The organism is Pseudomonas sp. K8, from assembly GCF_014889455.1.
Taxonomy (GTDB): Bacteria; Pseudomonadota; Gammaproteobacteria; order Pseudomonadales; family Pseudomonadaceae; genus Aquipseudomonas; species Aquipseudomonas veronii.
The window spans coordinates 57,672-109,639 of record NZ_VJWO01000014.1 but is presented as its reverse complement, the minus strand read 5'-3'; the positions used below and the strand labels follow the sequence as shown (position 1 = coordinate 109,639).

72 protein-coding genes and 1 tRNA gene (2 of these 73 cut by a window edge) are annotated in these 51,968 nt (G+C 60.4%); 28 read left to right on the top strand and 45 right to left on the bottom strand.

Annotation, left to right across the window (positions count from 1 at the left end; translation table 11 throughout):
- From INT12_RS13045 to INT12_RS12905, 29 genes are all read right to left on the bottom strand, one after another.
- A protein-coding gene (locus INT12_RS13045) for a tape measure protein (protein ID WP_193039463.1) crosses the window boundary here: on the bottom strand, positions 1–3,038 show its 5' portion. 340 nt of this gene lie to the left of the window's left edge; 3,038 of the gene's 3,378 nt are visible here — the first part of the coding sequence; it begins with the start codon at positions 3,036–3,038; the stop codon falls past the left edge of the window.
- A 37-nt stretch (positions 3,039–3,075) separates the two neighbouring features.
- Positions 3,076–3,432 (bottom strand): hypothetical protein, encoded by a 357-nt coding sequence (locus tag INT12_RS13040; protein ID WP_193039462.1) that lies wholly within the window; start codon positions 3,430–3,432, stop codon positions 3,076–3,078.
- A 67-nt stretch (positions 3,433–3,499) separates the two neighbouring features.
- Positions 3,500–3,802, bottom strand: a complete 303-nt coding sequence (locus INT12_RS13035; RefSeq protein WP_193039479.1) for a DUF4035 domain-containing protein — start codon at positions 3,800–3,802, stop codon at positions 3,500–3,502.
- A 23-nt stretch (positions 3,803–3,825) separates the two neighbouring features.
- A complete protein-coding gene (locus tag INT12_RS13030) occupies positions 3,826–4,299 on the bottom strand; it encodes a phage tail assembly chaperone (protein WP_193039461.1) in 474 nt (157 codons plus the stop codon).
- On the bottom strand, positions 4,299–4,766 hold the full coding sequence (locus INT12_RS13025) for a phage tail tube protein (protein ID WP_193039460.1): 468 nt from the start codon (positions 4,764–4,766) through the stop codon (positions 4,299–4,301). Before INT12_RS13025 ends, INT12_RS13030 begins: the two co-directional genes overlap by 1 nt.
- A gap of 8 nt (positions 4,767–4,774) precedes the next feature.
- Positions 4,775–5,122: a tail completion protein gp17 gene (locus INT12_RS13020; RefSeq protein WP_193039459.1), complete on the bottom strand. Its 348-nt coding sequence runs from the start codon at positions 5,120–5,122 to the stop codon at positions 4,775–4,777.
- A 5-nt stretch (positions 5,123–5,127) separates the two neighbouring features.
- Positions 5,128–5,598, bottom strand: a complete 471-nt coding sequence (locus tag INT12_RS13015; protein WP_186765950.1) for an HK97-gp10 family putative phage morphogenesis protein — start codon at positions 5,596–5,598, stop codon at positions 5,128–5,130.
- Entirely contained in the window at positions 5,595–5,915 is a 321-nt protein-coding gene (locus INT12_RS13010; RefSeq protein ID WP_193039458.1) for a phage head closure protein, read from the bottom strand. Before INT12_RS13010 ends, INT12_RS13015 begins: the two co-directional genes overlap by 4 nt.
- The gene (locus INT12_RS13005) at positions 5,915–6,214 is read right to left on the bottom strand and encodes a head-tail connector protein (RefSeq protein ID WP_193039457.1); all 300 of its coding nucleotides are present in this window, start codon (positions 6,212–6,214) and stop codon (positions 5,915–5,917) included. Before INT12_RS13005 ends, INT12_RS13010 begins: the two co-directional genes overlap by 1 nt.
- Positions 6,214–6,417: a hypothetical protein gene (locus tag INT12_RS13000; protein WP_033899875.1), complete on the bottom strand. Its 204-nt coding sequence runs from the start codon at positions 6,415–6,417 to the stop codon at positions 6,214–6,216. The genes INT12_RS13005 and INT12_RS13000 overlap by 1 nt, the downstream gene beginning before the upstream one ends.
- Positions 6,418–6,469: 52 nt before the next feature.
- Positions 6,470–7,678: a phage major capsid protein gene (locus INT12_RS12995; RefSeq protein WP_033899873.1), complete on the bottom strand. Its 1,209-nt coding sequence runs from the start codon at positions 7,676–7,678 to the stop codon at positions 6,470–6,472.
- Positions 7,675–8,316 carry an HK97 family phage prohead protease gene (locus tag INT12_RS12990; protein WP_193039456.1) on the bottom strand — a complete coding sequence of 214 codons (642 nt, stop codon included), beginning with the start codon at positions 8,314–8,316 and terminating at the stop codon, positions 7,675–7,677. The genes INT12_RS12995 and INT12_RS12990 overlap by 4 nt, the downstream gene beginning before the upstream one ends.
- Positions 8,303–9,514, bottom strand: a complete 1,212-nt coding sequence (locus tag INT12_RS12985; protein ID WP_193039455.1) for a phage portal protein — start codon at positions 9,512–9,514, stop codon at positions 8,303–8,305. The genes INT12_RS12990 and INT12_RS12985 overlap by 14 nt, the downstream gene beginning before the upstream one ends.
- A gap of 7 nt (positions 9,515–9,521) precedes the next feature.
- The gene (locus INT12_RS12980; RefSeq protein ID WP_193039454.1) at positions 9,522–11,213 is read right to left on the bottom strand and encodes a terminase large subunit; all 1,692 of its coding nucleotides are present in this window, start codon (positions 11,211–11,213) and stop codon (positions 9,522–9,524) included.
- A gap of 2 nt (positions 11,214–11,215) precedes the next feature.
- The gene (locus tag INT12_RS31245; protein ID WP_226926169.1) at positions 11,216–11,689 is read right to left on the bottom strand and encodes a hypothetical protein; all 474 of its coding nucleotides are present in this window, start codon (positions 11,687–11,689) and stop codon (positions 11,216–11,218) included.
- Between the two features lie 744 nt (positions 11,690–12,433).
- Complete coding sequence (locus tag INT12_RS12970) at positions 12,434–12,772, bottom strand: HNH endonuclease (protein ID WP_193039453.1); 339 nt, start codon at positions 12,770–12,772, stop codon at positions 12,434–12,436.
- On the bottom strand, positions 12,772–12,909 hold the full coding sequence (locus INT12_RS12965; RefSeq protein ID WP_193039452.1) for a hypothetical protein: 138 nt from the start codon (positions 12,907–12,909) through the stop codon (positions 12,772–12,774). The genes INT12_RS12970 and INT12_RS12965 overlap by 1 nt, the downstream gene beginning before the upstream one ends.
- Positions 12,910–12,963: 54 nt before the next feature.
- Positions 12,964–13,290 (bottom strand): phage holin, lambda family, encoded by a 327-nt coding sequence (locus INT12_RS12960; protein ID WP_010564181.1) that lies wholly within the window; start codon positions 13,288–13,290, stop codon positions 12,964–12,966.
- Positions 13,291–13,325: 35 nt separating this feature from the next.
- Positions 13,326–14,168 carry a DUF1983 domain-containing protein gene (locus tag INT12_RS12955; protein ID WP_193039450.1) on the bottom strand — a complete coding sequence of 281 codons (843 nt, stop codon included), beginning with the start codon at positions 14,166–14,168 and terminating at the stop codon, positions 13,326–13,328.
- Positions 14,169–14,501: 333 nt separating this feature from the next.
- On the bottom strand, positions 14,502–14,855 hold the full coding sequence (locus INT12_RS12950; RefSeq protein ID WP_065870011.1) for an antiterminator Q family protein: 354 nt from the start codon (positions 14,853–14,855) through the stop codon (positions 14,502–14,504).
- A 3-nt stretch (positions 14,856–14,858) separates the two neighbouring features.
- Positions 14,859–15,173, bottom strand: a complete 315-nt coding sequence (locus tag INT12_RS12945; protein ID WP_193039449.1) for a hypothetical protein — start codon at positions 15,171–15,173, stop codon at positions 14,859–14,861.
- Positions 15,174–15,189: 16 nt separating this feature from the next.
- Entirely contained in the window at positions 15,190–16,473 is a 1,284-nt protein-coding gene (locus INT12_RS12940) for a tyrosine-type recombinase/integrase (RefSeq protein WP_193039448.1), read from the bottom strand.
- Positions 16,470–16,901 (bottom strand): VRR-NUC domain-containing protein, encoded by a 432-nt coding sequence (locus INT12_RS12935; RefSeq protein WP_193039447.1) that lies wholly within the window; start codon positions 16,899–16,901, stop codon positions 16,470–16,472. The genes INT12_RS12940 and INT12_RS12935 overlap by 4 nt, the downstream gene beginning before the upstream one ends.
- The gene (locus tag INT12_RS12930; protein ID WP_193039446.1) at positions 16,898–17,194 is read right to left on the bottom strand and encodes a DUF1364 domain-containing protein; all 297 of its coding nucleotides are present in this window, start codon (positions 17,192–17,194) and stop codon (positions 16,898–16,900) included. The genes INT12_RS12935 and INT12_RS12930 overlap by 4 nt, the downstream gene beginning before the upstream one ends.
- Positions 17,191–17,874 carry a replication protein P gene (locus tag INT12_RS12925; RefSeq protein ID WP_193039445.1) on the bottom strand — a complete coding sequence of 228 codons (684 nt, stop codon included), beginning with the start codon at positions 17,872–17,874 and terminating at the stop codon, positions 17,191–17,193. Before INT12_RS12925 ends, INT12_RS12930 begins: the two co-directional genes overlap by 4 nt.
- Positions 17,874–18,626 (bottom strand): DnaT-like ssDNA-binding domain-containing protein, encoded by a 753-nt coding sequence (locus INT12_RS12920; protein WP_193039444.1) that lies wholly within the window; start codon positions 18,624–18,626, stop codon positions 17,874–17,876. The genes INT12_RS12925 and INT12_RS12920 overlap by 1 nt, the downstream gene beginning before the upstream one ends.
- Positions 18,626–19,327, bottom strand: coding sequence for a phage antirepressor KilAC domain-containing protein (locus tag INT12_RS12915; protein ID WP_193039443.1), 702 nt, complete (start codon positions 19,325–19,327; stop codon positions 18,626–18,628). Before INT12_RS12915 ends, INT12_RS12920 begins: the two co-directional genes overlap by 1 nt.
- Before the next feature lie 70 nt (positions 19,328–19,397).
- Entirely contained in the window at positions 19,398–19,820 is a 423-nt protein-coding gene (locus INT12_RS12910; RefSeq protein ID WP_193039442.1) for a phage regulatory CII family protein, read from the bottom strand.
- Positions 19,821–19,890: 70 nt separating this feature from the next.
- Complete coding sequence (locus INT12_RS12905; protein ID WP_046485761.1) at positions 19,891–20,085, bottom strand: Cro/CI family transcriptional regulator; 195 nt, start codon at positions 20,083–20,085, stop codon at positions 19,891–19,893.
- 105 nt (positions 20,086–20,190) lie between these two features.
- On the opposite strand from INT12_RS12905, the gene INT12_RS12900 reads away from it, so the two are divergent.
- Complete coding sequence (locus INT12_RS12900) at positions 20,191–21,072, top strand: helix-turn-helix transcriptional regulator (RefSeq protein ID WP_046485572.1); 882 nt, start codon at positions 20,191–20,193, stop codon at positions 21,070–21,072.
- Positions 21,073–21,175: 103 nt separating this feature from the next.
- On the opposite strand, the gene INT12_RS12895 is transcribed toward INT12_RS12900, so the two are convergent.
- A complete protein-coding gene (locus INT12_RS12895; protein ID WP_046485763.1) occupies positions 21,176–21,493 on the bottom strand; it encodes a DUF1654 domain-containing protein in 318 nt (105 codons plus the stop codon).
- A gap of 685 nt (positions 21,494–22,178) precedes the next feature.
- On the opposite strand from INT12_RS12895, the gene INT12_RS12890 reads away from it, so the two are divergent.
- From INT12_RS12890 to INT12_RS12830, 13 genes are all read left to right on the top strand, one after another.
- Positions 22,179–22,613: a tellurite resistance TerB family protein gene (locus INT12_RS12890; protein ID WP_017848196.1), complete on the top strand. Its 435-nt coding sequence runs from the start codon at positions 22,179–22,181 to the stop codon at positions 22,611–22,613.
- A gap of 59 nt (positions 22,614–22,672) precedes the next feature.
- Positions 22,673–22,879 (top strand): hypothetical protein, encoded by a 207-nt coding sequence (locus INT12_RS12885; RefSeq protein ID WP_193039441.1) that lies wholly within the window; start codon positions 22,673–22,675, stop codon positions 22,877–22,879.
- A gap of 454 nt (positions 22,880–23,333) precedes the next feature.
- Entirely contained in the window at positions 23,334–23,693 is a 360-nt protein-coding gene (locus INT12_RS12880; RefSeq protein WP_126589548.1) for a hypothetical protein, read from the top strand.
- Positions 23,693–24,007, top strand: a complete 315-nt coding sequence (locus tag INT12_RS12875) for a hypothetical protein (RefSeq protein WP_126589549.1) — start codon at positions 23,693–23,695, stop codon at positions 24,005–24,007. The genes INT12_RS12880 and INT12_RS12875 overlap by 1 nt, the downstream gene beginning before the upstream one ends.
- A 91-nt stretch (positions 24,008–24,098) precedes the next feature.
- Positions 24,099–24,446, top strand: a complete 348-nt coding sequence (locus INT12_RS12870; protein ID WP_193039440.1) for a hypothetical protein — start codon at positions 24,099–24,101, stop codon at positions 24,444–24,446.
- A 45-nt stretch (positions 24,447–24,491) separates the two neighbouring features.
- Positions 24,492–25,307, top strand: a complete 816-nt coding sequence (locus INT12_RS12865; RefSeq protein WP_193039439.1) for a DUF2303 family protein — start codon at positions 24,492–24,494, stop codon at positions 25,305–25,307.
- Between the two features lie 81 nt (positions 25,308–25,388).
- Positions 25,389–25,865, top strand: coding sequence for a hypothetical protein (locus INT12_RS12860; RefSeq protein ID WP_193039438.1), 477 nt, complete (start codon positions 25,389–25,391; stop codon positions 25,863–25,865).
- 120 nt (positions 25,866–25,985) lie between these two features.
- Positions 25,986–26,579 carry a DUF1566 domain-containing protein gene (locus tag INT12_RS12855; protein ID WP_193039437.1) on the top strand — a complete coding sequence of 198 codons (594 nt, stop codon included), beginning with the start codon at positions 25,986–25,988 and terminating at the stop codon, positions 26,577–26,579.
- A gap of 57 nt (positions 26,580–26,636) precedes the next feature.
- Positions 26,637–26,990: a four helix bundle protein gene (locus INT12_RS12850; protein ID WP_193039436.1), complete on the top strand. Its 354-nt coding sequence runs from the start codon at positions 26,637–26,639 to the stop codon at positions 26,988–26,990.
- 375 nt (positions 26,991–27,365) lie between these two features.
- Complete coding sequence (locus tag INT12_RS12845; protein WP_226926178.1) at positions 27,366–28,361, top strand: RNA-directed DNA polymerase; 996 nt, start codon at positions 27,366–27,368, stop codon at positions 28,359–28,361.
- Positions 28,362–28,405: 44 nt separating this feature from the next.
- Positions 28,406–28,975 (top strand): hypothetical protein, encoded by a 570-nt coding sequence (locus INT12_RS12840; protein WP_193039434.1) that lies wholly within the window; start codon positions 28,406–28,408, stop codon positions 28,973–28,975.
- A gap of 82 nt (positions 28,976–29,057) precedes the next feature.
- Positions 29,058–29,249 carry a hypothetical protein gene (locus INT12_RS12835; protein WP_169355404.1) on the top strand — a complete coding sequence of 64 codons (192 nt, stop codon included), beginning with the start codon at positions 29,058–29,060 and terminating at the stop codon, positions 29,247–29,249.
- A gap of 49 nt (positions 29,250–29,298) precedes the next feature.
- Positions 29,299–29,604 (top strand): hypothetical protein, encoded by a 306-nt coding sequence (locus tag INT12_RS12830; protein WP_193039433.1) that lies wholly within the window; start codon positions 29,299–29,301, stop codon positions 29,602–29,604.
- Positions 29,605–29,638: 34 nt separating this feature from the next.
- On the opposite strand, the gene INT12_RS12825 is transcribed toward INT12_RS12830, so the two are convergent.
- Positions 29,639–29,881, bottom strand: coding sequence for a hypothetical protein (locus INT12_RS12825; protein WP_126588745.1), 243 nt, complete (start codon positions 29,879–29,881; stop codon positions 29,639–29,641).
- Positions 29,882–30,011: 130 nt separating this feature from the next.
- Between INT12_RS12825 and INT12_RS12820 the strand changes: the two genes are divergently transcribed.
- Genes INT12_RS12820 through INT12_RS12805 form a run of 4 tightly spaced genes read left to right on the top strand, consistent with a single transcriptional unit; the run spans position 30,012 to position 32,138 of the window.
- Complete coding sequence (locus INT12_RS12820) at positions 30,012–30,554, top strand: hypothetical protein (RefSeq protein ID WP_226926168.1); 543 nt, start codon at positions 30,012–30,014, stop codon at positions 30,552–30,554.
- Between the two features lie 36 nt (positions 30,555–30,590).
- Positions 30,591–30,821 (top strand): hypothetical protein, encoded by a 231-nt coding sequence (locus tag INT12_RS12815; protein WP_126588661.1) that lies wholly within the window; start codon positions 30,591–30,593, stop codon positions 30,819–30,821.
- 11 nt (positions 30,822–30,832) lie between these two features.
- Positions 30,833–31,069, top strand: a complete 237-nt coding sequence (locus INT12_RS12810) for a DUF4224 domain-containing protein (protein ID WP_126588662.1) — start codon at positions 30,833–30,835, stop codon at positions 31,067–31,069.
- A 4-nt stretch (positions 31,070–31,073) separates the two neighbouring features.
- A complete protein-coding gene (locus INT12_RS12805; RefSeq protein WP_193039432.1) occupies positions 31,074–32,138 on the top strand; it encodes a tyrosine-type recombinase/integrase in 1,065 nt (354 codons plus the stop codon).
- Positions 32,139–32,265: 127 nt separating this feature from the next.
- Here INT12_RS12805 and INT12_RS12800 read toward each other — a convergent pair.
- Positions 32,266–32,356, bottom strand: a tRNA-Ser gene (locus tag INT12_RS12800).
- A gap of 152 nt (positions 32,357–32,508) precedes the next feature.
- On the opposite strand from INT12_RS12800, the gene INT12_RS12795 reads away from it, so the two are divergent.
- Positions 32,509–33,180: a Bax inhibitor-1/YccA family protein gene (locus tag INT12_RS12795; protein ID WP_017848008.1), complete on the top strand. Its 672-nt coding sequence runs from the start codon at positions 32,509–32,511 to the stop codon at positions 33,178–33,180.
- A gap of 73 nt (positions 33,181–33,253) precedes the next feature.
- On the opposite strand, the gene murB is transcribed toward INT12_RS12795, so the two are convergent.
- The 8 genes from murB to INT12_RS12755 form a co-directional block, all read right to left on the bottom strand.
- Positions 33,254–34,273 (bottom strand): UDP-N-acetylmuramate dehydrogenase, encoded by a 1,020-nt coding sequence (gene murB / locus INT12_RS12790; RefSeq protein WP_017848009.1) that lies wholly within the window; start codon positions 34,271–34,273, stop codon positions 33,254–33,256.
- Positions 34,270–34,734, bottom strand: a complete 465-nt coding sequence (locus tag INT12_RS12785; protein WP_017848010.1) for a low molecular weight protein-tyrosine-phosphatase — start codon at positions 34,732–34,734, stop codon at positions 34,270–34,272. Before INT12_RS12785 ends, murB begins: the two co-directional genes overlap by 4 nt.
- Positions 34,734–35,498 carry a 3-deoxy-manno-octulosonate cytidylyltransferase gene (kdsB, locus tag INT12_RS12780; protein WP_017848011.1) on the bottom strand — a complete coding sequence of 255 codons (765 nt, stop codon included), beginning with the start codon at positions 35,496–35,498 and terminating at the stop codon, positions 34,734–34,736. The genes INT12_RS12785 and kdsB overlap by 1 nt, the downstream gene beginning before the upstream one ends.
- Entirely contained in the window at positions 35,495–35,680 is a 186-nt protein-coding gene (locus INT12_RS12775) for a Trm112 family protein (protein ID WP_003174668.1), read from the bottom strand. The genes kdsB and INT12_RS12775 overlap by 4 nt, the downstream gene beginning before the upstream one ends.
- A gap of 23 nt (positions 35,681–35,703) precedes the next feature.
- Entirely contained in the window at positions 35,704–36,714 is a 1,011-nt protein-coding gene (gene lpxK / locus INT12_RS12770) for a tetraacyldisaccharide 4'-kinase (protein WP_126585729.1), read from the bottom strand.
- Entirely contained in the window at positions 36,714–37,142 is a 429-nt protein-coding gene (locus INT12_RS12765; protein ID WP_017848013.1) for an ExbD/TolR family protein, read from the bottom strand. The genes lpxK and INT12_RS12765 overlap by 1 nt, the downstream gene beginning before the upstream one ends.
- Positions 37,139–37,774, bottom strand: a complete 636-nt coding sequence (locus tag INT12_RS12760) for a MotA/TolQ/ExbB proton channel family protein (protein WP_046382924.1) — start codon at positions 37,772–37,774, stop codon at positions 37,139–37,141. Before INT12_RS12760 ends, INT12_RS12765 begins: the two co-directional genes overlap by 4 nt.
- Positions 37,775–37,883: 109 nt before the next feature.
- Complete coding sequence (locus tag INT12_RS12755) at positions 37,884–40,097, bottom strand: DNA internalization-related competence protein ComEC/Rec2 (RefSeq protein ID WP_193039431.1); 2,214 nt, start codon at positions 40,095–40,097, stop codon at positions 37,884–37,886.
- 147 nt (positions 40,098–40,244) lie between these two features.
- Between INT12_RS12755 and INT12_RS12750 the strand changes: the two genes are divergently transcribed.
- The gene (locus INT12_RS12750) at positions 40,245–40,760 is read left to right on the top strand and encodes a DUF2062 domain-containing protein (RefSeq protein WP_046485254.1); all 516 of its coding nucleotides are present in this window, start codon (positions 40,245–40,247) and stop codon (positions 40,758–40,760) included.
- 3 nt (positions 40,761–40,763) lie between these two features.
- Here INT12_RS12750 and INT12_RS12745 read toward each other — a convergent pair whose 3' ends face one another.
- Complete coding sequence (locus INT12_RS12745) at positions 40,764–42,134, bottom strand: sensor histidine kinase (RefSeq protein WP_104902889.1); 1,371 nt, start codon at positions 42,132–42,134, stop codon at positions 40,764–40,766.
- On the bottom strand, positions 42,121–42,849 hold the full coding sequence (locus INT12_RS12740; RefSeq protein WP_193039430.1) for a response regulator transcription factor: 729 nt from the start codon (positions 42,847–42,849) through the stop codon (positions 42,121–42,123). Before INT12_RS12740 ends, INT12_RS12745 begins: the two co-directional genes overlap by 14 nt.
- 204 nt (positions 42,850–43,053) lie before the next feature.
- On the opposite strand from INT12_RS12740, the gene INT12_RS12735 reads away from it, so the two are divergent.
- The 4 genes from INT12_RS12735 to INT12_RS12720 all read left to right on the top strand — a co-directional run bounded on the left by INT12_RS12735 (position 43,054) and on the right by INT12_RS12720 (position 47,783).
- Positions 43,054–45,807: a response regulator gene (locus tag INT12_RS12735; protein WP_026140161.1), complete on the top strand. Its 2,754-nt coding sequence runs from the start codon at positions 43,054–43,056 to the stop codon at positions 45,805–45,807.
- A 73-nt stretch (positions 45,808–45,880) separates the two neighbouring features.
- Positions 45,881–46,870, top strand: coding sequence for a 2-hydroxyacid dehydrogenase (locus INT12_RS12730; protein WP_193058866.1), 990 nt, complete (start codon positions 45,881–45,883; stop codon positions 46,868–46,870).
- Between the two features lie 71 nt (positions 46,871–46,941).
- Positions 46,942–47,382: a hypothetical protein gene (locus tag INT12_RS12725; RefSeq protein ID WP_017848021.1), complete on the top strand. Its 441-nt coding sequence runs from the start codon at positions 46,942–46,944 to the stop codon at positions 47,380–47,382.
- A complete protein-coding gene (locus INT12_RS12720) occupies positions 47,379–47,783 on the top strand; it encodes an META domain-containing protein (RefSeq protein ID WP_193039427.1) in 405 nt (134 codons plus the stop codon). Before INT12_RS12725 ends, INT12_RS12720 begins: the two co-directional genes overlap by 4 nt.
- Positions 47,784–47,898: 115 nt before the next feature.
- On the opposite strand, the gene INT12_RS12715 is transcribed toward INT12_RS12720, so the two are convergent.
- Positions 47,899–48,360, bottom strand: a complete 462-nt coding sequence (locus INT12_RS12715) for a TlpA disulfide reductase family protein (protein ID WP_017848023.1) — start codon at positions 48,358–48,360, stop codon at positions 47,899–47,901.
- Positions 48,361–48,475: 115 nt separating this feature from the next.
- On the opposite strand from INT12_RS12715, the gene arsC reads away from it, so the two are divergent.
- The 3 genes from arsC to INT12_RS12700 are packed head-to-tail and all read left to right on the top strand — an operon-like array spanning position 48,476 to position 49,843.
- Positions 48,476–48,829: an arsenate reductase (glutaredoxin) gene (gene arsC / locus INT12_RS12710; RefSeq protein WP_017848024.1), complete on the top strand. Its 354-nt coding sequence runs from the start codon at positions 48,476–48,478 to the stop codon at positions 48,827–48,829.
- The gene (gene wrbA, locus INT12_RS12705; RefSeq protein ID WP_046485241.1) at positions 48,826–49,440 is read left to right on the top strand and encodes an NAD(P)H:quinone oxidoreductase; all 615 of its coding nucleotides are present in this window, start codon (positions 48,826–48,828) and stop codon (positions 49,438–49,440) included. The genes arsC and wrbA overlap by 4 nt, the downstream gene beginning before the upstream one ends.
- Positions 49,424–49,843, top strand: a complete 420-nt coding sequence (locus INT12_RS12700; protein ID WP_017848026.1) for a DUF2069 domain-containing protein — start codon at positions 49,424–49,426, stop codon at positions 49,841–49,843. The genes wrbA and INT12_RS12700 overlap by 17 nt, the downstream gene beginning before the upstream one ends.
- Positions 49,844–49,926: 83 nt before the next feature.
- On the opposite strand, the gene INT12_RS12695 is transcribed toward INT12_RS12700, so the two are convergent.
- Together INT12_RS12695 and ttcA are read right to left on the bottom strand one after the other, a co-directional pair.
- Positions 49,927–50,598: a DNA-3-methyladenine glycosylase I gene (locus INT12_RS12695; protein ID WP_017848027.1), complete on the bottom strand. Its 672-nt coding sequence runs from the start codon at positions 50,596–50,598 to the stop codon at positions 49,927–49,929.
- A 67-nt stretch (positions 50,599–50,665) separates the two neighbouring features.
- Positions 50,666–51,490 (bottom strand): tRNA 2-thiocytidine(32) synthetase TtcA, encoded by an 825-nt coding sequence (gene ttcA / locus INT12_RS12690; RefSeq protein WP_017848028.1) that lies wholly within the window; start codon positions 51,488–51,490, stop codon positions 50,666–50,668.
- A 303-nt stretch (positions 51,491–51,793) separates the two neighbouring features.
- Here ttcA and INT12_RS12685 point away from each other — a divergent pair, with 303 nt between their 5' ends.
- A protein-coding gene (locus INT12_RS12685) for a Yip1 family protein (protein ID WP_102617232.1) crosses the window boundary here: on the top strand, positions 51,794–51,968 show its 5' end (the start). It continues 428 nt past the right edge of the window; the window shows 175 of its 603 coding nt (coding positions 1–175); it begins with the start codon at positions 51,794–51,796; its stop codon lies beyond the right edge, outside the window.

Sequence of the window (51,968 nt, the reverse complement as noted above, 5' to 3'; positions counted from 1 at the left end):
ACCACTTCCTTGCGGATCACCACTTCACCGCCGTGGACGACCCCCTTGGGCTCGAACTTGCCGCCCGGCCCTGTGTAACCGCCCTCCGAGAAACCGGCCAAGGCCATGCCGGCAACCATGCCCGCGTTGGCATAACCCGCAGCGAGCAGAGCAGCGCCCACCGGGATGCCCCCCAGAATGGTCAGTTCGGCCGGAGCCTTCGCTGCGGCGATCTGCGCGTTCATGATGATAGACGCCACCGCGAAGGCCTTTTGCGCGACGAACAATGCCTTGTATGCCCCGGACTGCTCGCCAGCGATCTTGCCAACCATGTCTGCGGCCTGGCCCGACAACTCGCTGAAGGTGCCAATAACAGCCACCTTGTACGCCCCCTGGATATCAGACAGGCGTGACTGGTTGGACTGATTGATCTCAACGACGCGATCCAGGTACTGCTGCTCGGCGGCCAGCTTCTGCTCGTTGGTGCTTTGCTGGTCCGCCAGGATCTGGTCGCGCAGATCGGCTTGCATCGTCAACTGCTTGTCATGCCACTTCTTGAGTGCCGCCTCAGCTTCAGCGATTTTGACCAGCTCGCCGGAAGGCCCGCCCACCGAGGAATCGATGCCCCCGAACTCTGGCGCCTCGGTAACAGTGGCTTTCGAGATTGCATCAGCACCCGCGCGGTAATCGTCCGAACTGAGCTTCCCTGCTCGATTCGCTGTTTCCAGCACCAGCATCCGTTCTTTCGTGGTGGCCAGCAGCGCCTGCTCTTTTGTTTGCAGGCCAGCCATCAAGCTGTCATAGGCTTTTCGGGCGTTCAGCGCGTCCAACTCAATAGCCTTGCCCTCAAGCATGACCTTGTTCTTCTCGGTCAGCTTGGACAGTTCACCGGTAGTAAGGTCGTACCGAAGACGCCCCAACTCCGTGGTCTCTCCGTACAGGGCAACTTGCTGGGTGAGGTTCGCCAGGGTTTGTTTGTATGCGTTGTTGAGTTGCTCCGCTTGGCGCTGGATATCCTCAGATGCCTTTTTCGCCTTCTGCTGCGCTTCCTCGGATGCCTTGGCCGCAGCCTCAGAACCCTTGATCGCACCGGCAAGAATGCGCCAGCCCTCCGCTGTAGCAGGGTCGACACCTTCCCGCTCAATGCGACGATTCACTTCGCCAACAAGATCGCCGCCATCTCGAACGGAATTCAGTCGCTCGACCAGCGTTTTGGAATAGCTGGTCCAGCCGTCAATGGTTTTCTGGTCCGGACCTTCAATTTTCTTGAGGCCTGCGCCGGCCTGACCTGCCGCAGTAGCCACATCATTCAGGCGGGCGGTGAGCATATTGGCTACATCGCCGTAGTCGCCAGATGCCTTGATTGCCTCCCCGTATGCAGATGCCGAGGCATTGATGGCAGCTGTCATTTCCTTATTGGGACCAATTGCCCCAACCAATTGCTGGCTTGCTGAGTCGATGTCCTGGCCGCCGGCGATACGACGATTGAAATCTGTCACCGCGCGATCACGCTGGAACGGGTTGGCCGAGTAGGTATCTCCCCACTTGTCGTTGCCCTGGGCGGCGGCGCGAATCTCGCGAAGCGCCTTCTGTGCAGCCACTTGTGCGTCGGCCTGTTGCTGTATGACACCGTCGAGCTTGTACCGAGCCTGCTCTTTGCCGAGCTCGGCAAACTCCTTGCGCAACTCCTCTACAGGGCGCTTTAGGTCGACGGTAGCCTGGCGGGCCTTATCGCTGTTGTCGCGGAACAACAGATAACTGGCAGCTACTGCGCCAGCGGTGACGGCTAAACCGACCGGACCGCCCATGACACCAAGAAGCGCCGAGCCAGCTCGGCCCGCCAGCGATGTGGCGGCCGTTTGAGCGGTTTGGGCTGCGGTCTGAGCGACGGTAGCCTGCGTGTCGGCAAGACGGGCAAGGCGCAGGCGACTTAGCGCTGCGGCATGGGCGTCGGTAAATCTGGTTGCGGCAACTTGGGATTCTGCGGCAACGACCTCGGCAGCGGTGCGGCGCGCGGCAGCAGTAGCCGCATCAAGCTGCGCGGTAGTCCTACCAATTTCTGCGGAGCGGGCATCACGCAAAGCGCTGACCTGGTCGCGCAGCCCTTTAACTACCTCCCCGACCTTCAAGCCTCCGTATGCCGCGCCCGCAGTAAGTGCTGATGCCGCTAGAACGTCCATATTCTCGGCAACGAATGTGATTGCACCGGAAAGCGCCTTTGTGCTTCCGGTGGCCCCATCAATTCCTCCAACCCAAGCCTGGAACGAATTAGTCACCGTGGTGGTTGCTCGACTCACAGATCCGGGGAGATCCTTAAACTCGCCCTGAAGCGCGCCGAGCTGGCTGATAAGTGCAGGCACCACCTTGTCGATAGTGAGCAAGCCCTGGTCCGCCATGGCCTTGAGGTCTTTACGGGCGACCCCCATGCCTGTAGCTAGCGCCCGAATGACCCGATCGCCGTTTTCGTTTACTGAGTTGAACTCTTCACCACGCAGCACGCCCTGTCCCAGAGCCTGGGAAAACTGGGTAATTACCGAGGAAGCTTCTGCAGCGCCGGCACCCGACAGCTGAAGCCCTAGCGCCAACGCCTCGGTGACACCCAAGACATCGCTCGATGAGTAACCAAACTCGCGCATGGATGCAGACGAACGACTGAATAGATTCGCGTTGTCGGCGAAGGCTGTACCGGTGCGCTGACTTACCTCGAACAGAGATTTTTGGCTGACAGCGAAGTCTTCAGTGCTAGTTGAGGCTTGCTTTAGCCGTGCATTCACCTGATTCCAACTATCAGCCTGGTGGATGACGTTTCCGACAGCGAGCGCACCCGCCATGGCCTTGGCATATCCGCCCACTGTTGAGGTGAGCGCCTGCATTGCGGTGCCCTGAGCGCGGACCGCTGCCTCCTGAGATCTCCACGAACTGGTCGCGTCACGGTTTCCGGATGTGATGGTTCGGAGATAGCTTTGCCCCATACGGCCAGCCCTTGCCATCTCACGCTGATAAGCGCTTGTCTCGGCTGAAACGCTGACGATCAGGGAGCGTAGGGTTTGCCCTGCCATGCTTTTCTCCAGGCATTAAAAAACCCGCTTTGGCGGGCTATTTGGTTCTCTCACTACTGAGAATTTCAGAATTTTGATCGATGTAGAAACGCCATCGATTCAGGCAGTCGGCATAAACAACTATTTTCGAAGGTGGGTTACTCATCTGCTCGGAGAGCCCAACGTATTCCACTTTATCGCACTTCAATTGCTTTGCCGCCTTTAGGAGCGCAGCACGCTCTGCGGCTTTTATTCGCTCCACGCCACCATCACCCCACTGCTGATAAGTCTTGGGGTAGTGCTCTTTTGAATAAACTGAAAGAGCGGACTCATCGATCACAACTTCTGAGTCCGGTCTTTCCGAATTCCCACAACCAGCGATAACAGCAACAACTAAAACCGCATATTTCCTCATGGCTATCTTCCTTGCGAAACAGAGAATCTAGCATGAGGATAGGGCCTGCGCGGCAGGTGCACCATCGTCACTCGGAAGACTTGACCATCAAGAACGCCTTGAACAGCTGCTCTCCCTCCTCGGCCTGTGCCGCTTCATCAACCACCACCGCGGACTCATCTTTCCATTTAGGCATGAGGTCAACAGCAGAAACCTTCGCGCCTTGAGCTTGGAACACCGACGCCGCAATGATCGAAGCCTGGATATCGCCGCGCGTGTCGCTCAGCGGGGATTCCTGGTTATAGGCCATCCAGAGGAACAACTCCTCCGCGCTCATCCGTGAGCGCAGATCCTGAAGGGTCATACCAAGCCGGAGGGCAAGAGTCAGCATAAATGCCAACTCAGGCTCCTCCGTCAGTCGTTTCCCGCTGCGTCCACCGGATCTTCACAGCCGGCGCCGGCTGCAACACCACTCAGCTCAAAAATCTTGCCGACGAGGCGGTCATGTACAGGGCTGAACGCTTCGGCTACAGCAGGCACGTCTTCATCCTGGAAGACCCGTGCATTGTTCTCATCGAGCAACGCACGTACCAGGACGAACGCGTACAGCGGGGAGGATTGAATCTCTACCCGCGGCTCTACCGGCGGCTGGTCTTCACTTTCAGACACGGCGGATTGAGCAGGGAGCCCGGCGTCCTGGCGGGCTTCCGCAACTGCCAGCGCAGCGCGGCGCCGGTACTCGACCCAATCGCCAGCGCTCAATGCCCTGACGACGACCTTGGCGCCCTCCCATTCATCAATGGTCAGACCCTCATGCTTGAAATTTCGCATCGGGTCCAGCGCCATGGAGCGCAGATCAATCCCGCCGCCGATTTTTACCCGCGCCATTACGGCACCACCGGCAGGTCGAAGGATACGGCACCGGTGATACGCACGTTGAACGTGCCGTTAACGGTACCGTTTGGCGCGGCGTCCCAGGTGAACTGGGTTACCAAGCCGAGGAAGCTTGAGGACGACCCGTCCTTGAACAGCGACTTGAACGCGCGCGGTTCACCGTCATCGCGAGCAGTGCGCAGTACCGTCTGGGCTTCGTCGTCGGCCTTCCAGTTGCCGGACATGCTGAAGGTGCCGTTGTCGGCCAGGCCTACGGTGAACTCTTTCGCCTCACTGGCGAGCACCGTTACTTCGATCTCATCCGACTGTCCACCCTGGAACTGCGGCTGTTTGATCGTTACGGACAGATCGGCCCATTCAATGCCGACGGCCTTGGGGTCCAGGGTGGTGGTTTTAGAAACGCTGAGAGCCGTGCCCTGCGTTTTGACGAACTTCGCTTTCGTTGGGTTTTGAGCGGCCATGTGGCCTCCTATGGTTGCAGGGTGTATTCCCAGCTCACGCTGAAAAGTTTGGTATCGCTTTCAAATACGTCCGGCAGGCGATCCGCGCTGCCGGTAGTGAAGTCGGCGCCATCCGTGGTCATCGCGGTGAAGGCTTCGCCTGCAAGGGTCAGCGCCTGGAGAAAACTTTCGCCCCAGGCGTCGAGCTGGATTGTCAGGTAGCTGGAGCCGTCCCAGCCGGTGAGCGTGAAACCGGTGGTGGCGCCTACCGTTTGAATAACCAGGCGAGGCTGGGTGGCATCCTCTGGCGCAACGCCGAAGTACACGCGCCCGTCGACCAGAGGCGTGAGCCTGTCGATGAGGGATTTCTCGATCATTGGGTTTACCGGGTGATGGCGTTGTCGATGCCTTCGGCCAACTTGTCAGCGACAGCCTTCTCAATCTCAGGAAGGCTGCCATCCCAGGCCGGCCGGATGAAGGGGTGGGCCTGCATCTTCGAGGTGCCAAGCTCCAGGAATTTCCAGTAGAACGGGGCATCCCACTCCGTTTTGCTGGTTCGGCCTTTCTTTCCAGGGCGCTTGAGTGCCTTGGATTGTTTGCCGGCTGGCTTCTTTACACGGATGCCGGCGGTCGCGCCGCCCGGCGTATCAGCCTGCTTGAGACGTACCGCCGCGATGTTCTTCTTCAGTTTGCCGGTGCGAACAGGCGCAGTGCCGCGCACCTTGTCCCGGGCAACTCGGGCGCCGGCCATGACAGCGTCCCGGACGACCTTATTACCGACAGACTTGGCCAGCCGCTCGAAGTCGACCTGCAACTCGCCAAGCCCCAGAACTGTCAGCGATCCGTTGCTCATTTGGGTTTCACCGTTTTGCACATGAGTTTCAGCATGTCCCGCTGGTTGGTGGCCAGCGGCGCGATAATTTCGTAGGTGGTGCCGTCATGCACCAGGTGCTGGCCCGCTACCACGTCCTTGCGGTAACGGATGTTGATCTCGGCGGTGACCGTGACCTGCATCTGGGACGCAGCCTCGTACATGCGGCCGGAGGGAATGTTGATCTCCGCCCAGAGCTTGCCCAGGTCGCCCCAAACCTTCGATGGCTGGCCGAGGCCATCCTTGCCTTCGATGTAACCGCGCCGCATGCAGCGGTGACGCATTGGCCCGGCTCTCATCAGTAACGCTTCCTGTACATGAGTAGCCGCTCAACAGCCAGCGGCACGGTGGTTGAGATGGTGCCCAGCGCCACGCCCTCGCGGTTGGCGTACCAGTGGCCAACCAAAAGCAGAATGGCCTGCTCGACATCAGGGGTCAGCCCCATTTGAGCAGGCTCCACAGGATCAGCCTCGACCAGCTCCCTGTCGCAGTGCATGCCCACATGGGACTTGGCCGCCTCAAAGTAGCCGGCGATCAGAGCATCCTCTTCATCGTCATCGACCTTGAGGTGACTCTTCACTCGCGCCAGGTCGATCATTACTTGGTCTCGTCGGGCTTAGATTGCTTATTGGCCTTGGGTGTGGAGCCTTCCTTGTCGAGTGCAGCCAAACCCTTTCCGATCAAGCGATGAGCGTATTCCTCATCTTCCAGGTCGAGAACCTCGCCGGCGGATACTCGGCCGTTGTTCACCTTGACCTTGTCAGGGTCGCCTTCGAAGCCCCACAGAACTTTGACTTTCATAACCTTCTCCACAAAAAAGGGGCCGTCAGGCCCCGGGATGAATTCGACACAATCAAGCCTGAGGCTTGAAGCGGCCCTTCACGAACGCGTAAGGGCGGCGCACCGCCAGACCCAAACGCTCCTCGACCAAGATGGCGCGTTTGTTCTTGATGAAGTCGTCGTTGATCATGCCGACCTTGATGGTGAACGCCATGCGGTCATAGATCCGTGCGCCCTGCGCGAAAGAGCCCGTCAGGAATTCGCCGCCGGTGGTGGTGCCATCGCCTTCGTCCATGCTGTCGGAGGCCACAACCGGGCGCCCCCACAGGATCGGAGTAACCAGGCCCTGCAGATTGGCGAACAGATAGCGGTTCTGGGCGTCCTTTTCCAACTCGATGTTCATCCAGTCCAGATCAGTCATCACCACGGCATCGGCCGAACGCTTCGATTGCTTGCCAACCTGGTACAACGCGCGGCGGACGGTGTCGATAGCGGTATCATTCGCCTTGCTCAGGGCAGCGTTGAAAGCTGTCGCCTGAGTCATGATGCCGTTCATGTTCTTGCCGATGCCATCGCCCTTGAGGATTTGGCCTTCCTTCTTCAGCTTCAGGTCGTAACGCAGCAGCTCCTGAATGTAGCTGTAGAGCTGCGGCACGTCGTCCAGTGCCTCGTCGGTTACCGGCATCCAAACCGCGATCTTCTTGATGGTGTCGGTGGCTTCTTCGAAGGTCACGTCGCTGGAAGGCTTCGCTTCACCCTCACCGACCATGCCTGCACCCAGGGTGTGGAGCAGTTCCTTGAAGTAAGTGAAGGTGGTGCCGGTAACCGGCGTCGACGGAATCAGATCCTGGATCACCAGGTTCTGCCGTGGCTTGTCCTGAATTACTGGGTCGTACTGAGGCGCCACCAGGCCGGCGCTGGTCACCTTAACCTCGGACATGGTCGCCATGGCCGACTTGGTGACTTCGATTTCGGCGCGGTCCTGCTTCTTGTCGAGCAGCGCCTTGTAGTCGTCGTTGCCTTTGACAAAGTCGATGAAGCCCTTCTGCTCGCCGCCCAGGGAGCGCAGACGAACACCCTTTTCTTCGAGCTTCTGCACCTGCTCGATGACGCGCTCGATCTCACCCTTTTGGTTTTCGATCTGAGACTTAATGTCCTTGGTTGCAGCGTTGCCCTTTTCGAGCTCCGCCGACACATGGTCATATTTTTGTTGCAGCCCGCCGAAGCCCTCGGAGAGTTGTTTTTCCAGGGCTTCGCGAATTTCTTTAACATCAGCGGTCATGGCTGAACTCCAAATTGGTTTTTGAACAGGTTGGATATTTCTTTCAGCTCATCCACGATCGCCGTGGCCGCCGTCCCACCATCACGGTGTACGGCGGAATAGCCGAGCGAGGCGACTGCTGCCGCCTCCTTTTGCGAGAGCCCCATGCGTTCGCGCAGGGCTGCTTCAAAAAGTCTGATATCCGACTTCACGTCGGTAACCTTTGCCTCCGGGTTCATCCCGAAAGGCACGATTGAGGCTTCCCACAGTTCAGCAGCACTGATCAGCCGCACAGTGCGACCATCACGCTCTTCGAACGTGGCTTTGATGGTGTTGAAGCCGATGGACATGCTGTCCAGCGTCTCTTCCTTCATGAGCTCGTATGCATCACGGGCATAGCTCACAGCCAGGTTGATCTTGCCTTTAAGGTAAAGGCCATGGTCGTTTTGAGTGAATGCCGCAGAACCCACAAGCCGGGTCAGATCATGGAACAGCGCCAGCTTCAGGCGTCCCCCGCGAGTGGTCTTTACCTTCGTGAAGGCACCCGGCAGGATCACGTCGTCGCCCAGATCGATGTTGTTGAACACCGCGGCGTAGCCTTCAAAGTTGCCCGCGTCGTCCATCCCTTTCAGTTCAAACGGGACTTCAATCTTTGACATTTGTTTGCATCTCCCACCGGGTGACCCGGTCGTATTCTTCGCCAGCCAGGCGGGGCTCGTTTTCTTTCTCTCGGACGGCGTTGATGCTTAACCAGCCAGAGCCACCAGAGCCGCCAAGCGCAGCCTTGTAATAGGCCGCCCGGCCCGCGCTATCTGCGCGCAACAAACCCTCCACAATGAACTCCACAAACTGAGGTTTATCGCGGAAGAGCTTGTCGTTGATTTCGTCCTCGATCGCGTCGAGGTAAGGCTTGAGGCCAAAGGTCACGTAACCGCTGGTTTGTTGTTCCAGGTTCGATCCCATGATTGAGGTCTTACCGGCGCGGTTGGCCAGGTACAGAGGGACGCCGTAGCAACCGGCAATGGCCTCTTCCTGGAACTGCTGGGACTCAATGAACTGGCTGTCCTTCTGACTCAGGCCGGCGGGCACGATCTTCGGGCCGCCCTGCAAAACGCCCATCGAGCCGATGTCGTTGATGTCGCCTTTCCGGACGTCAGGGAATTTAGCCATGATCTGTTCCTGCTGTGCCTTGGTCAGGAACTGTTCATAGATGACGTAACCGCCCGTGAAGCCGCCTTTGCGCATGAACATCGCAGACCAGTTCTGCGCGGTCTTGGCAAGCCCCATCGACTCAGCTTGATACTCAACAGGTGAAAGTCCGTTGATACCGTCCATGCTGAACAATTTGAAGTGCAACATGTTCTCCGGCGATACCGGGAACCGCTTACCACCAATCGTGACCCAATAGATCAGGTCATCGGAGGTGTCTACTTCAACGTTATCGGCGCTCACAGGAATGAAGCCGATCCAGTCACCGTTATCGGTACGTTCAATGATGCTGTAAGCATTCCCCCGCAGCGCCATGTTAACCACGGCACACTTGAGGAAGTTTAGTTTGGTCATGTACGGGTTGGGCTTTCTCAGTACCCGGGCCTGCCGCGACTTGGTATCAGCCAGCACGCGACCTGATGGCGTGTCCTCAAAGATCTTGAGCGGCAGACCCGCAGCAGACTCGCTCAGGATCTTCACGCAAGCCCAGACGATCGGGATCGTAATTGCTGACTTTGCTGTGACCTTCACGCCCGACTTAGTGCGTTTCCCGCCGGCGACCATGTCGACTTCAACGTAGTCGCCAGTCGCCGGGTCGTTGTAGCCGAACATGCGCCATGACAGCGGGTTGTACCAACGAGATGCCATATTCGGCCTATGAGTTCGAGCCGATGAGTCCGAAGAACCCATCAGCCAGGTAATTGTCGAGCCCACTTTGGGCTTGAGGATTGAGCGACAGCAGCGAGATGGCGTTGAAGGCCGCCATCAATGGGTCGATCTTCGCCAAACCCGACGCCTGCTTGGTGATCAAGATGGCGTTACCGGCTGGTACCACCCGGGCATTGCCGCAGCACCAGGCCATCATTGGTTGTCCGCCATGGACCAAACCGCCCTCAGCCAGCTTTCGCTCAGTGGTTTTGATTGCGCCGTTCAGCTTCCAGCCTTGGCTGATGCCGATGATCTTCTCTTCCGGAATGCCGGCCTCGGCCAAAGCGTCAAGAATGGCGCCGATGCCTGACGGATCGAGACCGACCTTGTCGAGCAAGCCCGCCGCCTCCACCCTGGCCACCAGTTCGGCAACGTCTTGCACGTCCTCACCGATGGTTTCAACCAGGGTCAAATCACCGTCGCTGGCAAAATCCCGAAAGCGCGGGGCCTCGCTTTTACGGCGCTCCAACACTGATGGGTGAGCCCAGGCATGTGTCCATACCAGCCATTGCCGGGTGAGCTTGTCGCGGCCAGCAGCGGCAAAGCCGAGCAAGTCATCCAGGCCCCCGCCATCGATGCCAACGTCGACAACCTCAGAGCGATCAATCAGTTGCTCGAAGGTCAGGCCTTCCGGTGCCGCCTGAGCCTCCCAGAACTCAGCGCCGGCCCATCGATCCGAGCGTAGGTTCAGCCCTATCTCGATGTTGAGATGCTTAGCCAGAAACTGTTGAAGGGTGCCATCGGAGGCGCCCTGTTTCTTTTTGAGCTCGTCACCCAACCACTCAGCACTAACCGAACGGCCTATGTTGGGGTTGGTGATGTAGAAGTTTTCTGGCCTCAGGTACGCCTTGTCCTCAATCATCTGCAAGGGGAATTCGTACAAGATACCCAGTGTTTTGCGATCCAGGATTTTGCCGTCCCGCACATTCCGCCAGTAGCTCAGCTTTTCCTTAAACACACCAGCGGGAGGGTCATCGCTTTGGGTGGTCAGAAAGATGACCCACCCTTCTTCGCGGGAGATCTGACCACCGAGCGCTTCCATAAACATGGATTCAGCATTGGAGCGCTTGCCGAAGACCCAAAGCTCATCGACCAAAACCTTGCCCGACTTCTTGCCTGACACGGTATCGGTATCAGCTGCAACGACCTTCAACGAGTTTCGCGTGGTGCGGTCCGTGATGGTCCTGATGTGATCTTGGATATGGAACATTGCTGACAGCTCTGCGTCAGCCCTGACCATGGCCGCCGCCGGCTTGAATGCGTTGTCAGCGACCTCGCGGGTTGGAGCCAGGATCAGATGCTCTTCTTCCTCCCGCCAGCACAGGATCAGTGCGGTGAGCATGATGCCTGCGGCGATGGTGCTCTTCGTGTTCTTTTTGCTGATCAGTAGGCCGAACTCTCGTATCAGCTGCTTGCCAGTCTCAGCATCGTAGGCCCCGAAGATGCAGCGAACGAAGTTGAACACCCACTCATCACAGCAATCCGCCATCCGTGGCTTACCTGGCAGATCTGGGACGCGTAGCTCCTTGAATATCTGCAGGGCGCGCTCGGCCTCCTCTACGAAGATCGGCGGCGGGATAATCGATTCGCGGGCGATCAACCGCCGCTCCCAGTCGGGGCATGCTGTCGACCATTCCATAGTTAAACCTGCTTACCGTTCGCTGCGACTAGTTTGGGAGGGGCCTGGCGGGAGAACTTTCCAGCTGCCTGCTCGGCCGCCTTCTGCTGCTCGTCTTTCTTGCCGCCATCCGCTTTTTTGACATGGGTGTATTGAACAGCGGCAATTGCTGCCCGAACCTGTATTGGGCTGGCATCCAGCTCGCCCAGGGCGATCTTGGTCAACAAGGACAGCATGTCCATCTCTGGAGCTGGGACCGGCACCGCCCTTTCGCGCTTCAGCGCACCACCATGTGGCTGCGCCTCGAACTCCACGGACACCGCCGAGGAGTTTGCTGATTCCGGATCAACCTTCTTTTTCCGGCCAGCACCCGGCCGAGCGCCGCCAGAGTTGGGGCGAGCGCCCCCGCTCTTGCCTTTGACGCCTGCCATTTGCTGAATTCCTTTTTCAAAAAGGGGAAAAAATCTGCGCGTGAGAGGGGGAGTGGTCTGGAACAAACTCAAGCCCCCATATTTTGACCGCCCCCCAGCCTCGGCGCGGGGAGTTGGCGTGCCGCAACGGGCGAGTGACGTGCTTCAAATTGCCAGGGCAGTGTCATCCCTCAGCCACGGCGCGACTGTCGTTGGGTCTACCTTCCGGCTTGGTGGTCCTGAGCGTCCCTTCCTAGGCGAGAAGACATCGTCAATCTTCCATCCCGCTTCAAGCCGATACTCAATGGCGTTGCGGGACAAGCCTAGGTGCCGGCTCCACTCGTTTAGACACATCGTCTTGCCGTGCGCCGTGTAACGCCGGCTCGACATCTGTTGATGTGTCTTGGTCATCTTGCGAAAGCCGCGCTTCTGATTGCATGCGGCGCAACTTGCGACCAGGTTTGTCGGACAGTTGTCGTCCTTCTGGTCGTTGAGGTGATCAACGTGCATGTCATCCCAGCACACGACAACCGAGCACCAGTGACACACGAAAGGACCAGAGCCGTGTTGCGCGTGATAGACCGCTCGGTGCTCATAGACTCGGTTGCTGGTACGTCGGAGCTCATGATCGGGGGCGTGTATCAGCTTGTACCCATGGCTATGAGTCAGGGCACCTGGCTTGACCACGTCCAGCTTATTGGTTGTTCCGTTGCGGCGGTTGCGCATGTAGTGCTTCTCGCACATCTGGGCTCCTTTACGGTTGGCCACACTTGCGCAGCCAGGCACTCGGCAGGTAGCCGGCTGGTTGGGTTGAGTGAGCATGGGATGCCTCTAAGGACGATGGTTGCGCTGTTCTTCTTGTTGCTTGACGGACGAGTGGCAGTGAGTGCAAAGCGAGACCCACTGGCTTTTGTCCCAGAAGATATCCATGTCACCGCGATGCGGAACGCCGTGGTCGACAACAGATGCTGCTGTCACCCTGCCCTCGTGCTCGCAGTACACGCAGAGCGGGTTGTCATTGAGGTGAACAAGTCGAGCCTTCTGCCATTCGTAGTTGTAACCACGCTGGCTTGACGTTGTCTTGCCGATACGCCATGAGCCAGGCGCTGCTGTTGCCAGCCTATTGCCCTGCGTGGTGACTCTGTTGCCTAAGGTCTGGAGGCGAGCCATCAAGGCTCCAGTGAAAGCTTGATCGAACCCAGGATCACCCCGAGCGCGGCAGCCTGAGACGACTTGGCCTGCTCATCCGCCGGCATATCACTGACCATGCCCTTGATCTGGTAATACTCAGCACTGACTGTGCTCATGGGTTGTTCCTCATTGCGCGCCACGATTTGGCGCATTCGAAATCGTGGCGCGGATTACAGCGAGTCAGCCTTGCGACCAATAAACCTGTCTGAGTAGTCGCGCAGCTTCTCAACACCTACGAACCCAACCGCACCACCGGCGAAGGTAGCCATGCCCTGAGGCAGTCCCATCCACTCCAGTAGCGGCACCAGAGCCAGGGTAATCAGCCCGCACAGGGCGCCCTCAAGGATCATCTGGCGGCGAGTGCCGCCGCCATACACAACCCGCAGGATGGCAATGAGCACCGATAAGCCAGAGGCATAGAGTTGCGGCTGGTGCGCTGCAAGCCAGGCAAATGCAGCGGCCCACAAGTTAGGGTCTTTTTCGGGCATGGGAGCCATCTCAGTTCCTCCCCTTCAGGGAGTTAGGGGGTTGATTAGCGTGAACGGTGCAGCAGACCGCCAGGCATGAGCTCCTTGCGGATCACAGCCTTTACCTGGTCAGCGAGATTTGAGCCCATCAGGTCAATCTGCTCTTTCAGATCCTGGCCAAGCTTGGTCTCGCCGATCATGCCGGCGATGTCCCGGAGAATGTCCGAGGCGCTTCGGTCATTGATGGCGAAGCGATCAGCCGAAACCACGAACTGCGATGGCAATCCAACGCCCATGCCCGCGGCGTACAACTTGCCGTTCTCGCCGAGCTGCATCCGCACGCTCCAGGCAGCGGGCCATGGCTGCTTTATGATGCTGTCCTGAATCAGGGCCTCACTGATGTAGACCTGGTCGCCATCAACCTTGAAGGGTTCAGGCTGTTCAGGCTCTGACTGGTCCAGATTGCCGAACCGCATCCGCACGACACCATCACAAGTGATCGCGGTGCAGCCGCCGTTGTGTACGATCCGCGTGCCTGCGAACTTCGCCTTCGCGAGGCGATCAGCAAGCTCTTCCTCGGTTTCAAGTCGGGCGTAGCTCAGGAACAGGCGGGAATTGAACGACTCATCGCCATAGCTCGCATCGAACTCTTCGAACTCGGCGGCGTGACGATATTGCTCCGGCACCCGCTCAAGCTCTGCCTGCATGAACTGGAGCAGGTTGGCGGCATTCTTGGGCAGGTCGTACTTGCTCCAGCTGGCCACTTCGACCGACACCATCTGGCGCTCTGGCGCATTGGCCGCGCTGCCGAAGGTGCAAGAGTTAATCTCGAAATCACCGGTGGCTTGATCGAGCTTCCAGCCGGAAACGCCCGGCACGTAGTTGCTGGATTGGATATAGCCAGACATTTACGGCGCCTCATAACGAAAAAGGCCCGCCGACATGGCGAGCCTCGAAATAGATCCGGCTCCAGCAGCACTCCCAGCTCGGAGCGATGGGCGTGGTGGAGCCGAAAACGAAAAAGCCCCGGCAAATGCCGAGGCTCGTTATGGGTGGAGATGGAAACCCTGTCAGGTCTCTGTCGTGGCGTTTCCCTCCAGTCCCCACGCTGACTGTTACCCCTGCACGCTTCCGCCGGGCTTTGATCATCTCCAGAAAGCAAAAAGCCCAACTCTAGGGTCGGGCTTTGCTCGCGGAAAAACCGCAAAGTAACTTAAATCTATATATCGTCCCCGGGCCTGTCAAGCAGCCTGACGACGAATATCTAAAGCCCCATCAATCCAAGCAATGCCGGCCTTCCACAGCCCGCGCGTCTTCTCTTCGCCGAAGCCCATCTTCTTTCCGACTTCCATCAATGAGCTGTCACGGGTGGTGTAGTACTTCATCAGCACCTGGCCGCATTCGGGGTACCGCTTAAGCAGACGGCCCATCAGCCCATCGATCATAAGCGCGTCGTCATCGGTGATCATCGGCGACAGGATGGTGTTCTCGCGTGACGCGCAGCACGACACGCCAGAGCCAAGCACAACCCAGCGGCCCCAATGCTCCAGCAGATCCTCGGCGGTGCGTTCCTTAAAGCTCGGTGTGAAGGCCATGGCTCAATCCCCTTTGTAAGACGAGCGGCCTGGGCCGCGGCTGTTGTTCTGTTGGTAGTCATCAGCCATACGGCGCAGTAGGCTGACCGTAATCATCAACCTACTGCGCTCCCGCCTGACCATCCGACCGAGCTGAACCACCAGGTCCTCGATCAGCAGCGGCTCAAGCGTCTGGGCATGGACGAAGCCGGACGAGTGACATCCGATGCAGTCGAGCTCGTGAAAGACGCCCTTGATCATCCCTTTGCCGGCGCATGACGGGCAGTCCGTGAGCGGTATCAAGCTGCGCACAAAGGCGGGGCCACTGCTCTTTTTCATCATTTTTAAACCTCGCCTATGGTTTGTCGTTGATTTGGCTAGAGGCCGCGCAATTCGTGGCCTCCACCGGAATATGGGAAACTTCGCATAATGGCTCTGCAATGGTGTGGATCGCGGAAAACCCACGCCCATCTAACCATTCATGCCACTTCTCCAGCGCCTCTCGCTTGCCTGCCTCTACCCACGTGTGGATGTATGCCTGCACGTTGTGACCCATCGCATGGTTAAGCAGTAGCTCGCCAATGAGGAAGTCCACTCCCAGATCCACCCAGCCTGTTCTGGCAACCTTGCGCAGGTCATGGCTTGTCCACTCGCCTCCTGCCAAGCGGGTAAACACGGCACATGCCTGGCTGTCGGTCAGTGGCTTGCCGCCACGGGAAGGGAATAGGTACTTGCCCTGGTAACCAGTGGCCGCCTGAGCCGCGTGATATCGCTTCAGCAACGCACATACCTGAGGGGTAAGAGGAAGGGTCAACTGGCACCGGGTCTTGGTGTGCTCAGCCGGGATATGCCACTGGCGCTCTTCGAAACTGAAATCAGACCATTCAGCCATCCGCGTTTCGCCGGCGCGCGAGCCATGGCACAGCATCATCAACGCCAACATTGCATCAGCCGGAGCCGAGTTGAACTTGGTCGCCAGACCCGCCAGTACCTCCTCCACCTGGACGTCACGCAGACGCGCGGCCTTGGGCTTGATTTTTGTTTTGGAGAAGTCGCTGAACCGGATCGCATTCATGGGGTTCGTCTGGATCAGCCCGAGACGTGCCGCCTGGCGAAACGCCAACACCAGCAACCGAAAGATCAGGCGCAGGTATTCAAGAGACAGCTCAGCCTGCAGTGGCCACATCAATCGCTGGTCGATCTCGGACTTGTTCACGCCGGACAGCAGGAGGTCGCCAAGGCGCGGGCGAAGATGCTTGCTCATCACCGATCGCGCAGTGGTCTTGCGCTTGGAGGACAGGTTACGGTCGCGGCCCATGCGATCGTCGAACCATTCAAGCAGCTGACCGACCGTCGCCCAGGTCCCTATCGCCGTGCCTGCCTCAGGCTCGGTGACCAAGCGAGCACGTACCGCCGGCAGGGCCGTTAGCATTTGTTTGGTATTCAGGTCGGGGAAATTCGCGATCTTGTTCCACGCGCTACCCACTACCAGGTACCAAGACCCTTTAGTGCGGTCCTTTTTGTACCGAAACCTGAACGCAGGTTGGCGGGCGTCCCGAAGGTCGCGCACCTCGCTGGCCGCATTGCGGCGAATCTCGGCATCAGAGAGAGTCACGGTTAATGTCTTGGGTTGAGTCATGCGGCAGCCCTGGTTTGAGGTTGAAGGAGATAGGCCCGGATCGCCTCAATGGCGTCGAAGTGCCCTCGGCAGACGATGGCCAGGTAACCCTGATCAGTCAGCGCCTGCAGGTATGCGTCTTGGGCCGGCGAGACGGCGGCGTCATACGGCGCCAGGGCCTTGAATTCGATGTACAGGCCGAAGTAACCGCCGCGGGCCATCGGCAGCACCAGGTCAGGAACTCCAGCCTTCACGCCCTGCTCTTTCAGCTTGATCGCCACCAGCTTGTGCCGGTGGCCACCGTTCGGGACGTGGTAGATCAACTTCGAGGCGGCGGGATAACGCAGGCTGATCTCCTTGATCAGCGCGGCCTGCTCGAGGCCCTCGCGGTCTATTGACTTGGCACGCACCGGCTTGACGCTGAAGGCCTTCGGGCTGAACGGCTTCAAAGCCTCACCTTCCCTTCGCGAATCAGGATGTCCTGGGTACGCATCACGCCCTCGGCGAGGTAAAGACGCACGTCGTCATGGGTCAACTGCACCGGCGCGCGCAGGCGGCCGTCGGCGATGTCGTGGCAGTAACCGCACGCCCAGGCGGCCTGGAAGTCGTTCGGCTTCACGCCCATTCCGCAAGTGCCGGCCAGGCGGTAGTGAGCCAGGACTGTGGTGGATGGTTCGCAGGAGCAGCCGGGAAACCGTACTTGGCACTCGCGATCGCGGGCGGCTTTGGTGAGTTTGCTCATCTGGAACCACCTGATAGCCGGGCGCGCAGTTCGGCGATAGCTCCCTTTCCGACTTCGGGGGTGATTCGGCCATCTACCTTGGCCGGCAGCGCCTTGGGCATTGACTGAAGCGGCAAGCCGTCGAGTAAGCGCCGAATAGTGATCGTGTAGTTCCGGTCGAACAGCTTCAGGCTCAGCGCGGCCTCGAGCTTGTTCAGGCTCTCAAAACCGCATTCTTTGGCCGTGTGCCAGACAGCATCGTGCGACCACTTGCCCTGCCCCGCCATGCCTGGATGGGCATTCCGCACGGCTTCACGGTGAGCCGCTGCCAGGGGAGGAAGACCGAGCATTTCCGGGGTCGGTTTGCACCATTCAATGAACTGACCCGGGCTCGGGATGAAGTCGGACACCTGCTTGCGCGCCTTGATCATGCCGAATTCGATCTGGCCCTGGGTGCGGATGCCTTCGTCGAGGAAGGCTTGCATCCACTGGACCTTGGCGGCTCGGTAGGTCTCCTTGTCCGGCCAGGCTTGGCGCCATGCTGAGCGAATGAGACGAAGCTCAGTGAACAGATCGTTGATAGCGACCGCCATCTGGCGTCGGCCTTCGTCCTGGGGCGCCTGGATCTCATCTTTCGGGATGAACTCACCGGCTGCGGGGTTAGCCCAAAGGCCCCGGGTAACGGCGGATACTTGCTTCATCACGATTGCACCCCGTTCTGCCAGTCGATGTCGTCGTCATCGAAGTCCGATGCCGGTGCTGGCTTCTGACGTATCGGCGTGACGTTGGTGGCGGCAGCGCGGGCCTTGTCGTTGTTCACCCACTTGACCAGCATGCTCACCCACTCAGCCTGAGTGTTGACCTGGTGCTGTGGCTCGTAGTGGCCGGTGAATGCGACCCGCACTTCCTCGGTGAACAGGTCAAGCGACAGGCCACGATGAAAGGCGTAGGTTTTCAAGAGCTTTTCGTCCGGCACCCAGTCGAGGGTCATCTCGCTGGGCATGCGAGGGTCGACTGGCTCCCGCGCAGAGAGAGGGTTTTGATCTTCTCTTCTCTTCTCTTCTTTAGGTAACGCACCGCTAACGCTCGAAGCGTTACTTTTTCCGTTACTCGCCTTGTGGTTTGCCACTCGCTTTGCGGTAAGAAGCCTGTTTTTAGCGGTCTTCCCGTTGTGGCGGTCGAAGTGCGGGAGGCTGATAACGCCGTCGATCTCGATCATCCAAGCAACAGATTTCATGTGTTCGCAGAAACCGATAACGCCAACGAGACGATCAAGTAACTTTTTGCTAACGCTCGGAGCGTTACCGTTCTCTGTTTGCTGGTCGAACCAGCCCCACACACGCATCAGCTTGCCGACGACAGCATCAGGGTCGATATCGGCCAAGTCAGCGATCTGGCAAACCTCGGGCTTATCCAGGGTGGTGAGTTCGAATTTTATCCAGTCGCCGGCCATTACAAAGCCTCCTGAAGGACTGTTGCGAGATGGGTGATGCCTTTGCGGGTGACCATGACCTGCTCGACAACCTTGAGATCTTCCTCGGCGCCCTTGCCTACCTTGACCAGCTTGTGCTCGAGCAGGCCGGCGGTGAGGCGGGGTTGGTACGCAGACCAGGCCGAGAACGCGGCGCGGCGGTATATCCAGCGGTTGTCGCTGAGCCACTTGAAGAGTTTCAGCGGGCCGATGCCCAACTGCTTGGCAGCCGAGGTGATGCAGATAGAGCCGTCGGTGGCGGACAGGCGCTCCAAGGCTTGAACTTTGGGTGCTTGCTGCAGGATCACTTGGTGCAGAGAGGCGTTCTGCTTGGCCTGATCGGCGGCGAGCTGGAGGGCTTCGGCGAAGTTGGTAGGCAGCGACATGGAGTGTCGCGACACCTTTTCTAGTTCCTGCAATCGTGTCACGACACGATGACGAAGAGGGATGCTGTAGCCGGTGAGCAAGGTCTCGGTTAGGACGCGATCTAGACGAACTTCCGAGGTGCGGCCGCGCTCATCCGTATATCGAACTGCCTGGCTCAGATCTGAGCCAGCCCTTTCGAGCGACTCAAGCATCACATTCACATCCCTAAGGACGTTCTTGTGCTGTTTGCCGGTGAGCTCAGCAATCTCCCGGCTCGACATGGTGACGGTATTGCTTGGAGCAACAATCGTGTTCATAATGGCCCCACAGTGTTTTACAAGTTGTTGAAAGAGCCGGGTTGCAGCCCGGCTTTTTTGTGCCTGAAATTCAGGCGACTTTTATTGATGCCTTTAGCTGCGCCAGCGCCTCTTCTGCGTGAGCAATCTCTTTCAATATCCGGGCGCGCTCTACCTGGTTAACGCGACCATCAGCCATCGCGGCATGGGTCTCGACGGTTACTTCGGCGAACTCCAGAGTTGCGCGACCCAGCGCCTCATGAATGCCGAGGGCTGCTGGTTGGTCTTTTTTCAAGACCGAGTAACCGAACTCGCCAGCCAGCGCGGCGAGCGGGCGCATGTCTTGCGTGTGCAGGAGCAGCGCGTACAGGTGCTTCACGTTGAACCAGGCGCCGTCGTAGTTCGCATTGGCGCGCTGAAGCAGGCTCACGGGCGGCATATTCATCAGCGTGGACAGTTGCTTGGTGTTGGCTTCATCAACCACGGTGTCGCAGGCCTTCAGAAAATCGTGCATCCGTAAAACCTCAATCTTGTTTATGTGGCTGCGTGCCATCACGCGCTGCAAACTGTTTCCCAAGAGAACGCTAAGCAGCCGATTTTTGGGATGGGAACGGGCGGAGCTCGTTTGCCTTGAATGTGCCGTCAGGCAGTTCAAGAACACGAATATCCCGTTTCGCGGATAGGGCTTTGTAAATGGCTGGGGCGGTCACCCGAAGAAGCCGTGCGGCTTCGGACTGCCCTTTGTCAGCCACGAACTTGTCGAGGGGAGTCTCATTCATGGTCATGCCTCTGCTTGTAGATGAGGCCGATATTAACCATCTGTTAATTTTTAATCAATACCGATGGTTTCTTCTTATTTTTAACCATTGGTTTAAATTTGCGCCATGACCAAAAAACGAATCCTCCCGCCCGAGCTGATTGCCGAATGCGCAGCCGCGCATGACCTGTTCCTCTCGAAGAAGAACGAGCTGAAGCTCAGTCAAAAGAAAATCGCCGATGAGGCGGGAATGACCCCGGCTGCCGTGAATCTCTACTTCAAGGGCATCAACCCCCTGAACACGAAGTTCGCAGCGGTACTGGCGCGCATGCTTGATGAACCCGTTTCAGCATTCAGCCCGCGTTTGGCTGGCGAGATAGCGGCACTAACCAGCGCCCCCGTTAAGGCTGCGGCGATTGGAGGCGCGAGTGCGGCTGAGAAGGTTATGGAGATGATCCGCAAGCATGCGGGGAAGAATCTAGACGCCGATGCGCAAGAGAAGATCGCTGCTGCTGCGCTCACGGCGGCCAGTGAGGCGCAGGGCAAGGTTATTCAGGCCGATTTTTCAGGGCTTAAGGCCCGTGCGGGCGAGATCGTGATTCGCCAGTACGATGTCAGGGCCTCGATGGGTCACGGCCAAGTGCCGGGTGACTACAACGAGGTGGTCCGCAATCTAATCATCCACGAAGACGTGTTGCGCGAGAAAAACATCTCGTATACCTCCCCACACTCGCTAGCCATGATTACCGGCTGGGGCCAAAGCATGGAGGGCACGATCAACGACAAAGACCCGCTGATAGTAGACAAGGGCGTCAACGAGTTTGCTGGTGAGGGCATATACGTCCTGACCTGGCATGAGCACCTGTACATCAAGCGGATTCAGGTGTTGGATGCTGACCGTTTTTTGCTGGTTTCCGACAACCCTAATATTAGGGACCAAGAAGCCCGAGTTGAGGATGTGATCGTTCATGCCAAGGTGTTGCTGATCTGGAATGCGAGAAAGGCCTGACCCGTGCCCCGCCTTCTCGCAGGCATCGACCTGCCCTGAATGCTGCGACCTGCTGATTTGTAGTCGACCTGCAGCCCGCCACTGGGCGGGCTTTTTGCGACCGTCAGAAAGGCGCTGGCTCCTCCTCTAACGCCTCCACCTCCCCTAGCTCAACCACCCTATCCTCGTCGCTTGGCGCCTCCCACTCCAGTAGCACCCCGCCGTCATCCTGGAAGACCATGTTCACGCCATCCGTCTCGGCGATCCTCCCCATGACCTCATCCCACTCGGCGTCACGGTCCGTGTCCAGGCGATGAATGACCGCCGAGCACCGCTCCTGGGCTCGTGGCGAATTGATCATTGACGATACCCGTAGGCCTAAGCGCTCAACCGCGGACATCTCAACTCGTACTACCTGCTTAGCCTTCTGCGCTTTGCTCATTTGCCCCCACCCTATGCTGTACATCCATCCAGTGATGGCAAAAGCATAACTCACGCCCAATTAAAATAAATTAACCATCGGTATTGACGTTAAAATAAACCGATGGTTAACTAGCCCCATCGAGTCACCCAGCAGGGACTCGCCAGGGCCTCAGGGCCTGAACCGCTCTTTAACAGTCAGCGCAACAAACAACAGACCGCATTGCCTCTACCGGCGACCGGCGAGCAGACAGGCCCGAAAGCCTGCCAACGACAGGGAAAACCTTGTACGGCTGCTCGATGGTGAAACGCCAGAACCGAGTGAACGACCCGGCAAGCAATGCGCTCCGCTAATCCCAGCGGCAGAAGGGAGAGACACCGAATCGAATTAGCGGTCCCGATAGCCTCGGCTGGGAACGCCGGACCTCATGCACCCTGCCCCACTCAATCAGGGCATTCAGAGCTGTAGCGTGCATGTTGTAAGGACCTGTGATCCACGGCGAACAGATGCTGTTTGACGCCGTGAGGAGGAAGCTCGCCGCCCACCCACGAAGACGACCGGCCAGCCCTGCAATCAGCAGCGGGCAACGGGCCACACCGCTGACGCAACAAACCCGGTCTGACGCCAGTAGCGTGGCCGGGATTTCACCGATAGGCCTTCGCAAGAGGGCCTGACGGGAAATCAACCCAATGCAAGAGGAAACACCATGTTAGCCAAATTGTTCGGCAAGAAATCCGGCCAGGCCCGTGCGGCAGTCGCCAAGCTGGCAAACCGCGACCTGATGGAAGCGGTGGTGTACGGATCGATCTACGTTGCAGCCGCAGACGGCGACCTGGAAGAGAGCGAGCTGTCGAAGATCGAAACCATCCTCAGCAACAACCCGGCGCTCCAGGGCTTCGGCGCTGAGCTGTCCAACACCATCGACCGCGCCAAAACCGACTTCAAGTCAGGCGCTCGAATCCTGCGGCAGAACGCCGAGAAAGAGCTGGGCGACCTGGCTCACTCCCCGGCCGAAGCGCTGACCGTACTCAACGTGATGCTCACCGTGGCCGAGGCCGACGGCGAGATCGAACCGGCCGAGCTGACCGCCCTCGAGCGCAGCGCCAAGCTGCTGGGGCTGAATCTGAAAGACCACCTGTAAGCATCACTTCTGCACCTTGGCGACAGGGTGCAGCGGGATGACAACCAGGAGATAAAGAAGTGGCTCAGTTCAATATTGATGCTCATCTGAGCGACGGTAAGCAGCTGGAATGGCTCGCGCTTGCAGATGCTGGTGAGCGTCCCGACGCAGTGCTTCAGCAGGTGAAGACGGCAGCGATTAGCAAGTTTGGAGCAGCGGTGTCTTCTAAACGCTGGGGCTTATCGCAAAAGTGCGACGGATACATTGTCGTGATCATGCATGCCTGAAAAACCAGCGCAACGACAGCATGTCGTTAACTGCCCGAGGCCCTGGTACTCCACAGACCAGGCCGCATCGGATATAGCTCGGCCCTCTGTCGTGATAGCAGGGTGGCCACCTTGTCCCGAGCTGGTGCGATCAATAGCGCCTTGTGAAGACGGACAACACTCGGAGGGATTCGAGCTATATCCGATGCGGACGAACATCCGGCGCGCGCCGGCCACCTGCATTTCAACCCACCTAGAACGGAGGATTAGCAGCCATATAAACAACAAACCCAGGCGCTCGACCGCCACCCCCTGCGTGACATAGGGAGGTCTATGTACCGCAACGAAAGCCCGGTCCTGATCGGGCTTTTTTACGCCTTGCCTTTATCCGTCAGCACCCTCCCCTGGGCCCACCGGCACAGACCAGGCGGTCAGGTTGCTGACGAATAAACGCAACCACAACCAAGGAGTCGGCATGAACCAAGCCATCCAACAAAGCCAAGCCGTTCTGCAGGCCCTGCGGGAACGGGTTTCGCTTTCCACTTCGGAGATGTACATGAAGATCGGTCGTGAAGAGCCAGTGAAGGTACCCCGCTTCAACGTGGTGCCGCTCGGCAAGAACCTGTTCGATGTAGTCGAGCGCTCCAGCGGCGTATCCCGCGGCGAACGCACCGGCCACGACGGCGCGTGCAAGTACGCCGATCAGCTCGAGCGCAACGCCGACTTCTTCGATGCGGCGAAGTCCACGTCGAAGCGTTTTGGGTGGCGCATGGTGCGCTGGACAGCTGGCTTCGCGGCGCTGCTGGTGGTGTTCGCCTACTACGGTGCGCAGTAATGATCGGCGTACCGATGGCCAACCCGAAAGACGCGGTGATCGCCGACCTCAACCGCCAGATTGATGCGTTCTACGGCGCGGGCAAGAAAGCCCAGGTCATCCCGCGCGGCGTCAGCGCTGACGGGCCTTTCAATGGCACCACCGCCCACCACGAACGACTGCGTGCCCAGCGCGACAAGCTGGCACCGTTGGTGCGCGCCGAAGCGGCCAAGGGTGTCGTAGCCAGCGTGGCAGCAAAGAACCTGGGCATGCACATCAAGCGCGTGACGCTGATCGCCCAGGAAAACGGCTTCAAGTTCGCCGACACCCCATGAGGCGCATCAGCAACCAGGTGCGCCAGCGCCTTCGCCAGTCGCAATTCAACCTACCACCCAGCGGCCTGCAGGCCATCCCGGAGAAACAGCCATGTCCACCGCAACCGATACAGCCGAGTTTCTTGAAGAACTCAACGGTGGCGCCTTTGCCAGCCAAATCGGCCACGCCCTTTCCGAAGTAGCCGCCGGTGTTGTTGACCACGGCAAGGCCGGCAAGCTGGTCATTACCCTGGACTTCAGCCAGATCGGCGAATCCAGTCAGGTGAAGATCAAGCACAAGCTCGACTACAAGGTGCCGACCAAGCGCGGTACCCGCAGCGAGAACACCAGCCTGGACACGCCGATGCACGTTGGCTCCGGCGGAAAGATCACCCTCTTCGCTGAAAAGCACGATCAGCTCTTCACCCGCGAAGAAGCGCCAATCAAGCCCCGTACCTGATCAATCCCGCCTCACCCTCCCTTCCGCAACCCAAGGAAATAACCGATGTCACTTACCAAAGATGCAATTCAGCTCATCACCGATACCGCGCTGGAAGCCACCGGCAAAAAGCTGGAAACGCTGGTCCCTACCGTGGTGTTGCCGGAAAGCGCAAAGGTCATCGATCTTGAGCGTTTCCAGGCTGGCCGCAGCCGCTTCCGTGGCACATACAGCACCCACTCACTGGCTGATTTCGGCGCTTACGTCGTTGAACGCGCAGCGCCTGGCGCCCGCGGCTTCATTAATCAGGACGAAATGAGCTGCGGCCTGCTGTTCAACCTCGGCACTGCCGCAGAACCTGGCCACGCCGACGACCGCGCCATCCTTCGCCTGAAGGCAACAGCCGGCTACACCGCCGCCCAGGCAATCGGTGGTCGCGGTATCAGTCAGAAGGATTTGAGCGATTGGATCGAAGACTGGCACCAGTACCTCACCCCGGTCGACGAAGCCGGCAACCCCATCCCTGTGGCCAAAGCCATTGCTGCCGTCCGCACGATCACCATCAAGGCGTCCAGCGAATCGGAAACCACGGTGGGCGAAACCAGCGCCAGCCGCAGCGCCATGGACCAGATCGAAGCGCGTAGCAAGGAGACCCTGCCGGTATCCCTGCAATTTCGGACGGTCCCGTTCGAAGGCCTGACCGAACAACAGATCACCCTTCGCCTCTCGGTCATCACCAGCGGCTCGCAGCCGGTGTTGAAATTGCGGTGGGTTGGTGAAGAGGTCCAGCGCGAAGACATCGCCCAGGAGTTCAAGGCAGTACTTCAACGCAATATTGGCGAAGCGGCCGTATTGTCGCTGGGCGCGTTTGATCCCAAGTAGTCCCCTTCCAAGCCGGGAGACCGGCCTTCCTATTCGCTGCATCCGGTAACCGGAGGGCGGCGCTTACCCCGGAGCAAACCCATGACCAAGCAAGCACAGCAAACAGTACTCGCCGCAGAACTCCCTGAGCGCGGCCAACCTCTGGCCGGCGGTGTGTTCGTAACCCGCTACTGGCTCAACGGCGTAGAGCGCGCCCTGATCCTTCTGCCTGACGAGCTCAACGGTGTCTGGGGTGAGTATGGCGTAAAGATCGAAGGCGCCGGCAGCTATAGCGACGGCGAAGCTAACACCCGCGCCATGGCCGAGGCCGGCAGCGAGATCGCCGTAAAAGCGCTGGAACTGGGCGGCTTTATTCCGTCCTGCCTTGAGGGCCAACTGCTGATGGCGGCCAAGGCAGATGACCTGGTAGAGCTTCGCGATGATCGCTATCACTGGCTGAGCACGCAGCGCTCCGCCTACAACGCCTACTTCATGGACTTTGAAGATGGCTGGCTCTACTACTACGGCAAGTTCAGCGAGCGGCTCGCGCGCCCTGTCCGCAGCCTCCCTATTCAGTAATTCATTTCTTCATTGATTTTTCGCAGGTGATTCCCGGGAGCGCCAGGACGGCGCTCAGACCAGAAGCTCGTCGGGAAGCGCCGGCTACCTGCACCCTTATCTCGCTCACAGGAGCATCCCATGCAAGCAAATCAACTGACCACCTACACCCGCGGCGATCTTATGATCAGCAGCCCGGATGAAGCTGTAGTGCTGAAGCTGGCAACGCTGGCCATCACCACCGCGCCGACTATTGCGGAAAGCGGCATCCCAGCCATCGGCGAATACTGGCCCGGTGAGGGCGGTGTGAACGGCGGCCTGTTCCCTGGCGGCGAAAAGCCCTACTACCTGATTGTTCCGACCGGAAGCGATGCAGAGTCGACCCATGAGTGGGGTGGCTACGGCGAAGAACTTGGCGGCGCCAAATCCCCATGGGACGGCCAGGCGAACACCGCTTACCTCGCCAGCAGCAACCGGGAGCACGACCACCCTGCCGCCCAGTTCTGTGCAGCCTTCGAGCGTGATGGGCACAAGGACTTCTACCTCATGGCTCGCCGCGAGGCTTCCTTCCTCGAAATCACCGTGCCGGACATGTTCACCCAGGCGTACCACTGGACAAGCTCGCAGCGCTCCGCCTACTACGCCTACGGCATGGACTTTGGAGATGGCTGGCTCGTCAGCAACGGCGAGAGCAACGAGCGGCTCGCGCGCCCTGTCCGCAGAAAGTTTATTTGATCATTCAATTCTTCATTCATGGGCGCGGCAGCGCCCTAGCTTTTCAGGAGTCCAGGGATGGCGCTGCATACGGATTTGGAAATCCACAAGGTGGCCGAGGAGTTGCTCGGGCTTTCGCTTGACCTGGTGCGCAATATCCCGCGCGACCTGAAACAGGTTGTCGGGGCAAAAATCCGGGACGAGTGCCTACAGGTCCTGGTACTGATCGGCCGGGCCAACATGACCCGGGACAAGCTGCCCCACATCAACCTCCTGCTCGAAAGCATTTGGATGCTCAACTACCTGCTGCGCGCCCTCACCAACCGAGGGTTGATCAGCAAGGGGCAGCACGCCAAAGCAATGATGATGACGGCCTCAATAGGCCGCCAGGCCAACGCCTGGAAGAAATCCGCAACCGCGCCCGCTGCTTGAGGGTCACGGCCCTCTTGCCTGTGCGCCAAATCTGGTCGAGCCGCTGACCTATGGGTCACCGCCATGCGCAAAAACAGATACCGCCGGTCTAAAGCGTCCGCGTAGGTCTGGCGCAGTTTCCAAGCTGATCGGCGCTGCCTTCGGTTTGGCGATGTAGATAGCTCGACAGGTCGCAGCGCTCCGCCAACAACGCCTACAACATGGACTTTGAAGATGGCTGGCTCAACAACAACGACAAGAACAACGAGCGGCTCGCGCGCCCTGTCCGCAGATTTAAGTGTTGCCCCCTTCCAGTTCGAGGATCTCGTCCAGGCTTACTACGACTGCCGACGCAACAAGCGGAACTCCGTGAGCGCCCGGCTGTTCGAGAAAGACATGGAGATCAACTTGCTGGAGCTGCACGACGACCTGATTGCCGGCACTTACCGGCCAGGCCGATCAATCTGTTTCGTGGTCACCCGACCGAAAGCCCGCGAGGTATGGGCGGCGGCCTTTCGGGACCGCGTCGTCCACCACCTGCTGTACAACCATGTGGCACCGCGCTTCTACGCCAGCTTCATAGCGGACAGTTGCGCATGCATTCCAGGGCGCGGCACGCTGTATGCAGCCAAGCGCCTTGAGTCGAAGATCCGCAGCGCCTCGCAGAACTGGTCGAAGCCGATCTTCTACCTGAAGTGCGACCTGGCCAACTTCTTCGTCGCCATCGACAAGGCGGTGCTGCGCAAGCAGCTGGAAGCCAGGATCACCGAACCCTGGTGGTTGGCACTGGCCACGCAGATCCTCATGCACGACCCTCGCGAGGATTACGAGACCCGCAGCCCCGCGCACCTGTTCAACCGGGTGCCGCAGCACAAGCGCCTGGTGGCACAGCCTGCCCACCTCGGCCTGCCGATCGGTAACCTGTCGTCGCAGTTCTTCGCCAACGTCTACCTCGACGCCCTGGACCAGTTCGCCAAGCACCGCCTGGGCGCCAAGCACTACATCCGCTACGTCGACGACTTCATGTTCCTGCATGAGTCGCCGCAGCAGCTCAATCAGTGGTTGGCCGAGGTGGGAGAGTTCCTGCCCAGGCTCGGCGCCAAGCTGAATCCCACCAAGACGATCCTGCAGCCCGTAGACCGCGGCGTCGACTTCGTTGGGCATGTGATCAAACCTTGGCGCCGCTCAACTCGCAAGCGGTCGCTTGCCCAGGCGCTGAAGCGAACAGCCGCGGCACCGGCCGAGGATCTTCGTGAGACCGCCAACAGCTACTTCTGCCTGCTCAGCCAGGCCAGCCATAGCCACAAAGACCGGGCAGCACTTGCCCGGGTCGTGCTGAAGCGCGGCAATAGCGTCAATGCCGACCTGACCAAGACCTTCAAGAAGCAGTAACTCCCCCACTCCACTGCCCGGGCGTGGCCCGGCTAGGACTCCCCATGCCTACAGAAAGCAATGCGATCTCTTTCCATCGCGAAGATCGATACAACGTCATCAAATACACCGATTTAGACAAGCTTTCGCACGCCGAGAGGCGCTCCGCAAGCGGATTCCTGCGGAGAATTCATGAGTCGGTGTTGAGGGAAGGTGCTCCTGCTCGCTCGTTCCTGATTATTGAAAGCGATTGGCCCGAGTACGAACCCGTCTGGCAGATGATCGAGCGCCGAATGACAGGGCAGCCGGAAGTGTCAGCCGCCGAAGAACTAGACGCCGTGCTGCACTGGCGTGGCAAGCACACCCAGGCAATCCGCGAACGTGACGCTCTGCAGGTTCGACTCGCTACGGAAACGGCGATGCACCCATTCGCCGAAAAGGTGATCCGCAAGCTCGAGCGCTTTCAAGAGTGTGCAGACGACGGGCAGGGTGCAGACATCGGGCTGCACTGGTTTGACCTGCTCACCCAGCTCGGCCTACTGAATCGTGTGCAGCGCAGCCCTGCACTGTGGGAAATGACTCAGCAAGGCGAAGACGCCCTGGAGCTGTCGCGGCAGAGCGCAAAATCCCGATAGGAGTACATCCGTACTCCACCCGCAAAATCTGTAACCCCCCCCTTCAAAGTCAGCCGCTATAGCGGCAAGGACGAAGTCGCCCATGAAAACTTACAGCGTGCTCCTGACCGTCGACGCATCAATCGTGGTCAAGGTTGAAGCCGAAAACGAAGAAGAAGCCAAAGAGCTGGCTGCCGACATCGCCGAGGTACCCAGCATCTGCCACCACTGCTCCAGAAACGTGCAGGTCGGTGAAATCCTTGAAGCCGTCGAAGCAACTGAGGTGACGCCATGATCGCCACCCTCTGGTTCGCCTACGTGTTCATCTACCGAGGGCCCAGGCCATGACGCAGGCGATGCAGGATCAATTTGAGCAAGTCTTCAGCGACGACAACGGCAAAGTGCCGGTAGCGTTCATCAAGCTGCAGCGCCTGGGCGACAGCTACAGCGTGCCGCGAGTTGCCCGGGCCTGGTACTGGTTCAAGCGCTCGCGCGAAACCCTGGTGGTGGATCTTCCGGATGATGGTCTCTCCGACGCGCTCCAGGCTTGGCCGGGTCATGCTGGTGACAACTTCGATTGCGGCTACAACTTCGCCACGGACCGAATCACGTCAGCAATTCAAGCGAAAGGCGTCAAGGTCAACTCCTAGCCTAATCCCCCTACATGCCTGCCGGTGAGCCGACTCAGGGTAGCTGGCTGTCGATCCAGCGCTCAGCAGCGGCCATCGCCTCATCAATGGCGGCTGGGTAGTCGGGCCAAGGCCCCATCAGTTCGGCAGCGACTTCGCCCAGGCCATGAATGGGCGCCGGCTCGATGATCATGGCAGCGACCGGTGCTTTGTCGTTAGGGCGCCGCCAGACGAACTTGAGAAACATCGTTTGGCCGCGGTACGCGTGCGCAATAGGCGCATCTAGTTGATGTGGCACGCGCCCTCCTGGCGACTGGGTGGGATGAATACCCGTTTTACACCCATCCAAACGACAGAGATATCTAGGCAAAACGCCATTACTCCATCCCCCTACATGCCTGCCGGTGAGCGGCGGGCGAGGTGACCCTATGCCCCAAGAAAAGAATGCATTCCGCGAGGCCGCTATCGAAGCGATCTCAGATATGGCGCAGCACCTGCCGCTCGACTGTGAACTGCTGGTGGTGGCCTGTCGCCCTGGCAAGAAGGACTTTGACCTGGTGCTGCCTTCCCCCGAGTCGAACTTGAACAACGCACTGGACGCGCTGCGCCGAAACGGCCTGAGCATCGACGGCGACAACGCCTACAAGCACGATCTGTGCGACACGATTGTCGGGGCCATGGCTCTGGGCGCCCAAAACACAAACCCACCGCCGGCGGAACATTGGGCGCAGCAGTTCTGGGAGATCGGCCGCGAGGAGCGCGCCAGCAGCGAGCAACTGTTGAAAGCACTGGCGGCGCTCACCCAGGTAGCGGGCGAATGCGAGCAGATCGCCAGCAACTACAGCGGCGCCATCGACGGAATCTTCGAGCACGGCGGCGACGATCACGAAGACCCGAGCTGCGCGATCTTCCATCGCCTGTACTACGCCATGTTCGACGCGCGGGCCGCAATCAAGAAAGCCACCACCTAACCCACCTTCTGCCGCCCAGCGCGGCGAGGACACCCCATGTTCGCAACGAAACTCACCCTGATCCTGCTGGGCGCTTTGCTGTACCTGGTCGGCACCGGCTACTGGTTCATCTGGCTTGGACCTGAACTGCTCAGCACGGGCACCACCGAAGCGATATTCAGCGCATTCGCCGGCACCTGCGCCTGGATGCTGATCACCTTCGGCCTGGTCATCCACATCATCAAGACAGCGCGGCCCGCCGGCTCTCTCGACAAACCTGACGTATAGAGGTGCATAGCATGGAGATGCAAAGCGAAACGCTTGCCGAGGAAGAGCTGGCGGCGATCACCGGATACATGATTCCGTCAGGCCAGATAGCGTGGCTGACCCGAAACGGCTGGAAGTACGTGCTGACCAGGGCTCGCCGGCCAGTGGTCGGCCGTGTCTACGCCCGAATGAAGCTGGCAGGCGTAAAGCCTTCTGCGGAAAACGTTGCGGCCGAGGCCTGGTCGCTGGATTTGTCAAAGGTAGGATGAAGAGATGCGAGCCAAAAAGGCGGCAAATAGGGACCTGCCGCCGCGAATGATTCGGCGTGTACGCACGCTGAAAGGCGGCAAAGAGTGGGTTGGGTACTACTACGACGGGAGGAACGAAGACGGGAAGCGGGTAGAAATCCCGCTCGGGGGTGACTTGGATATCGCCAAGGCTGAATGGGCAAAGCTCGACTGCAAGCCAGTACCGAAGAAGAACGCCCTGCTGGGCCAGGTGTTTGATCGGTACGAGCGGGAGGTCATCCCGGGAAAGGCGCCAAAGACGCAGAGCGACAACCTGCTTAGCCTGAAGCAACTACGCAAAGCGTTCACCGACGCCCCTATTGATGCCGTGACGCCGCAGGTCATAGCCCAATACCGGGATAGACGGAGCGCCAAGGTGAGAGCCAACCGGGAGATCTCCCTGCTTTCGCACATCTATAACATCGCACGCGAGTGGGGGATCACCGAGAGCAACCCGGCCGCCGGCGTGCGGAAGAACAAGGAAGTGCCGCGGGACTTTTATGCAACCGAGGAAATCTGGAGCGCCGTGTATGCGGTCGCGACCTCGGAGTTGCGCGACGCCATGGACCTGGCTTATTTGACTGGCCAGCGCCCTGCGGACGTGCTTTCGATGCGGGAAGCAGACGCGGTTAACGAGTTCCTGCAGGTTGCCCAGGGCAAGACTTCCAAAAAGCTACGAATCCGCCTGACTGCCGCCGGAGTTTTGAATGACTTAGGCACACTAGTGGAGCGGTTGATAGAGCAGAGGCGTTCCCGCGGCGTGCGGAGCCCGTACCTGATTGTCACGGAGGATGGGCGACAGGTGACCAAGCCGATGCTGCGATTGCGCTTTGACGACGCCAGGGACCGGGCGATAGCGACAGCCCGCGAGAAAGGAGATGGGATTCTTGCTGCGAGCATTCGTCAGTTCCAATTCCGCGATATCCGACCGAAAGCCGCCAGCGAGATCCTCGACCTGGGTGATGCCAGCCGCCTCCTGGGGCACACGGACAAGCGCATCACGGAGACGGTCTACAGACGCGTTGGCGAGATCGTGAAGCCGACTCGCTGATCTCAAATCTGGCTGAGTTGCGGAAACCGCCTGAAATGATGCGGAAACGATCAGATGTTTCACTATCAGCATTCCTGAACGCCAGAAACGCAAAAGCCCCGCTGATGCGGGGCTTTCGTGTAAATCTTGGCGGGAAACCAGGGATTCGAACCCTGGGAACGCTATTAACGTTCGCCGGTTTTCAAGACCGGTGCATTCAACCACTCTGCCAATTTCCCTTTTGCATCACAGGATTATAGCAGCCCATCCTGTCTCAGCGGGCGCCATAATACCCGAATGAAACACACTGTCAAACTCTCGCCATCGCTTGTTACAGAGCGTCTGTTATGATCTTTGCGACTGAACGTTTCAAAACCGAAGGAGTGTCGCCATGCGCGAACAGAATTACGCAGTGAATGGTAACGCGCAGGCTGAGCAGCTTGAAGTCAGCCGCGTCTTGCGCAACACCTATGGCTTGCTCGCCCTTACCCTCGCATTCAGCGGCGTGATGGCGTTCATGGCGCAGCAGATGCGCGTCGGCTACCCGAATGTCTTTGTCGTGTTGATCGGCTTCTACGGTCTGTTCTTCCTGACCAACAAGCTGCGTGACTCGGCCTGGGGACTGGTGTCGGCGTTTGCCTTGACCGGTTTCATGGGCTTTATCCTCGGCCCGATCCTTAACCGTTACCTCGGCATGGCCGGCGGCGCGGAAGTGGTCAGCTCGGCGTTTGCCATGACAGCCCTGGTGTTTGGTGGTTTGTCGGCGTATGTGCTGATCACCCGCAAAGACATGAGTTTCCTGGGTGGCTTCATCACCGCCGGCTTCTTCGTGTTGCTGGGGGCAGTGGTCGCTGGCATGTTCTTCCAGATCAGCGGTCTGCAGTTGGCGATCAGCGCAGGTTTTGTGCTGTTCTCCTCCGTGTGCATCCTGTTCCAGACCAGCGCCATCATCCACGGCGGTGAGCGCAACTACATCATGGCGACCATCAGCCTGTATGTGTCGATCTACAACCTGTTCATCAGCCTGTTGCAGATCTTCGGCATCATGAGCCGCGACGACTGATTGCCAGCAGTATAAAAATGCCCCGTATCGCAAGATACGGGGCATTTTTGTTTCAGGACGCTTTGTTCAGGGCTCAGTACTGGTTGGGCTCCATCTCCAGATCGACCTTGAAACGCTGGGCAATATCCTGCTGGATACGTAGCGCCAGGTTGGCGATGTCATGCCCGGTGGCGCCGCCGTAGTTGACCAGCACCAATGCCTGCATCTTATGCACGCCGGCATCTCCATCACGAAAGCCCTTCCAACCGGCCTTGTCGATCAACCAGCCGGCAGCGAGTTTCATCTGTCCGTCGGCCTGGGGATAGGCCACCAAGTCCGGATACAAGCCCTGCAACTCGGCGGCCAGCGCCTGGGACACCAATGGGTTTTTGAAGAAGCTGCCGGCATTGCCCAGCTCTGCGGGGTCCGGCAGTTTTTCCCGACGGATGCCGCAGATCGCCCGGCTGACATCGCTCGGGGTGGCGTCGGTAATCCCCTGCCCGGCCAGGCGCTGTTGCACGGGGCCGTAGTCGAGCTTGAGGTGGCTGACGCGGCTCAGGGCAAACCGCACCCGCAGGATCAGCCAGCGTCCGGTTTCGTGTTTGAACAGGCTGTCCCGGTAGGCGAAGTTGCATTCTTCCAGGCTGAAATCACGTAACTCGCCGGTCTGGCGATCCAGGGCCGTCAAGCCGGCGAACACATCCTTGATCTCCACTCCGTAGGCGCCGATGTTTTGCATCGGTGCGGCGCCCACGGTGCCCGGGATCAGGCTGAGGTTTTCGAGGCCGCAGAAGCCATGTTCCAGGGTCCACAGTACGAACGGGTGCCAGGCTTCGCCCGCTTCGGCCTCGACCACCACATGCTGGCCGTCATCCTGCAGCACCCGAATACCCTGGGTCGCCATGCGCAATACCAGGGCCGGAATATCCCGGGTCAGCAGCAGGTTGCTGCCACCACCGATCACCAGCAGCGGTACTGCCTGGGCGGCGGCATAGGCCAGGGCCTCGCGAACATCCGCGTCGCTGTGGGCCTCGGCGAAGAGCTGGGCACGCACGTCGATGCCGAAGCTGTTGAATGGCTTGAGCGATACCTGCGCAAGCACTTGCAAGGTCATAACCGCCCCTTCAATTCGATCACCAATAAATCACAGGCTCGTTCGATCAGGTCCAGGACCCGCTCAAAGCCTTGTTCGCCTTCGTAGTAAGGGTCTGGCACCTCGTCCACTTCAGAGTCGTAGCGGCGCAGGAACAGGTCGAGCTCGGCCTTGCCCTGCCCCGGCTGCATCGCTTTGAGGTTACGCAGGTTGCTGTGGTCCATGGCCAGGATCAGGTCATAACGCGCAAAGTCGGCGCGGGAGACCTGCTGCGCACGCTGGGCCGACAGATCGTAACCGCGCTGCCGCGCTGCCTGTTGGCTGCGTGAGTCCGGTGGGTTGCCGATATGCCATTCCCCCGTGCCGGCGGACGCTACGTCGACCTGGCCAGCCAAACCCGCTTCGCGCAATTTATGGCGCAATACGCCTTCAGCGGTGGGCGAGCGGCAGATGTTGCCCAGGCAGACAAACAGAACCTCCATCAGGCCCCCAGCAGGCGGCGGACGCGCTCGAGGTCTTCGTGGGTGTCGACACCCGCAGGCGGTGCTTCCAGAGCATCGCCGACATGGATACGCACGCCGTGCCACAGGGCACGCAGTTGTTCCAGGGATTCGGTGTTTTCCAGCCAGCACGGGCCCCAACTGACGAAGTCATGCAGGAAACCGGCACGGTAGGCATAGATACCGATGTGACGGCGGTACGGCACGCCTTCTGGCAACCGGTCAGGATGCCTGGCAAAAGCATCCCGCGCCCAGGGCAACGTCGAGCGGCTGAATGTCAGCGCCAGGCCGTTGATGTCGCTGACCACTTTGACCACGTTCGGGTTGAACAGCGTTTCAATGTCTTCGATGGGCTCGGCCAGGGTCGCCATGCGCGCTTCGCCATGGGCCGCCAGGTTCGCGGCCACCTGGTCGATCACGCGCGGCGGGATCAACGGCTCGTCACCTTGCACATTGACCACGATGGCATCAGGCGCCAGGCCAAGTTGTGTGGCCACTTCGGCCAGGCGGTCGGTGCCGGAGTTATGGTCTTCGCGGGTCAGTACCGCTTCGGCACCGAAGGTTTTGCACGCATCGATAATGCGCGGATCATCGGTGGCCACCACCACGCGTTCGGCGCTGCTTTTGCAGGCCTGTTCCCACACCAGCTGAATCATCGGCTTGTTGCCGATCAGTTGCAGCGGTTTACCCGGCAAGCGGGTCGAGGCGTAGCGCGATGGAATGACAACGGTAAAGGCTGTAGTCATTTATCCAGGCGCTCGTCGGTGGTCAGCGTGCGGGCTTCGCTTTCCAGCATCACCGGGATGCCATCACGGATCGGGTAAGCCAGGCCGGCGCCTTTGCTGATCAGTTCGGTCTTGTCCGCGCTGAGCTTGAGTGGGCCTTTGCAGATCGGGCAAGCGAGGATGTCGAGCAGTTTGGTGTCCATGAGTGTTTCCTGGAATGAAGCGTTTAAGGCAAGAGACGGGCGGGCAACAGACGCATCAGTTGCATGTCGAACCAGGCGACAAACGCTGGCGACGGCACCGCATCCACCGCAAGGTACCACCAGTCGGACTGGGCAAAGGCGCGGCACTTCACCGCGTCCTTCTCGGTCATGACCAGCGGCAATGATGGCGTGAAATTCAAGACTTCCGCGCTGTAGGACGCATGGTCGGCAAAAGCATGGGGTATCGGCTGCCAGTGTAGCGTTTCAAGGGTGTTGAAGAAACGTTGCGGGTTGCCGATACCGGCGACCGCATGCACCTGCTGGCCCGCCGGGAAGTAATCGACCGGCTGGCGTTCGCCGGTTTGCAAGTTGACCAACGCCGTGGGCAGCAGACGAAAGGCGAAACCATCTTCGCGATCGGCCCCGGCGCCATTATAGAGCAGCGCATCCACGCTCTTCAGGCGCTCCGCCGGTTCGCGCAACGGCCCGGCAGGCAGGCAGCGGCGATTGCCCAGGCCCCGGGCGGCGTCGATCAGCACCAGCTCAAGGTCGCGAGCCAGGCGGTAATGCTGCAGGCCGTCGTCGGAGAGGATCAGGTCCAGGGTTTCGCTGGCCAGCAGCGTCTTCACTGCGCGGCTGCGATCGGGGTCGATCATCAAGGGGACGCCGCAGCGCTGCACGATCAGCAAAGGTTCATCGCCAGCCACTTCAGCAGCGTGGCCGGCCTCGACCCGCCACGGCAACTGCGGTGGCTTCGCGCCATACCCGCGACTGACCACGCCCACACGCAAACCTCTGCGCTGGCAATGCTCGATCAACCACAGGATCAACGGCGTCTTGCCAGTCCCGCCCACGGTGATATTGCCGACCACCACCACCGGCACCGGCGATTGGTAGATCTCGCCCTCGCCCGCCAGGAAGCGCGCGCGCTTGCGCTGCACCACCGCGCGATACAGCGACTCCAGCGGCCGCAGCAACGTCAGCGCCGGATGGCCTTCGTACCAGGCCTTGAGCAAGCGATCGGACATGGCCATCAGGGTTGGCTCACCGCCTCGACGGTGCTCATGCGCAAGTGGCTGAACCCCAGCTTGCCGGCAGCGTCCATCGCAGTAATGACAGCCTGGTGCTGGGTCTTGCCATCGGCACTGATCGACAGCGGCATCTTGGTATCGCCACCGGACTCTTTCTGCAGGGCCTCCATCAGGCTGTTGAGGTCGTTCTTCGCGAGCAACTGGTTATTCACCGAAAACACGCCGTCGGCACTGATGGCGATATCCAGTTGCTTGACTTCCTGGTCCTCGGCCGGCGAGCCGCTGACCGCTTCCGGCAAATCGACCCGTAGCTCGGTCTGCCGCGTAAAGGTGGTGGTCACGACAAAAAACAGCAGCAGGATAAACACCACGTCGATCAGCGACGCGAGGTTGATATCAACATTTTCCCGTTGCTTGCGGCGAAATTTCACGCTTTGTCCCCGACCAAGTCCACGTCACGGTCGCCCTGCACCACTTCCACCAGCTTGATGGCCTCCTGCTCCATGCCGACCACCAGTTCATCGATCCGGCGCTGCAGGAAACGGTGGAAGAACACCGAGGGAATACCGACCATCAGGCCCGCCGCCGTGGTGATCAAGGCCTTGGAGATGCCACCGGCCAGCACCGCGGCGTTGGTGCTCATGCCCGAGCCCATGAACGAGCTGAAAATATCGATCATGCCCAGTACCGTGCCCAGCAGGCCGAGCAACGGTGCCATGGCGGCGATGGTGCCGAGGGCGTTGATATAACGCTCCAGCTCATGGATGACCCGCGCCGCGGCCTCTTCGATGCACTCTTTCATGATCTCGCGACCATGCTTGGAGTTGGCCAGCCCGGCCGCGAGGATTTCACCCAGGGGTGAATTGGCACGCAGTTCCTTGAGTTTCTGCTTGTCGAGCTGCTTGTTCTTGATCCAGCCCCAGACCTGCCCCAGCAGATGCTCGGGTGTGACACGGCTGGCGCGCAAGGTCCACAGGCGTTCGGCAACGATGCCGAGTGCGGCGATGGAGCTCAAGATGATCGGCAACATCATCCAGCCACCGGATTTGACCAATTCCCACACAGTGAATGTCCCCTCGAAAAAGTGCGCCACTTTACCATATAGGTCAGGCGGCGGGGCTCGTCGACCCACGACCCGCCGATCACAGGCTTCGGCCATTGGTAACGTGCGGTTACGGTAGCGCTTCTCGCCAGAAGCGGCGTTGACTGCGCGCAACAATCGGTGGCGCGAAGGCGCCCAATCGCAAACGTACCGCGCCCTGTTCGGCGCTGTCATACACCTGCGTTCCCAACGCTTGATAGCGCTCCACCACCTGTGGATGAGGATGACCGAACGCATTGCCGCGCCCTCGGGAAATCAGCACCGACTTCGGCGCCAGCCGCTGCAGAAACGGCCAGGATGACGAACTGCGGCTACCATGGTGAGGGGCTTGCAGCCAATCGGTCGGCACCGCCAGCGCCGAGGCCAGAAACGCCTGCTCGGCGGCGCGATCGATATCGCCGGTGAGCAGCAGGCGCTCGCCATTGGCCTGTACGTGCAATACACAGGATTTCGGGTTGCCATCAACTGCGTCTGGCCATTGCCATAATTCAAAGGACACGCCGTCCCACGCCCATTGTTCACCGCTGATACAAGGCTGAGTGTCGAGAAGCGCCGGCAACCCTTCGGTTTCGCCACCGACGACCCGTTTGATCGGCAGTCCACGGGCGACAGCCGCCGCACCGCCGGCGTGATCGGCATCGGCATGGCTCAGTAACATCATGTCCAGAGCGTCGACCCCAAGCCTCTTCAGCGACGGCAACACCACCCGCGCGCCGAGATCGACCGCCCCGGAGCGCGGGCCGGCATCGTAGAGCAAGGTGTGATGGCGGGTGCGCAGGATCAACGCCAGCCCCTGCCCGACATCCAGCTGCAGTACGTCCACCTGCCCGTGAGGCACCGGCTCGCGCGGCGGGAACACCGCCAACAACAGCATCGGCCAGCCGAGCAACCGAAACGGCACACCCTTGGGCAGCAACAGCAACACCGCACCGACCAGGCTAACCAGCCAATAGCCCATGGGCACCTCGGCCGGTATCCACGCGGGCAATTGCCCCGCCAGCAGCGCCAGGGCGTTGAACAAGCCGTCCAGCGCCCCACCCGCCAGCCACAACAAGCCCGCGCCCACGAACGGCACCGCCAGCAATGCCGTCCCGAGCAGGGCCAGGGGCAACACCACCAGGCTGATCCACGGCACCGCAAATAGATTGGCCAGCGGCGCACTGAGGCTGATGGGCAAACCCAGCACCAGCAACACCGGGAAAAGACCGATGGCTATCAACCATTGCGGACGGGTCCATGCCTGCCAAGCACTCCAGCGGCCTAACCGACCGCCGAACGTCAGCCCCAGTACCGCCACGGCCGCAAAGGACAACCAGAACCCCGGCTGCAAGCTGGCCAAGGGTTCAAGGATCAGCACGCCATTGAACGCCAGCAACAGCGGCCACCAGATGCCCAGATGACGGAAACGCAAACGCCACAGCAACACCAGCCCCACCATTACACAGGCGCGCTGCACCGGCACGCCGAACCCCGCCAGCAGGCCGTACCCCAACGCCGCGGTAAACGCCAGGCCACACGCCCACGGCAGCCACGGCCAGGTGCGCGGCCAGCAGCCGTAGCGCGCCAGAGCGGCGACGAGCGCGTAGATCAACCCCGCCAACAGGCCAATGTGCTGGCCGGAAATGACCAGCAAATGCACCGTGCCGGTGTCCTGCAAGACACGCCAGTCGTCGGCCGTCAGCCCGGAGCCGTCCCCCAGCACCAGGGCCGCCAACCCCGCCTCGCGCCCTTGGGCGTCCACCGCCGTCAAGCGCTGACGGACCGCATCACGCCAAGCATTGCGGGCCGGCGCCAGGCGTTCGCCGTCCTTTACCGAGCCGGTGGCGCCGATGCGCTGGGCGAGCAGCCAGGCTTCATGGTCGACGCCATGGAAGTTGAGCAGGCCCGACGGACGTTTAAGCGTCACCGCGAGGCGCCAACGCTCACCGCTGCGTACCGGTGGGCCACCGTGCCAGTACAGCCGAATGCGCGCGGGCAAGCGGGCGTTGCGCGACCGGCTGTCGCTCAGTTCGAAACGCACGCCGCTGTCAGTCTGCTGCGGCAACCCGCTCACACGCCCCTCCAGCCAACGCGTCTGGCCGTCGAGCGGCGGACGCAAGCGGTCATCCAGCGCCCACTGCGCGCTCACACATGCCCAACACAAGCCGAACAGGAAAAACGCCAGCGGATAAGTGCGAAACGGCAGCAACATCAACGCCACCAGGGCCAGGGCCAACAGCATCCCGGCAGGCGGCAGTGCGGGTAGAAATCGCAGCGCAAGCAGCCCGAGTGCAAGCGCGAACATCCCTGTCCTCATGGATCATTCCTTTGACGTGATCCATTCAGTCTTAGCTGCCCCCCGGCCGCAGCCTATGATGTTTTGTCACAAAGTCTGAATTTTCTGTTTATAGAATGCGCGCATACTTGCCCCTCGACTTGATCTGGACCCCTTATGCCCCGGCGCTTATTCAAACGGTACATGCCCGACCCCACCAGTATCAGGGAACACAAGTCATTACAGTTTCTGGGCACCTTGCTGCATGACCCGAACCTCTGGCACCTGAATCGGCACTCGGTAGCCCGCGCCATGGCGGTAGGCCTGTTTGCGGCGTTTATCCCGATCCCCTTGCAGATGCTCTTGGCGGCGATGCTGGCGATCACGGTGCGGGGCAATATGCCGATTGCCATCAGCCTGGTGTGGCTGACCAACCCGATCACCATGCCAGTGGTGTTCCTGTGTACCTACATGACCGGCGCCTGGCTGATGAACGTGCCGGCGCGCAGCCTGCCCGACGACCTGACGTGGGAGTGGATCAGCGGTCAGTTGAGCACGCTGTGGCAGCCGTTCCTGCTCGGCTCGCTGGTACTGGGTGTGGTGTTGGGCGCGCTGGCCTATTGCCTGACCATGGGTTATTGGCGCTGGTGGGTCGCGCACCAATGGAATAAACGCAAACTGCGTCGCGCTTGAGTCCTAGGCTGCCCACAAACGCAGATGCACACGCAAGCCCTGGCCGGTATTCTCCGCCCACAAGCTGCCGTCCTGACGTTGCACCGCATTGCGCGCGATGCTCAACCCCAGCCCGAAGCCACCGTCGCCAGGCCGTGAGCCGTCCAGGCGGATGAACGGCGCGAAGATCCGTTCCAGATCGCGTTCGTCAATACCTCCGCCCTGATCCTCCAGCCATAGGTGCCAATATGCGCCATCACGGCGCCCATCGAGGCTGACGACACCGCCGGCAGGTGAATGCCGTATGGCGTTGCGCAGGATATTTTCCAGAGCCTGGGCCAGGGCGTTCAGATTGCCGCGTACCCAACAATCCGGCCCCAGCAGGCATGGCAGCAGCGAGGCTGGCCAATCGCTTTCGAAACAGGCGTTGTCCTTGAGCATGTCCCACAACGCCTGAACCTGAATGTCTTCGACAGGCAGCGGCGTCCGCTCGGTGTCCAACCAGGCCAATTGCAGGCTGTCCTCGACCAGACGCTGCATGACGTCGATCTCCCGCCCCAGCCGTTCACGCAGTTGCGCCAGATCCTGCTCGCTGTCACAGGCCACGCGCAAACGGCTGAGGGGGGTGCGCAGTTCATGGGACATGTCCCGCAACAGCTGTTGCTGCAATACCACCGTGCCCTGCAACCGCTCGGACATATGGTCAAAGGCCCGCCCCAGCTCGCCCAATTCATCCTGGCGGCTGGTGGCATCGTGGGATAGCCGCGTGTTCAATTGATCGGCACGCCAAGCGTTGGCCTGCTCGCGCAATTGATTGAGCGGCATGATCAGCAGCCGGTACAGGCCGATGCACAACAACAGGGTAAACAGACCGGGAATCACGCCATTGGTCACCACCCGCCAGAACAGTTGGTAGCGCCCCGGCATAAAGCGCTGGGGCAACTCGATCACCAACGAGCCGACACTGGGGTCCAGGGGAAACGGGATTTTCAACCATGGCAGGCCTTTGGCATGGCGGCTGACCGGCCAGTCCAGGCCGCGCAGAAAAGTCAGGCGCTGGCTTTCCTTGTCGGTCAACGGCGTGCTGGCGAGGGATTGCAGGTCGTTGCCGATCACCCCGATCCAGGTGCGCTCACGCGCAGCCATCAGTTGCAACCAGGCGTCCACACCGTCAGCGCCCTGGGTACTCCAGGCCAACTCCGCTCCCGCCGCATAACCGCTGAGAATCTCGCGGGAGGTGTCGGACAGATAAGCGTTCTGCTGCTCCATGTACCGGCCCCAGGACCAACTGAGCCAGATCATCAACAAGCAGAAGGCAATCAGCAGGCAGGCCAACTTCCAGAATAACGAGTGCCGGCCCGGCAGACGTTTCAAGCCTCCCTCAAAGGCCGTCATCGTGACCGCTCAACACATAGCCCTTACCCCAGACGGTACGCACTTCACGCTCGCTATAGCCGATGGTCTTGAGTTTGCGGCGAATCTGGCTGATATGCATATCGAGGCTGCGGTCATGGGGCGCATAACCGCGCTGCAGCACGTGCTGATAAAGGAAGGCTTTGCTCAGCACTTCCTCGCCGTTGTTGTGCAAGGTCTGCAGCAGGCGGTACTCGCTGCGGGTCAGCCCGGCCCACTGCTGCTGGTAGAAGATGTCGGACAGTTCATCGTCAAAACGCAGGCTCCGGGCGTCGTCGCGCACGGGCGGCAAACTCAGCGGCGGACGGCGATCCAGGGCCACCCGGCGCAGGATGGCTTCAATACGCACGCGCAACTCGATCATGCTGAACGGCTTGGGCAGGTAATCGTCCGCACCCAGGCGAAAGCCGTTCACGCGATCGGCTTCGGCGCCCAGGGCCGACACCAGGATCACCGGGACCGCATGGCTCCGGCGCAGATGCGTGAGGATCGACAGCCCGTCCAGCCCCGGCAGCAGAATATCCATCAACACCACGTCGAAGACGTGCTCGCGGGCCATCTGCAGGCCTTGCTGGCCGTTCCGGCACCACGTGACCTGAAAGCCACAGCGCCCCAGATGCTCGTGGACATAGGCGCCCAGCACGGGGTCATCTTCGATGGTCAGGATACTGGGTAGACCAACTTCCACGGGATTCATTAGCGTCTGCAAGTCATTCTCAATCACTGATTATTCAAGATTCCCCCGCGCCAGGCAATCGCCACGTCGCGCCAAATGGCCCGAAGATTGCCCGCTGTCATTAATTTGCAAGATTCCACGCCGCGCAAATGGCTACACTGCGCAGGGGTGCGGGCCGGATGCCTGCACGGGCGATCGATCACAACGTGGTAGCAGGAGAGTGGCGTGCTTAGAAGAATGGGGATAAAAGGCCGCGTACTGTTGCTGACCTTATTACCGACCAGTCTGATGGCCTTGTTGTTGGGCGGCTATTTCACCTGGATGCAGCTCTCGGAGTTGCAATCCCAGTTGCTGCAACGTGGCGAAATGATCGCCGAGCAGTTGGCCCCACTGGTAGCTCCGGCGCTGAGCAGCAAGAACGCCGACCTGCTCGAACGCATCGCCACCCAATCCCTGGAACAACCGGACGTGCGCGCCGTTTCCTTCCTCGCGCCGGACCGCTCGTCGATGGCCCACGCCGGCCCGACCATGCTCAACCAGCCGCCGGTGGGTAACAGCTCGCACCTGTTGCAGCGCACCGGTAACGACGCCACGCGCTATCTGCTGCCGGTGTTTGGCCGTCATCGCAACCTTGCCGGCGAGCTGATTCCCGATGAATCCGACCGCTTGCTTGGCTGGGTCGAGGTGGAACTGTCCCACAACGGCATGTTGCTGCGCGGTTATCGCAGCCTGTTCGCCAGCCTGCTGCTGATCGCCATCGGCCTGATCTGCACGGCGACCTTGGCCCTGCGCATCAGCCGCACCATCAATTCGCCGATCGGCCAGATCAAGCAAGCCGTGGCCCAACTCAAGGACGGCAACCTGGAAACCCGCTTGCCGGCGCTGGGCAGCCAGGAGCTGGACCAACTTGCCTCAGGCATCAACCGCATGGCCGAGACCCTGCAGAACGCCCGGGAAGAACTGCAGCACAGCATCGACCAGGCCACCGAAGATGTGCGCCAGAACCTGGAAACCATCGAGATCCAGAACATCGAGCTGGACCTGGCGCGCAAGGAAGCCCTGGAGGCCAGTCGCATCAAGTCGGAGTTCCTGGCGAATATGAGCCACGAGATCCGCACCCCGCTCAACGGCATCCTCGGTTTCACCCATCTGCTGCAAAAAAGCGAGCTGACACCGCGTCAGCTGGATTACCTGGGCACCATCGAAAAGTCCGCCGATAACCTGCTGGGCATCATCAACGAGATCCTCGATTTCTCGAAAATCGAAGCCGGCAAGCTGGTACTCGACAGCGTGCCCTTCAACCTGCGTGACCTGCTGCAAGACACCCTGACCATCCTCGCCCCCGCCGCCCATGCCAAACAGCTGGAACTGGTGAGCCTGGTGTACCGCGACACACCGCTGGCATTGGTGGGTGACCCGCTGCGCCTCAAGCAGATCCTGACCAACCTGATCAGCAATGCGATCAAGTTCACCCGCGAAGGCACCATCGTGGCCCGGGCGATGATCGAGGATGAACAAGAAGACAGTGTGCAACTGCGCATCAGCGTGCAGGACACCGGCATCGGCCTGTCCAACCAGGACGTGCGCGCGCTGTTCCAGGCGTTCAGCCAGGCCGACAACTCGCTGTCGCGCCAACCGGGCGGCACCGGCCTGGGCCTGGTGATTTCCAAGCGCTTGATCGAGCAGATGGGCGGTGAAATCGGCGTCGACAGCACACCGGGCGAAGGCTCGGAGTTCTGGATCAGCCTGAACCTGCCCAAGACCCGCGACGACGTCGAAGACCTGCCCTGCGCGCCGCTGCTCGGCCGCCGCGTGGCCGTGCTGGAAAACCACGAACTGGCGCGCCAGGCCTTGCAACACCAGCTCGAAGACTGTGGCCTGGATGTTACGCCGTTCAATACCCTGGAAAGCCTGACCAACGGCATCACCGGCGCGCATCAGACCGAACAGGCGATCGACCTGGCAGTACTCGGCGTCACCGCCAATGACCTCCCGCCCGAGCGCCTCAACCAGCATCTGTGGGACCTCGAACACCTGGGCTGCAAGGTGCTGGTGCTGTGCCCGACCACCGAGCAAATGCTGTTCAGCCCGTCGGTGCCCAACCCCAACAGCCAGTTGCAGGCCAAGCCCGCGTGTACGCGCAAGCTGCGCCGCGCCCTGACCGACCTGATCAGCCCGCGCCCCACGCGCTGCGAACCGGGTGAACCGTTGTCCAGCCGCGCGCCGCGGGTGCTCTGCGTGGATGACAACCCGGCGAACCTGTTGCTGGTGCAAACCCTGCTGGAAGACATGGGCGCCAAGGTCCAGGCCGTGGAAAGCGGCTATGCGGCCATCAATGCCGTCCAGCAGGAAACCTTCGACCTGGTGCTGATGGACGTGCAGATGCCCGGCATGGACGGGCGTCAAAGCACCGAGGCGATTCGCCAGTGGGAAAGCGAGCGCCACGGCACACCGCTGCCGGTGGTGGCCCTCACCGCCCACGCCATGGCCAACGAAAAGCGTGCGCTGCTGCAAAGCGGCATGGACGACTACCTGACCAAACCCATCAGCGAACGGCAATTGGCCCAGGTGGTGCTGAAATGGACCGGCCTGGCCCTGCGCAACCAAGGGCCGGAGCGCCCGACCGAAGGCCTCGGCCCAGGCGTGCGATTGCTGGTGCTGGACCACGAGGAAGGACTGCGGCTGGCCGCGGGCAAGGCGGACCTGGCGGCGGACATGCTCGCCATGTTGCTCGCCTCCCTCGAAGCCGACCGCCTGGCCATTACCCTCGCCCGTGAGGCCAATGACAACCATGCCTTGATCGAACGCGTCCATCGCCTGCATGGCGCCACCCGCTACTGCGGCGTACCGCAACTGCGCGCCGCCTGCCAACGCGCCGAAACCCTGCTCAAGCAGGACGACGCCAAGGCCATGGCCGCGCTGGACGAGCTGGACATGGCCATTGCCCGGTTGGCCAGTGAAGCGCGGGTCAGCGCCTGAGATTTTTTTACAACGCCGGGCCCGATCCCACAGGGTCCGCGTTACCAAAACGTACATTGCAGGGAGCTTTTTCATGCGCGTCATTCTTTTCAGCAGCCAGACCTACGACCGCGACAGTTTTCTCGGCGTGCCGCTGCCGCCCGGCCTGGAACTGCAATTCCAGCCCGCCCGGCTCACCCTCGACACCGTGGCGCTGGCCGAACGCCACGAAGTGGTCTGCGCGTTTATCAACGATGACCTCAGCGCGCCCGTGCTCGAGCACCTGGCCACGGGCGGCCCCCGCTTGATCGCGCTGCGCTCGGCCGGTTACAACCATGTCGACCTCGCCGCTGCCAAACGCCTGGGCCTGACCATCGTGCGTGTGCCCGCCTATTCGCCTCATGCCGTCGCCGAACACGCCGTGGCACTGATTCTCGCCCTGAACCGGCGCCTGCACCGTGCCTACAACCGCACCCGCGAGGGCGATTTCAGCCTGCATGGCCTGACCGGCTTCGACCTTGTCGGCAAGACCGTCGGCGTGGTCGGCACCGGGCAGATCGGCGCCACCTTCGCCAAGATCATGGCCGGTTTCGGCTGCCACCTGCTGGCCTACGACCCGTTCCCCAACCCGCTGGTCCAAGCGCTCGGTGCGCGCTATGTGAGCCTGCCCGAGCTGCTGGCCGAAGCGCAGATCATCAGCCTGCACTGCCCGCTCACCACCGACAGCAAGCACCTGATCGACGCCCGCTCCCTGGCGCAGATGCAGCCCGGCGCGATGCTGATCAACACCGGGCGCGGCGGCCTGGTGGACACCCCCGCGCTGATCGAAGCGCTCAAGGACGGCCAACTCGGCTACCTGGGGCTGGATGTGTATGAAGAAGAAGCCCAGCTGTTTTTCGAGGACCGCTCCGACCTGCCCCTGCAGGACGACGTGCTCGCGCGCCTGCTGACGTTCCCCAATGTGATCATCACCGCGCACCAGGCATTTCTCACCCGCGAGGCCCTGGCGGCGATCGCCGAGACCACCCTGGCCAACATTGCGGCCTGGGCCGATGGCCGGGCGCAGAATCGTGTCGACGGATGATCAGCGGTCACATACCAGGCGCATGATCCGCAGGCGCGCGTGCTAGGATGCCGCGCCTATTTGGAGGAACCATGGCCGAACACGATTTCCGCTTCAGCTTGCTGAGCCCGCAACACACCCTGATCGAATGCCGCGCCCTGGTGCCGGGCCGCTATCAGGTCACCGGCAACGGTGGTTCGATCAAGCATGGCGACGTACTGATCGTCACCCTGCGCGGCAGTAAAACCCTGTCGATGCGCCTCACCGTCGAAGGTGACGCGCGCTACTCCATCCGCCCGGCAGGCCAGTGGGTCGCCATGGCCCAGGGGCCGAAGTTCGGCGAACTGGAGATTCACACCTGGAAGGTCAACTGCGACAGCTGCGAGGCCGTGCTGGAGTTTGAATTCGCGGTGGAGACCAAGCTGACCAAGGAACCGCTGCAACCGGCCGCCAATGCGCGCATTGCCGAGTTGGGCTGGGCCAGCGAAGGCGCCAAGCACCGCTGCCCGAAATGCCAGAAGGCCGCGCAATGAAGGGCCTGCTTCTGCTGGCCGCCGTCGGCGCGAGCCTGATGGGCTGCGCTGGCGATGCGGTAAAGCTCGAGCGGGATCACAGCTACGTGGTGGAATGGATCGGTGAGCGGCCGCTGATGGATTACGCACACCTGAGTGTCACCCTGGGCGCCGATGGGCGCGCCTACGGCAACGGCGGTTGCAACCACTGGTTCGCGCCGTACACCGTGGAGGGCGACAAACTCAGCTTCGGCAAGATCGGCAGTACGCGCAAACTCTGTGGCGACGCCCTGATGGAGCAGGAACACCGCTTCTTCCAGGCCCTGCAAGGCGTTGAGCGCTGGGACATCTCGCCGATCGAGCAGACCCGCTTCTGGCCGGCCGAAGGCAAGCCCATTCGCCTGTGGCTGGAAGAAGGCTGATAGCAGGCTCAATGGGATCTAACTGTGGGAGGGGGCTTGCTCCCGATTGCGCTATGTCAGTACCGAATATGTTGGCTGACACACCGCTATCGGGAGCAAGCCCCCTCCCATATGTTCAACCGCGCAGGGCCTTGAGCTTGGCCAGCACGCCTTGCGCCGTCTGTTCGCCCATCAACTGCTCACGCACCTTGCCCTTGTCGTCGATGATGTAAGTCACCGGCAACGCTTCGCTGCGTGGAATATCAAAGATCCCGTCCGGGTTCTGCGCCAGCACGGTGAACTTGATGCCCAGCTTGTCACTGGCTTCCTTCAGTTCCGCGCCCTGCACATTGTCGAAATTGACCCCGAACACGCCGACGTTCTGCCCTTTGAGCTGTTCAGCCAAGGCATTGAGCTCCGGGATTTCCGTGCGGCACGGGCCACACCATTCCGCCCAGTAGTTGACCACCAGCCATTGCTTGTCCAGGCGTTCGGCCGCCACTTTCTGGCCATATTGGTCAACGCCGTAGTCATTACCGCAGCCGCTGAGCAGCAGGGTTGTGATGATCGCCAATGCACCGATCAGTCGCCTTGTCATGGGGTAATCCTTCGCAAAAATGAACGTTGGCTGCGACGGATCGCCTCTTACGGTTTAAGGACCGGGCGCAGCGCAGGTAGAATACCCGCCACCTTACGCAAGATGCGACCCGCACATGACCGATCTGACGCTTTATCACAACCCGCGCTGCTCGAAATCCCGCGGAGCGCTCGAACTGCTGGAAGCACGCGGCCTCGCGCCGACGGTGGTGCGCTACCTGGAAACCCCGCTGAATGCCGCGCAACTGAAGGCCCTGCTGGGCAAACTGGGGATCAGCGCACGCCAATTGCTGCGCACCGGCGAAGAGGAATACAAAACCCTCAACCTGGCAGACGCGACGCTCAGCGAAACACAGTTGATCGCCGCCATCGCCGAGCACCCCAAGTTGATGGAACGTCCGATCCTCGAAACCCCCGACAAAGCCATCATCGGCCGCCCACCGGAGAGCGTGCTGGAGATCCTGCCGTGAGTGCGCCGTATGTGCTGGTGTTGTATTACAGCCGCAACGGCTCGGTCAGCGAAATGGCCCGGCACATTGCCCGAGGCATCGAACAAGGCGGGATGGAAGCGCGCCTGCGCACCGTACCGGCGATCTCCAGCGAGTGCGAAGCCGTAGCGCCGAGCATTCCGGCCGAAGGCGCGCTGTATGCCAGCCTGGATGATCTGAAGAACTGTTCAGGCCTGGCCCTGGGCAGCCCGACCCGCTTCGGCAATATGGCCGCGCCATTGAAGTACTTTATCGACGGCACCAGTAACCTGTGGCTGACCGGCGCCCTGGTCGGCAAACCGGCCGGGGTGTTCACCTCCACCGCCAGCCTGCACGGCGGCCAGGAGACCACGCTGATGTCGATGCTGCTGCCGCTGCTGCACCACGGCATGCTGATCACCGGCCTGCCCTATAGCGAACAAGCGCTGCTCGACACCCAGGGTGGCGGTACGCCTTATGGCGCCAGCCACCATGCTGGCCCCGATGGCAAGCGCCTGCTGGATCAACATGAAATCGCCCTGTGCAAGGCCCTCGGCCTGCGCCTGGCGAAAACCGCTGCGTTGCTGGAGAACGGCCGTGGCCAAAAAACCTAAGATCCTGCCACCCCAGGCGTGGCTGGAGCCGCGGGTCAAAGTCGCACGCGCGCTGAGCCTGCTGGCGTTTTTCGGCCTGGTGGGCCTGCTCTGCGTGTATTACCTGTTCGTCGCCGACCTGCACGGCGCACGGCCGTGGGTGATCCTGCTGATCGAACTGGTGCCGCTGCTGGTGCTGGCGCCGGGGATACTGATCGGCAGCGCACGCGGGCATTCGTGGATGTGCTTTGTGGTGAACCTGTATTTCATCAAGGGCGCACTGGCGGCGTATGACCCGAACCGCCAGTGGTTCGGCGTGCTGGAAATGCTGGCGAGCCTGGCGCTGTTCTGTACGGCGTTGCTGTATGTGCGCTGGCGGTTCCAGTTGGATCGGCGCTTGGCCGGCGAGGGTCAGCCAGCCTGACCCGCCGTCATCGCGGACAAGCCCACAGTTGAAATGCAGTTTCCTGTGGGAGTGGGCTTGCCCACGATGGCATCACCTCGGTCTCAATGATTGACCGTATACGCCAGCATCATCGACAACTGACACATCGGCCGCCCGCTCTCGGCATGCCACTGGTTGAACGCCCCTTGCACCGTCGCCAAGTCGCGCAGGCTGGTGGGGGCCTTGTCGACGATCTTCTGCGCGTGCAGGGCCGCGACCACGTCATCGCTCGGCACGAACGTATCCTTGCCCACCATGCGCAGAAAGCGCGGCGCCGACAGCCCGCCCAACTGATGACCGTGCTTGCTCAGGTATTTCCACAAGCCGACGATATCGGTCACCGGCCAGTCGGCGATAAACGCGCCGAAACTACCCTTCTCCTGGGCGATATCCAGGATCATCTGCGCGTTGCGTGGCACGCTCTTGAGCTTGCCCAGGTGGCGGATGATGCGCGTATCCTGCATCAAGCGCTCCAGGTGCTCGGCGCCCATCAGCACGACTTTTTCCGGATCGAAGCCAAAGAACACCTGCTCGAATGCAGGCCATTTGGCATCCACCACGCTGTGCTTGAGCCCGGCGCGGAAAACCCGCAGCGCCAGTGTCGACAGGTAGCGATCATCACTGATCTGGCGTAATTGCGCCGGCGTCTTGGGGACAGGCAGACGGGCTTCCAGTTCGGCCGCCGAACCGAAGCGGTTCAGACAATATTCGTGCAGCCACTTGTAATCGCGCATGCCCTCTCCTGGGGATTGAAATGAAAACGGCGCCTGTGAGCGCCGTCGTTCAGAGCGTTGAGAAACGTCAGAGGTTCACCACGTTGACGAAGCGCGAAGCGGCGTTCTCGTCGATACGCAGGCTGGTGAAGTCGAACAGGTTACGGTCGGCCAACTGCGACGGGATCACGTTCTGCAAGCTGCGGAAGATACTCTCGGTACGCCCTGGGGTCTTGCGTTCCCAGTCCTGGAGCATCTCCTTGACCACCTGGCGCTGCAGGTTTTCCTGGGAGCCGCACAGGTTGCACGGGATGATCGGGAATTGCTTGAAGTCGGAGTAGGCCTGGATGTCCTTCTCGTTGCAATACGCCAGCGGGCGAATCACCACGTTGCGTCCATCATCGGCGCGCAGCTTGGGCGGCATGGCCTTGAGGGAGCCGTTGAAGAACATGTTGAGGAAGAATGTCTCGACGATATCGTCGCGGTGATGCCCCAGGGCCATCTTGGTCGCACCGATCTCATCGGCAAACGTGTAGAGCGTGCCACGGCGCAGGCGCGAACACAGCGAGCAGGTGGTCTTGCCCTCCGGGATCAGCTCCTTGACCACCGAATAAGTGTCTTTTTCGACGATGTGGTACTCGATGCCCAGTGTCTTGAGGTAGGCCGGCAGCACGTCTTCGGGGAAGCCCGGTTGTTTCTGGTCCATGTTGACGGCAACGATCTCGAACTTGATCGGCGCAACCTTTTGCAGGTGCAGCAGCACGTCGAGCATGGTGTAGCTGTCTTTGCCGCCGGAGAGGCAGACCATGACCTTGTCGCCGTCCTCGATCATGTTGAAATCGGCGACCGCTTCACCGGCCAGGCGACGCAGGCGTTTTTGCAGTTTGTTCTGGTTGACCGTAAGAGTGCCCATGGCGCTTGGATCCGCTAGAGGTGTGTGACGAAAAGCGCGGTATTTTACCGGTAAGGTTGACCAAGTTCCAATGTGGGAGGGAGCAAACCTCCTCCCCCACTTGAGTGCATTGCCAACGACAGACCGCGCCGCGATTAAGCCCACTGTTTACAGCGCAATTTGCTCTAAAGCCCTACGGTTTTTCCGGTCATCACTTCCTATACTGCGACTTGAGGTCGCACATAACTATCCAGACCTTTCAGGCCATCTGGCCCGTGGGCGCTCCGATGGGGGGCGATGGTAATAACGACAGGAGTGACTGGCATGATCCATCACGTCGTGGGGCTTTTTACCCATCCCGACCAGGAATGGCGGGAAATTCGTGGCGATAAAGAAGAAAGCGTCGGCCACATGTACCTCACTCACACCTTGATTCTCGCGGCGATCCCCGCCGTATCAGCTTTTATCGGCACCACCCAGGTCGGCTGGGTCATCGGCA

What these genes read in the sequence shown, in the direction of transcription:
- INT12_RS13040 (WP_193039462.1), bottom strand. Translation starts at nt 3,432, where the DNA reads ATGAGGAAATATGCGGTTTTAGTTGTTGCTGTTATCGCTGGTTGTGGG.
- INT12_RS13035 (WP_193039479.1), bottom strand. Translation starts at nt 3,802, where the DNA reads ATGCTGACTCTTGCCCTCCGGCTTGGTATGACCCTTCAGGATCTGCGC.
- INT12_RS13030 (WP_193039461.1), bottom strand. Translation starts at nt 4,299, where the DNA reads ATGGCGCGGGTAAAAATCGGCGGCGGGATTGATCTGCGCTCCATGGCG.
- INT12_RS13025 (WP_193039460.1), bottom strand. Translation starts at nt 4,766, where the DNA reads ATGGCCGCTCAAAACCCAACGAAAGCGAAGTTCGTCAAAACGCAGGGC.
- INT12_RS13020 (WP_193039459.1), bottom strand. Translation starts at nt 5,122, where the DNA reads ATGATCGAGAAATCCCTCATCGACAGGCTCACGCCTCTGGTCGACGGG.
- INT12_RS13015 (WP_186765950.1), bottom strand. Translation starts at nt 5,598, where the DNA reads ATGAGCAACGGATCGCTGACAGTTCTGGGGCTTGGCGAGTTGCAGGTC.
- INT12_RS13010 (WP_193039458.1), bottom strand. Translation starts at nt 5,915, where the DNA reads ATGAGAGCCGGGCCAATGCGTCACCGCTGCATGCGGCGCGGTTACATC.
- INT12_RS13005 (WP_193039457.1), bottom strand. Translation starts at nt 6,214, where the DNA reads ATGATCGACCTGGCGCGAGTGAAGAGTCACCTCAAGGTCGATGACGAT.
- INT12_RS13000 (WP_033899875.1), bottom strand. Translation starts at nt 6,417, where the DNA reads ATGAAAGTCAAAGTTCTGTGGGGCTTCGAAGGCGACCCTGACAAGGTC.
- INT12_RS12995 (WP_033899873.1), bottom strand. Translation starts at nt 7,678, where the DNA reads ATGACCGCTGATGTTAAAGAAATTCGCGAAGCCCTGGAAAAACAACTC.
- INT12_RS12990 (WP_193039456.1), bottom strand. Translation starts at nt 8,316, where the DNA reads ATGTCAAAGATTGAAGTCCCGTTTGAACTGAAAGGGATGGACGACGCG.
- INT12_RS12985 (WP_193039455.1), bottom strand. Translation starts at nt 9,514, where the DNA reads ATGGCATCTCGTTGGTACAACCCGCTGTCATGGCGCATGTTCGGCTAC.
- INT12_RS12980 (WP_193039454.1), bottom strand. Translation starts at nt 11,213, where the DNA reads ATGGAATGGTCGACAGCATGCCCCGACTGGGAGCGGCGGTTGATCGCC.
- INT12_RS12970 (WP_193039453.1), bottom strand. Translation starts at nt 12,772, where the DNA reads ATGGCTCGCCTCCAGACCTTAGGCAACAGAGTCACCACGCAGGGCAAT.
- INT12_RS12965 (WP_193039452.1), bottom strand. Translation starts at nt 12,909, where the DNA reads ATGAGCACAGTCAGTGCTGAGTATTACCAGATCAAGGGCATGGTCAGT.
- INT12_RS12960 (WP_010564181.1), bottom strand. Translation starts at nt 13,290, where the DNA reads ATGGCTCCCATGCCCGAAAAAGACCCTAACTTGTGGGCCGCTGCATTT.
- INT12_RS12955 (WP_193039450.1), bottom strand. Translation starts at nt 14,168, where the DNA reads ATGTCTGGCTATATCCAATCCAGCAACTACGTGCCGGGCGTTTCCGGC.
- INT12_RS12950 (WP_065870011.1), bottom strand. Translation starts at nt 14,855, where the DNA reads ATGGCCTTCACACCGAGCTTTAAGGAACGCACCGCCGAGGATCTGCTG.
- INT12_RS12945 (WP_193039449.1), bottom strand. Translation starts at nt 15,173, where the DNA reads ATGAAAAAGAGCAGTGGCCCCGCCTTTGTGCGCAGCTTGATACCGCTC.
- INT12_RS12940 (WP_193039448.1), bottom strand. Translation starts at nt 16,473, where the DNA reads ATGACTCAACCCAAGACATTAACCGTGACTCTCTCTGATGCCGAGATT.
- INT12_RS12930 (WP_193039446.1), bottom strand. Translation starts at nt 17,194, where the DNA reads ATGAGCAAACTCACCAAAGCCGCCCGCGATCGCGAGTGCCAAGTACGG.
- INT12_RS12925 (WP_193039445.1), bottom strand. Translation starts at nt 17,874, where the DNA reads ATGAAGCAAGTATCCGCCGTTACCCGGGGCCTTTGGGCTAACCCCGCA.
- INT12_RS12920 (WP_193039444.1), bottom strand. Translation starts at nt 18,626, where the DNA reads ATGGCCGGCGACTGGATAAAATTCGAACTCACCACCCTGGATAAGCCC.
- INT12_RS12915 (WP_193039443.1), bottom strand. Translation starts at nt 19,327, where the DNA reads ATGAACACGATTGTTGCTCCAAGCAATACCGTCACCATGTCGAGCCGG.
- INT12_RS12910 (WP_193039442.1), bottom strand. Translation starts at nt 19,820, where the DNA reads ATGCACGATTTTCTGAAGGCCTGCGACACCGTGGTTGATGAAGCCAAC.
- INT12_RS12905 (WP_046485761.1), bottom strand. Translation starts at nt 20,085, where the DNA reads ATGAATGAGACTCCCCTCGACAAGTTCGTGGCTGACAAAGGGCAGTCC.
- INT12_RS12900 (WP_046485572.1), top strand. Translation starts at nt 20,191, where the DNA reads ATGACCAAAAAACGAATCCTCCCGCCCGAGCTGATTGCCGAATGCGCA.
- INT12_RS12895 (WP_046485763.1), bottom strand. Translation starts at nt 21,493, where the DNA reads ATGAGCAAAGCGCAGAAGGCTAAGCAGGTAGTACGAGTTGAGATGTCC.
- INT12_RS12890 (WP_017848196.1), top strand. Translation starts at nt 22,179, where the DNA reads ATGTTAGCCAAATTGTTCGGCAAGAAATCCGGCCAGGCCCGTGCGGCA.
- INT12_RS12880 (WP_126589548.1), top strand. Translation starts at nt 23,334, where the DNA reads ATGAACCAAGCCATCCAACAAAGCCAAGCCGTTCTGCAGGCCCTGCGG.
- INT12_RS12875 (WP_126589549.1), top strand. Translation starts at nt 23,693, where the DNA reads ATGATCGGCGTACCGATGGCCAACCCGAAAGACGCGGTGATCGCCGAC.
- INT12_RS12870 (WP_193039440.1), top strand. Translation starts at nt 24,099, where the DNA reads ATGTCCACCGCAACCGATACAGCCGAGTTTCTTGAAGAACTCAACGGT.
- INT12_RS12865 (WP_193039439.1), top strand. Translation starts at nt 24,492, where the DNA reads ATGTCACTTACCAAAGATGCAATTCAGCTCATCACCGATACCGCGCTG.
- INT12_RS12860 (WP_193039438.1), top strand. Translation starts at nt 25,389, where the DNA reads ATGACCAAGCAAGCACAGCAAACAGTACTCGCCGCAGAACTCCCTGAG.
- INT12_RS12855 (WP_193039437.1), top strand. Translation starts at nt 25,986, where the DNA reads ATGCAAGCAAATCAACTGACCACCTACACCCGCGGCGATCTTATGATC.
- INT12_RS12850 (WP_193039436.1), top strand. Translation starts at nt 26,637, where the DNA reads ATGGCGCTGCATACGGATTTGGAAATCCACAAGGTGGCCGAGGAGTTG.
- INT12_RS12845 (WP_226926178.1), top strand. Translation starts at nt 27,366, where the DNA reads ATGGAGATCAACTTGCTGGAGCTGCACGACGACCTGATTGCCGGCACT.
- INT12_RS12840 (WP_193039434.1), top strand. Translation starts at nt 28,406, where the DNA reads ATGCCTACAGAAAGCAATGCGATCTCTTTCCATCGCGAAGATCGATAC.
- INT12_RS12835 (WP_169355404.1), top strand. Translation starts at nt 29,058, where the DNA reads ATGAAAACTTACAGCGTGCTCCTGACCGTCGACGCATCAATCGTGGTC.
- INT12_RS12830 (WP_193039433.1), top strand. Translation starts at nt 29,299, where the DNA reads ATGACGCAGGCGATGCAGGATCAATTTGAGCAAGTCTTCAGCGACGAC.
- INT12_RS12820 (WP_226926168.1), top strand. Translation starts at nt 30,012, where the DNA reads ATGCCCCAAGAAAAGAATGCATTCCGCGAGGCCGCTATCGAAGCGATC.
- INT12_RS12815 (WP_126588661.1), top strand. Translation starts at nt 30,591, where the DNA reads ATGTTCGCAACGAAACTCACCCTGATCCTGCTGGGCGCTTTGCTGTAC.
- INT12_RS12810 (WP_126588662.1), top strand. Translation starts at nt 30,833, where the DNA reads ATGGAGATGCAAAGCGAAACGCTTGCCGAGGAAGAGCTGGCGGCGATC.
- INT12_RS12805 (WP_193039432.1), top strand. Translation starts at nt 31,074, where the DNA reads ATGCGAGCCAAAAAGGCGGCAAATAGGGACCTGCCGCCGCGAATGATT.
- INT12_RS12795 (WP_017848008.1), top strand. Translation starts at nt 32,509, where the DNA reads ATGCGCGAACAGAATTACGCAGTGAATGGTAACGCGCAGGCTGAGCAG.
- murB (WP_017848009.1), bottom strand. Translation starts at nt 34,273, where the DNA reads ATGACCTTGCAAGTGCTTGCGCAGGTATCGCTCAAGCCATTCAACAGC.
- INT12_RS12785 (WP_017848010.1), bottom strand. Translation starts at nt 34,734, where the DNA reads ATGGAGGTTCTGTTTGTCTGCCTGGGCAACATCTGCCGCTCGCCCACC.
- kdsB (WP_017848011.1), bottom strand. Translation starts at nt 35,498, where the DNA reads ATGACTACAGCCTTTACCGTTGTCATTCCATCGCGCTACGCCTCGACC.
- INT12_RS12775 (WP_003174668.1), bottom strand. Translation starts at nt 35,680, where the DNA reads ATGGACACCAAACTGCTCGACATCCTCGCTTGCCCGATCTGCAAAGGC.
- lpxK (WP_126585729.1), bottom strand. Translation starts at nt 36,714, where the DNA reads ATGGCCATGTCCGATCGCTTGCTCAAGGCCTGGTACGAAGGCCATCCG.
- INT12_RS12755 (WP_193039431.1), bottom strand. Translation starts at nt 40,097, where the DNA reads ATGTTCGCGCTTGCACTCGGGCTGCTTGCGCTGCGATTTCTACCCGCA.
- INT12_RS12750 (WP_046485254.1), top strand. Translation starts at nt 40,245, where the DNA reads ATGCCCCGGCGCTTATTCAAACGGTACATGCCCGACCCCACCAGTATC.
- INT12_RS12745 (WP_104902889.1), bottom strand. Translation starts at nt 42,134, where the DNA reads ATGACGGCCTTTGAGGGAGGCTTGAAACGTCTGCCGGGCCGGCACTCG.
- INT12_RS12740 (WP_193039430.1), bottom strand. Translation starts at nt 42,849, where the DNA reads ATGAATCCCGTGGAAGTTGGTCTACCCAGTATCCTGACCATCGAAGAT.
- INT12_RS12730 (WP_193058866.1), top strand. Translation starts at nt 45,881, where the DNA reads ATGCGCGTCATTCTTTTCAGCAGCCAGACCTACGACCGCGACAGTTTT.
- INT12_RS12725 (WP_017848021.1), top strand. Translation starts at nt 46,942, where the DNA reads ATGGCCGAACACGATTTCCGCTTCAGCTTGCTGAGCCCGCAACACACC.
- INT12_RS12720 (WP_193039427.1), top strand. Translation starts at nt 47,379, where the DNA reads ATGAAGGGCCTGCTTCTGCTGGCCGCCGTCGGCGCGAGCCTGATGGGC.
- INT12_RS12715 (WP_017848023.1), bottom strand. Translation starts at nt 48,360, where the DNA reads ATGACAAGGCGACTGATCGGTGCATTGGCGATCATCACAACCCTGCTG.
- arsC (WP_017848024.1), top strand. Translation starts at nt 48,476, where the DNA reads ATGACCGATCTGACGCTTTATCACAACCCGCGCTGCTCGAAATCCCGC.
- INT12_RS12695 (WP_017848027.1), bottom strand. Translation starts at nt 50,598, where the DNA reads ATGCGCGATTACAAGTGGCTGCACGAATATTGTCTGAACCGCTTCGGT.
- ttcA (WP_017848028.1), bottom strand. Translation starts at nt 51,490, where the DNA reads ATGGGCACTCTTACGGTCAACCAGAACAAACTGCAAAAACGCCTGCGT.